Source organism: Brevibacillus gelatini (assembly GCF_003710935.1).
Classification (GTDB): Bacteria; Bacillota; Bacilli; order Brevibacillales; family Brevibacillaceae; genus Brevibacillus; species Brevibacillus gelatini.
On the sequence record NZ_RHHS01000041.1, the window covers coordinates 1 to 50,408 of the forward strand.

The 50,408-nt window shown below is 51.4% G+C and carries 53 protein-coding genes and 1 rRNA gene; all 54 read left to right on the forward strand.

The features are described 5' to 3' along the window. Positions 1-176: 176 nt before the first annotated feature. On the forward strand, positions 177-905 hold the full coding sequence (gene cpaB, locus EDM57_RS17555; RefSeq protein ID WP_122905990.1) for a Flp pilus assembly protein CpaB: 729 nt from the start codon (positions 177-179) through the stop codon (positions 903-905). Continuing rightward, entirely contained in the window at positions 902-2,311 is a 1,410-nt protein-coding gene (locus tag EDM57_RS17560; protein WP_122905991.1) for a CpaE/TadZ family protein, read from the forward strand. The genes cpaB and EDM57_RS17560 overlap by 4 nt, the downstream gene beginning before the upstream one ends. Positions 2,312-2,320: 9 nt before the next feature. After that, positions 2,321-3,802, forward strand: coding sequence for a TadA family conjugal transfer-associated ATPase (locus tag EDM57_RS17565; protein WP_122905992.1), 1,482 nt, complete (start codon positions 2,321-2,323; stop codon positions 3,800-3,802). A 13-nt stretch (positions 3,803-3,815) separates the two neighbouring features. Further along, complete coding sequence (locus EDM57_RS17570; RefSeq protein ID WP_122905993.1) at positions 3,816-4,715, forward strand: type II secretion system F family protein; 900 nt, start codon at positions 3,816-3,818, stop codon at positions 4,713-4,715. A gap of 4 nt (positions 4,716-4,719) precedes the next feature. Further along, entirely contained in the window at positions 4,720-5,628 is a 909-nt protein-coding gene (locus EDM57_RS17575) for a type II secretion system F family protein (protein WP_122905994.1), read from the forward strand. A 67-nt stretch (positions 5,629-5,695) separates the two neighbouring features. Continuing rightward, positions 5,696-5,872, forward strand: coding sequence for a pilus assembly protein (locus EDM57_RS17580; protein WP_122905995.1), 177 nt, complete (start codon positions 5,696-5,698; stop codon positions 5,870-5,872). Next, complete coding sequence (locus tag EDM57_RS17585) at positions 5,869-6,363, forward strand: A24 family peptidase (protein ID WP_122905996.1); 495 nt, start codon at positions 5,869-5,871, stop codon at positions 6,361-6,363. Before EDM57_RS17580 ends, EDM57_RS17585 begins: the two co-directional genes overlap by 4 nt. Continuing rightward, entirely contained in the window at positions 6,363-6,782 is a 420-nt protein-coding gene (locus EDM57_RS17590; protein ID WP_122905997.1) for a TadE/TadG family type IV pilus assembly protein, read from the forward strand. Before EDM57_RS17585 ends, EDM57_RS17590 begins: the two co-directional genes overlap by 1 nt. Then, a complete protein-coding gene (locus EDM57_RS17595) occupies positions 6,779-7,300 on the forward strand; it encodes a hypothetical protein (RefSeq protein ID WP_122905998.1) in 522 nt (173 codons plus the stop codon). Before EDM57_RS17590 ends, EDM57_RS17595 begins: the two co-directional genes overlap by 4 nt. Before the next feature lie 85 nt (positions 7,301-7,385). Next, positions 7,386-8,003, forward strand: a complete 618-nt coding sequence (locus EDM57_RS17600) for a DUF4046 domain-containing protein (RefSeq protein WP_122905999.1) — start codon at positions 7,386-7,388, stop codon at positions 8,001-8,003. A 108-nt stretch (positions 8,004-8,111) separates the two neighbouring features. Beyond that, positions 8,112-8,390, forward strand: a complete 279-nt coding sequence (locus tag EDM57_RS17605) for a hypothetical protein (protein WP_122906000.1) — start codon at positions 8,112-8,114, stop codon at positions 8,388-8,390. Between the two features lie 155 nt (positions 8,391-8,545). After that, positions 8,546-9,310 (forward strand): hypothetical protein, encoded by a 765-nt coding sequence (locus EDM57_RS17610; protein WP_122906001.1) that lies wholly within the window; start codon positions 8,546-8,548, stop codon positions 9,308-9,310. Between the two features lies 1 nt (position 9,311). Continuing rightward, entirely contained in the window at positions 9,312-10,184 is an 873-nt protein-coding gene (locus EDM57_RS17615) for a P-loop NTPase family protein (protein ID WP_122906002.1), read from the forward strand. After that, positions 10,181-10,969, forward strand: a complete 789-nt coding sequence (locus EDM57_RS17620) for an SAF domain-containing protein (RefSeq protein WP_122906003.1) — start codon at positions 10,181-10,183, stop codon at positions 10,967-10,969. The genes EDM57_RS17615 and EDM57_RS17620 overlap by 4 nt, the downstream gene beginning before the upstream one ends. Further along, positions 10,966-12,084, forward strand: coding sequence for a CpaE/TadZ family protein (locus tag EDM57_RS17625; RefSeq protein ID WP_122906004.1), 1,119 nt, complete (start codon positions 10,966-10,968; stop codon positions 12,082-12,084). Before EDM57_RS17620 ends, EDM57_RS17625 begins: the two co-directional genes overlap by 4 nt. Next, entirely contained in the window at positions 12,084-13,433 is a 1,350-nt protein-coding gene (locus EDM57_RS17630) for an ATPase, T2SS/T4P/T4SS family (protein ID WP_122906005.1), read from the forward strand. The genes EDM57_RS17625 and EDM57_RS17630 overlap by 1 nt, the downstream gene beginning before the upstream one ends. Then, the gene (locus EDM57_RS17635; RefSeq protein WP_122906006.1) at positions 13,430-14,329 is read left to right on the forward strand and encodes a hypothetical protein; all 900 of its coding nucleotides are present in this window, start codon (positions 13,430-13,432) and stop codon (positions 14,327-14,329) included. Before EDM57_RS17630 ends, EDM57_RS17635 begins: the two co-directional genes overlap by 4 nt. Next, positions 14,329-15,168, forward strand: a complete 840-nt coding sequence (locus EDM57_RS17640; RefSeq protein WP_122906007.1) for a hypothetical protein — start codon at positions 14,329-14,331, stop codon at positions 15,166-15,168. The genes EDM57_RS17635 and EDM57_RS17640 overlap by 1 nt, the downstream gene beginning before the upstream one ends. Positions 15,169-15,376: 208 nt before the next feature. Beyond that, positions 15,377-15,577, forward strand: a complete 201-nt coding sequence (locus EDM57_RS17645) for a hypothetical protein (protein ID WP_122906008.1) — start codon at positions 15,377-15,379, stop codon at positions 15,575-15,577. Positions 15,578-15,746: 169 nt separating this feature from the next. Then, the gene (locus tag EDM57_RS17650) at positions 15,747-16,154 is read left to right on the forward strand and encodes a hypothetical protein (protein WP_122906009.1); all 408 of its coding nucleotides are present in this window, start codon (positions 15,747-15,749) and stop codon (positions 16,152-16,154) included. Between the two features lie 3 nt (positions 16,155-16,157). Then, complete coding sequence (locus EDM57_RS23430) at positions 16,158-16,310, forward strand: hypothetical protein (protein ID WP_170163466.1); 153 nt, start codon at positions 16,158-16,160, stop codon at positions 16,308-16,310. Continuing rightward, on the forward strand, positions 16,310-16,726 hold the full coding sequence (locus EDM57_RS17655; RefSeq protein WP_122906010.1) for a hypothetical protein: 417 nt from the start codon (positions 16,310-16,312) through the stop codon (positions 16,724-16,726). Before EDM57_RS23430 ends, EDM57_RS17655 begins: the two co-directional genes overlap by 1 nt. Before the next feature lie 125 nt (positions 16,727-16,851). Continuing rightward, the gene (locus EDM57_RS17660) at positions 16,852-17,370 is read left to right on the forward strand and encodes a hypothetical protein (protein WP_246005840.1); all 519 of its coding nucleotides are present in this window, start codon (positions 16,852-16,854) and stop codon (positions 17,368-17,370) included. A gap of 222 nt (positions 17,371-17,592) precedes the next feature. Continuing rightward, positions 17,593-17,934 (forward strand): DUF3870 domain-containing protein, encoded by a 342-nt coding sequence (locus EDM57_RS17665; RefSeq protein WP_122906012.1) that lies wholly within the window; start codon positions 17,593-17,595, stop codon positions 17,932-17,934. A gap of 441 nt (positions 17,935-18,375) precedes the next feature. Then, positions 18,376-19,314 (forward strand): ABC transporter permease, encoded by a 939-nt coding sequence (locus EDM57_RS17670; protein WP_122906013.1) that lies wholly within the window; start codon positions 18,376-18,378, stop codon positions 19,312-19,314. Then, the gene (locus EDM57_RS17675) at positions 19,311-20,228 is read left to right on the forward strand and encodes an ABC transporter permease (RefSeq protein WP_122906014.1); all 918 of its coding nucleotides are present in this window, start codon (positions 19,311-19,313) and stop codon (positions 20,226-20,228) included. Before EDM57_RS17670 ends, EDM57_RS17675 begins: the two co-directional genes overlap by 4 nt. A gap of 5 nt (positions 20,229-20,233) precedes the next feature. Further along, a complete protein-coding gene (locus tag EDM57_RS17680; protein ID WP_122906015.1) occupies positions 20,234-21,259 on the forward strand; it encodes an ABC transporter ATP-binding protein in 1,026 nt (341 codons plus the stop codon). A gap of 132 nt (positions 21,260-21,391) precedes the next feature. Next, the gene (locus tag EDM57_RS17685; RefSeq protein ID WP_122906016.1) at positions 21,392-23,047 is read left to right on the forward strand and encodes a peptide ABC transporter substrate-binding protein; all 1,656 of its coding nucleotides are present in this window, start codon (positions 21,392-21,394) and stop codon (positions 23,045-23,047) included. A 149-nt stretch (positions 23,048-23,196) separates the two neighbouring features. Beyond that, positions 23,197-24,297, forward strand: a complete 1,101-nt coding sequence (locus EDM57_RS17690; protein ID WP_122906017.1) for a mandelate racemase/muconate lactonizing enzyme family protein — start codon at positions 23,197-23,199, stop codon at positions 24,295-24,297. Next, positions 24,294-25,211 carry a C40 family peptidase gene (locus tag EDM57_RS17695; RefSeq protein ID WP_122906018.1) on the forward strand — a complete coding sequence of 306 codons (918 nt, stop codon included), beginning with the start codon at positions 24,294-24,296 and terminating at the stop codon, positions 25,209-25,211. The genes EDM57_RS17690 and EDM57_RS17695 overlap by 4 nt, the downstream gene beginning before the upstream one ends. Positions 25,212-25,237: 26 nt before the next feature. Next, positions 25,238-26,197, forward strand: coding sequence for an ABC transporter ATP-binding protein (locus EDM57_RS17700; RefSeq protein WP_122906019.1), 960 nt, complete (start codon positions 25,238-25,240; stop codon positions 26,195-26,197). A 245-nt stretch (positions 26,198-26,442) separates the two neighbouring features. Beyond that, entirely contained in the window at positions 26,443-27,387 is a 945-nt protein-coding gene (locus EDM57_RS17705) for a sigma-70 family RNA polymerase sigma factor (RefSeq protein ID WP_122906020.1), read from the forward strand. A gap of 152 nt (positions 27,388-27,539) precedes the next feature. Next, positions 27,540-28,412 (forward strand): Hsp33 family molecular chaperone HslO, encoded by an 873-nt coding sequence (gene hslO, locus EDM57_RS17710; protein ID WP_122906021.1) that lies wholly within the window; start codon positions 27,540-27,542, stop codon positions 28,410-28,412. 39 nt (positions 28,413-28,451) lie between these two features. Beyond that, entirely contained in the window at positions 28,452-29,354 is a 903-nt protein-coding gene (locus EDM57_RS17715; RefSeq protein WP_122906022.1) for a peptidyl-prolyl cis-trans isomerase, read from the forward strand. An 82-nt stretch (positions 29,355-29,436) separates the two neighbouring features. Continuing rightward, entirely contained in the window at positions 29,437-30,369 is a 933-nt protein-coding gene (cysK, locus tag EDM57_RS17720; protein ID WP_122906023.1) for a cysteine synthase A, read from the forward strand. Positions 30,370-30,492: 123 nt separating this feature from the next. After that, positions 30,493-31,986 (forward strand): anthranilate synthase component I, encoded by a 1,494-nt coding sequence (gene trpE / locus EDM57_RS17725; RefSeq protein ID WP_122906042.1) that lies wholly within the window; start codon positions 30,493-30,495, stop codon positions 31,984-31,986. Positions 31,987-32,003: 17 nt separating this feature from the next. Beyond that, entirely contained in the window at positions 32,004-32,588 is a 585-nt protein-coding gene (gene pabA, locus EDM57_RS17730; RefSeq protein WP_122906024.1) for an aminodeoxychorismate/anthranilate synthase component II, read from the forward strand. 135 nt (positions 32,589-32,723) lie between these two features. Continuing rightward, on the forward strand, positions 32,724-34,370 hold the full coding sequence (locus tag EDM57_RS17735; RefSeq protein WP_122906025.1) for a PhoX family protein: 1,647 nt from the start codon (positions 32,724-32,726) through the stop codon (positions 34,368-34,370). A gap of 20 nt (positions 34,371-34,390) precedes the next feature. Next, a complete protein-coding gene (gene tatA / locus EDM57_RS17740; protein WP_122906026.1) occupies positions 34,391-34,594 on the forward strand; it encodes a twin-arginine translocase TatA/TatE family subunit in 204 nt (67 codons plus the stop codon). Positions 34,595-34,678: 84 nt separating this feature from the next. Continuing rightward, positions 34,679-35,380, forward strand: a complete 702-nt coding sequence (tatC, locus tag EDM57_RS17745) for a twin-arginine translocase subunit TatC (protein WP_122906027.1) — start codon at positions 34,679-34,681, stop codon at positions 35,378-35,380. Positions 35,381-36,802: 1,422 nt separating this feature from the next. Further along, on the forward strand, positions 36,803-37,627 hold the full coding sequence (locus EDM57_RS17760) for a helix-turn-helix transcriptional regulator (RefSeq protein WP_170163467.1): 825 nt from the start codon (positions 36,803-36,805) through the stop codon (positions 37,625-37,627). A 191-nt stretch (positions 37,628-37,818) separates the two neighbouring features. Beyond that, the gene (locus EDM57_RS17770; protein ID WP_148039125.1) at positions 37,819-39,045 is read left to right on the forward strand and encodes an MDR family MFS transporter; all 1,227 of its coding nucleotides are present in this window, start codon (positions 37,819-37,821) and stop codon (positions 39,043-39,045) included. A gap of 193 nt (positions 39,046-39,238) precedes the next feature. Continuing rightward, positions 39,239-41,305, forward strand: a complete 2,067-nt coding sequence (locus EDM57_RS17775) for a BglG family transcription antiterminator (RefSeq protein ID WP_122906033.1) — start codon at positions 39,239-39,241, stop codon at positions 41,303-41,305. Positions 41,306-41,308: 3 nt separating this feature from the next. Further along, positions 41,309-41,584, forward strand: a complete 276-nt coding sequence (locus tag EDM57_RS17780; RefSeq protein WP_122906034.1) for a PTS sugar transporter subunit IIB — start codon at positions 41,309-41,311, stop codon at positions 41,582-41,584. Positions 41,585-41,590: 6 nt separating this feature from the next. Next, the gene (locus tag EDM57_RS17785; protein WP_122906035.1) at positions 41,591-42,853 is read left to right on the forward strand and encodes a PTS ascorbate transporter subunit IIC; all 1,263 of its coding nucleotides are present in this window, start codon (positions 41,591-41,593) and stop codon (positions 42,851-42,853) included. 250 nt (positions 42,854-43,103) lie between these two features. Beyond that, a complete protein-coding gene (gene pabC / locus EDM57_RS17790; protein WP_122906036.1) occupies positions 43,104-43,949 on the forward strand; it encodes an aminodeoxychorismate lyase in 846 nt (281 codons plus the stop codon). A gap of 53 nt (positions 43,950-44,002) precedes the next feature. Next, positions 44,003-45,190: a dihydropteroate synthase gene (gene folP / locus EDM57_RS17795; RefSeq protein ID WP_211338266.1), complete on the forward strand. Its 1,188-nt coding sequence runs from the start codon at positions 44,003-44,005 to the stop codon at positions 45,188-45,190. Positions 45,191-45,192: 2 nt separating this feature from the next. Beyond that, positions 45,193-45,564: a dihydroneopterin aldolase gene (gene folB, locus EDM57_RS17800; RefSeq protein WP_122906037.1), complete on the forward strand. Its 372-nt coding sequence runs from the start codon at positions 45,193-45,195 to the stop codon at positions 45,562-45,564. Next, positions 45,561-46,091, forward strand: a complete 531-nt coding sequence (gene folK / locus EDM57_RS17805) for a 2-amino-4-hydroxy-6-hydroxymethyldihydropteridine diphosphokinase (RefSeq protein WP_122906038.1) — start codon at positions 45,561-45,563, stop codon at positions 46,089-46,091. Before folB ends, folK begins: the two co-directional genes overlap by 4 nt. Next, positions 46,043-46,252: a helix-turn-helix domain-containing protein gene (locus EDM57_RS17810; RefSeq protein WP_005836203.1), complete on the forward strand. Its 210-nt coding sequence runs from the start codon at positions 46,043-46,045 to the stop codon at positions 46,250-46,252. The genes folK and EDM57_RS17810 overlap by 49 nt, the downstream gene beginning before the upstream one ends. A gap of 68 nt (positions 46,253-46,320) precedes the next feature. Next, positions 46,321-47,349, forward strand: coding sequence for a tRNA dihydrouridine synthase DusB (gene dusB, locus EDM57_RS17815; RefSeq protein ID WP_122906039.1), 1,029 nt, complete (start codon positions 46,321-46,323; stop codon positions 47,347-47,349). A 216-nt stretch (positions 47,350-47,565) separates the two neighbouring features. Next, positions 47,566-48,042 carry a transcription elongation factor GreA gene (gene greA / locus EDM57_RS17820; protein WP_122906040.1) on the forward strand — a complete coding sequence of 159 codons (477 nt, stop codon included), beginning with the start codon at positions 47,566-47,568 and terminating at the stop codon, positions 48,040-48,042. A gap of 101 nt (positions 48,043-48,143) precedes the next feature. Then, positions 48,144-49,664, forward strand: a complete 1,521-nt coding sequence (gene lysS, locus EDM57_RS17825) for a lysine--tRNA ligase (protein WP_122906041.1) — start codon at positions 48,144-48,146, stop codon at positions 49,662-49,664. Positions 49,665-49,990: 326 nt separating this feature from the next. Then, positions 49,991-50,408, forward strand: a 16S ribosomal RNA gene (locus EDM57_RS17830); the annotation flags it as partial.

Here is a 50,408-nt window from a genome sequence, read left to right on the forward strand (position 1 = left end):
TCGAGGACTTATCCACACATACTTGGCAAACATGCAGATCCAGTTTTCAGGGAATGAATAAGCGAATATAGCCAGTGAAGAAAACCGTGTAGAATTACCTGCACGGTTTTTTTGTGTTTCTTTTTTTGTCCCACCTCGTTCCTTTACCCTAATAGCAGATTGAAAGGAGGGGGAGAATGTCTGTTCATCCGCTGCGATTATTGGCTCTTTTACTATTGGCAACATGTATGGGAATCGGAGCCTACGCCATTTTAAAACCGTATGATGTGACTTATATTCAGCTGCGGCCAACAGTGGAAAAAGAAAGTGGACAACTACTGGAGGCAAAGGACATGGAGCCGCTGACATTGGCATTGGGAGGTCTTTTTCGAACAACTTCTGATCCCATTCCAGGATTGATTCCATGGACAGAGGCAGAAGATTTGATCGGCTTGCCCTTCTCGCGTTCAGTGAAGGGAGGAAGACCTCTGTTGCCGAGTGATTTGGAACTGGCCAATCAGACGGGAAATGAAGCCGCATTGGGAGACAAAAGAACCGGGATGAGCATTCCGGTAGATAATGTGGCAGGTGTTTCCCCGCACATTTCCACAGGGGAAAGAGTACACGTTTACGCCTCGTTTGAAGATGAGGCAGGGGCGCACTCCGGCATACTACTGCAAAACATGCCTATTTTAGCCGTTCAGCGGGAGATGGAGGGAGATCATCCACAACTGCAGGCTGTCACTCTTTCTCTCACACGAGAAGAGGCCGTTTTGCTAACACATGCTCTGCATTATGGAAAGATCAGACTGGGGTTGGCTGCGGTAATGGATGACCACAAGGCAGGAATAGGCGATGTCAGCTTCGCCGCGGAGTTAATGAAAACCAAGAAACGATGGGGATTGGAAAAGGAGGAACAAGGGTGAAAAGACGATTACTCATAGTAGACGATGATCGAGAGGCAACGCGTCAGTTGGCAAACCAGCTTGCGGGCAGTCAGTTGATCGAAATATGCGGGGAAGCTGCCAGCGTAGATGAAGCATGGGCAAAGTTGCAGCAATCAAGGCCGGATCTCGTTCTTTTGGGGGGTGTAAAAGAGACGGAAAGGGGCGTATTGTGCCAGCAATTTCGCCTTGCTTTTCCCCATCTGGCATTTATAGCAGCATGCTCGCCTAATGAACTGGTGTGGGAGCCGTTTTTTCGAAACCTGGGCATTTGGGTAATTGCCAAACCCGTACAATCCGGACAAGTGGAAGCGCTGGCCATGATGGCCCAGAGTCCAGCCCTGGACACGAGATTCCCCCGGCAGCCCCAACAACCTTTTTCCCAAGAGCAACAAGGGGGCATGCCTCACTCTAAAGACCAAGACCAGATGACAGAGCCTCACCCGGCGATTCATGCTCAACCTAAAGCAGGGAAAAAGCGCCTCATTACAGTGTATGGCCCAAAAGGCGGCGTCGGAAAAACATTTATTTCTCGTGAGCTGGCGATCTTTTTTTCTATGCAAAAAAAGGAAGGACGCCCTTTGAAAGTGTTGGCAGTCGATTTCAATCTGGACTTGGGGACCTTTGCCACCGCATTGAATCTGCCCAGAACGCCCAATTTGTTTACGTGGGTACAAGAGCTTGACAGCCAGCTCCACGCCCTCGCGCAAAAACGAGGAATAGACCCGTATTCTGTCAGGCCAGAGGAATGGCAGGAACTCGCTTCCTTGCTGCCGCTTTTTCCACAGCATATTGAAAAGTACGTCATTGGACATACGGAATCGGGATTGGACGTGCTTACTTCTCCGCGGGATATTCGCCAAAGCTTTGAAATTCGCGATTATCATTTGTATCTCATCCTGGAGACGCTCAAACAGAGCAGCTACGATGTGATTTTGATTGATACTGCTCCCGATACGACTGATGCGACGATCCAAGCCCTCTTTTTTGCCGAGCAAGTTGTGATGGTAGGTACTCCTGTAGTGGATTCAATCGAAAACATTCAACGCTTGCTGAAGCTGCTCAGGGAAGCAGAGTACCCGGAAGAGCGAATCCAGGTGTGCATGAACCGTTTGCAGCGAAAAGAAATGTTTACGCTCGAAGAAATTCGCGCTTATTTTCAGCTCCATCCAAGCAAAAAGATTTTCTCCATTCCTGACGATGGAGAAGTAAAAAAGTCCATTAACACAGGGATTCCAGTCATGATGCAAACCGGGCGAAGTGCCGCCAGGGAAGCCATTGAAACGTTGGGAAAGGCATTGTTTCCGGTCGATGAAGAAACAAAAAAACTTGCTGCAAAAGGGAAGCAGAGCGAGAAGCCATCCCTTTTGCGCTGGTTGTGGGGCTAGGGGGGCGCTATGTTCGACAAACGACAATTGCTGGGGATAACCAATCAGATGCCAAGAGGCCAGGAGCAGCGAACAATCGGGCGGGAAGTTTCGGGACCGCCGGCTACCTTGTTTGAAAAAAGGCAAGGAGAGTCAACCAGTCAGGAGCGGTCGATTGGCAGCGAGGCAGAGACATTTATCCGTACGCAAATTGTAGAGAAGTACGGTAAACGTCTGTGGGAGGATAAACATTCTCCTGCGTTCAAGGAAGAGCTGGCAGCGGATATCCGCATGCTGCTGGAGTCGATGGTGCCGCTTTCGTCCGTGCATTTGGAGTCGGAAGTAAAACGGCTGCTGCATTCGTTGACTGGCTGGGGAGCGCTCGATGAGCTATTGGAGGACCGTGATATTACGGAGATACTGTTTCATCGCCATAATTACCTCGTAGTGGAACGAAAAAGCACCGGACGGCTGGAAAAGCACGAAACGGCTGTATTTCGCGACGAAGAAGAAATGCTGCGGTTGTTGGAGCAAATTGCTGCGACGATGGGCCGGGAGTTTAATGAGACAAAGGCGGAGCTGCACACACAGCTTCCTGACGGCTCAAGGGTGGCAGCCACTCATCGTTCCATTTCGCCGGATGGGCACACGCTCACCATTCGCAAACATCGCGAACTGCTGAGTGAAAGCGACTATTTGCGTTACGGGTCGATTTGTGAACCGATGCTTTTGTTTTTGCAAAGAGCGGTTGGTTTAGCCAGAGCGTCCGGAATTGTCAGTGGAGGAACAGGATCAGGGAAGACGCATATGCTGAACCTCATATCCCAATACGTTCCTGACCATCTGAGCATTATCACCATTGAGGATGTGCTGGAGTTGAAGCTGCAACATCCTTTTGTCCGCAGGCTTTTGGCAAAGCCGGCCAACTACGAAGGAAAAGGCGGCTTCTCCATCAAGGATTGCGTTCGTCTATCTTTGCGCAAGCGTCCAGACGTCATTATGGTGGGCGAGACACGAGGCGGGGAAATTGTCGATATGCTGTGGGCGATGAACACGGATCACCCCGGCAGTTGGAGTACAGCACATGCAAACTCACCGCGAGCTTTGGTTGACTCAACGCTGCCGATTTTGTTTGGCAAGGCAGATGAAGTTTACAGTGCGGAGGAACGCAACCTGATGATTGGCTCGGCACTGGATTTGATTGTGCAGGTAAAGCGGTTTGAAGAGGATGGGAGCCGTAAAGTGGTTGCGATCACAGAAGTTGTCGGCACAGGCCAATCGCACGAGGAATGGATAAAAAGAACGTGCAACGTCAAGCAGGTCGTGCCTGATCGGGTATATTTGCAAGATATTTTTGTGTATGAAGCAACAGGTGTCCAGGACGGAAAAGTAAAGGGGCAGTTCAAGTGGACAGGCTATCGGCCTGAGCGGATCATCAAGCGCTGGCAGGAAAAAGGACTTTCACAAGAAGCAATCGAGCAAGTATTTTTTACAACGCCGATACAGGTCTAGGAGGGAGCGAACCTTGGTTGACATCAGCATGCCTGTTGCGATGGGAATCGGTTTGGCTACATTACTGCTCGTCATTCCACAAAAAATGTATGTCCGCGGGCGAACGAGCAAACACGAGATTGTGGGATTGCTTCAGCGCGACAGAAAAACGGTCTGGCATCGGTTGGAGGAAAGGCTGCAGAAGTCACGCTCAGGCTGGGGAGTCAACCAGTATGTCACCTTGTCTTTTTTATTAGGCGTATTGTCTTTTGGTATCAGCAGCCAACTATTGCAATCCTGGTGGCTGGCGATTCCTGCCTTGTTTGCCGGTGTCTTGTTTACAGAACGTTTGGTCAGTTTGTGGGGGGCCAGACACCGAGACAAATTTGAGGCTGGAAATAGTAAAGCTATTCGCCTCATGGCAAGCTCGCTCCGCACGTCGCCATCCTATCTGCATGCTTTTGAGCAGGTCGCGGCAAGCCCATTTTTAGACAAAAGCGTAACGGCAGAATACAGGCGAATTGTCGAGCTGCTTCGGGCGCAAGTGCCACTAGAGCACGTGATGAATGATTTTTACGGGCGAACAGGATCAGCCGATGTCAAATATTTGGCTACGATTGTGCAAATCCAGCGAGAAATGGGTGGGGACATGGCGAAAACACTTGATTTGGCGGCGTCCTCCATTTTGCGCCGCAGGCAGTCGATGCGCAGACAAAAAGCGGCTATGGCCCAAATTGTTGCGCAAGTGAATCTGTTGAGCGTAATGCCATTTGTCTTCATTTTGGCGTTGTATGCAAACAATCCGCATCATTTTGATTCGCTGACAGCTACCGTAGGAGGGAGGTTGCTCATTTTGGCGTGCCTGGCGAGTATTTTGCTGGGGGGAGAAGCGATTCGCTACATAGCGCACAAAAGTATGCATCGGGGAGGTTGAGCGTGTGCTTGTAATTTGCGCTCTGATTGGGCTTGCCGTACTTCTTTATGGACTCCCTGCTTGTGTGAGCAAGGGAGATTCTTTTTTCTCCAGCTTGTTCAGTCGAATCGATATTGAGCAGCAGGCAGAGCTCGATCAAGCATTCGAACGCCGCCAACCTCGTTGGACACTGGTTCGACTGCTGGAAAAAAACGAGCAACTTTTGCTGCGGTTATGCAGCTGGACGGGTATCCATGCTTCCAAAACGGAAGAAATCATATCGCGGCTCCACCTTCGGATTCGTTTGGCGGAAATGGTCTTGTTGAGATTGATTTGCATGTGCCTGGTCGCCTCTGCTCTTGTCTCTCTTTTGCTGAAGATGGCCAATGGGGAAATGCTCGGGATCAAGACCGGGTATCCGTTGATGCTCAGCTTGGGACTTTATTTGCTGCCGACGTTTTATCTTGATTGGGCGGATAAAAGGGCCAAGGCGGAAATACGTGAACAAGTCCCCGTCTTTTTTGGCATTGTCCAATCATTGGTCGAGGCAGGCATGCCGCTGCAAGGGGCAGTCAAGCAGACCGCTCGCCGCTTCGATGCCAGGCTGGGCAAGGAGCTTGCCAAACTGGAGGTCGCGGAAAAACGGCACGGATCGTGGAGAAAAGCATTGGAGGAATTGGCTTTCCGTTGGGAAATCGACACACTGACCACCATCGCTTTGGAGATGAATGAGGCGGTCACCAAAGGCGTCAGTATTTCGCAAATGCTGTCCGCGCAAATCGAGGAACAGGTGAGGCAGCAAGAGGATGAGGCAGCGGCACATATGAATCGCTTAAATGTTCGTCTGCTCCCTTTTGTCATTTTGTTTATGGGAGTTCCGTTGTTGTTTCTCGTGATGGGACCGGCATTAATCGGCATAGGGGAGCGGCTGTAAATATTTTTGCAAGGCTGCTCTGTCTTTTGGCAAAGTGAAAGTACGATCTGATAAAGGAGTGAAAGAGATGTCATTGATTGCAAACTTCTTCCAACGCTTTTGGAGTGAGGAAGACGGTGTAACGATTGTGGAAATGGTTATCATTGTAGCGGTGATTCTCATTTTGATTATTCCGACGCTGGCATCATTGGGGGAAGCCGAAGACGCCAAGCTGAAGGAACTGCAAGAAAAGATCAGCAAATGACAACTGTGTTATTGGGCAGTCTTTTGACCATCGCGGCATGGTGTGACTGGAGACATCGGAAAATTCCAAATGCACTCACGTCTTCTGCGATTATGCTTGGATGTTGCTATCAGTGGTATACAGGCACGTTTTGGACGTCGTTATCAGGTGTGATGGGGGCATTTCTGTTGACGGCCATTCCAGTCGCCTGCAAGGGCATGGGGATGGGCGACCTGAAGCTGCTGATGGCAGTCGGGGCATGGAGCGGCTGGACAGAGGTATACCCGTTATTTCTTCACTCTATGGTTTTGTGCGTTCTATTTGTCTTACTGTATCCGCGCAGCTGGCCCCGGCTTGGGAAAAATCTCTTTGTCATGGCAGCAGGATGGACAGCGCATCGGCAATTATGGCTTCCTGGCGTAGAGAAAACGGCGTTTGCTTTTCCTTACGCAGTATTTTTGCTTGGCGCTTTTTTGCTCCGTCACTTGTTGCATAAAGTGGGGGCGGCCTGATGAAAACAATGCTGAGACGATGGCTGCAAGATGAGCGGGGCAGTCAATTGATTGAGTTTGTGCTGATTTTTCCGCTGGTCTGGCTGCTGATCGTTTTTTCCTTCGATCAGTTCACGGTTCTGTACAACCGTCAAAAGGCTCTGGCAGCCGCGTACGAGGCTGGCAGAATCGCAGCTGTGCAGCCTAATTTTGGACTGGCCAAATACCATGCGAGAGAACGGGGGATGGCCGAACTCGACCAGGGCATGGAGGTTGCTGATCGCGATATTGTGCTTGAGCTGGACGGAGACGGCTGGAAAAAGGGAAATCACTTTACAGTTGAGGCGAAAATGTCCTTTCGCTTGCTTGCTACGGGAGCGGTTTACGAGTTGTCCGAAAACTATCACATGATGATTGAAAATGCGGAGGACAAAAAATGAGCGGCTTGTGGCAGCGTGTGCAGATACGTGCAAAAGATGAGAGCGGTGCCACCATGATTTCGCTGATCTTCTTTCTTTTTTGTTTGGGCGGCTTGTTGTCTTTGCTTTTGTTTTCAGAGCAGGCTGATTATGTGGAAATGAATGTTCAGCAAACTGCCGATCTGGTTACTAAAGGAGCGCGTGCAGCTGGCTTGTGGGAGTATACGGATACGAATGGCGAAACACAGAGAAGGCTTTATGCAACCAGCCAGGATGCCGAACGGGCAGATGCCAAGGTAATCAGGGGCGCACGTGAGGAAGCAGCCATTTTATGGAGAATGAACAAGTCAGCACTGGAGAAACATGCGGATGAAATTTCCGTCGTGCACCAAAAAGGAGAGCGTGCCTATTTGTATCAGCAAGGTATTTACCATCTGCAAGTAGAGGTAGAGCGGCGCATTCCCGTGTTTTGGGGAGAGCTGAATGCCAAAATAGATCGTGTCTCACAATCCGGTGTATATGAAAAAAGACCTAGATAACAAAGAAGGAAATTGTTATTTTTGTCCCAATCTCCCGTGGTAATTTAGGAGTATATTCCAAAAATGGGGATGGGAGTGAGGGACAGTGCCGTCCAAAATTGTCGATCGGTACAAACGCATTCTTAATGGAGAGCAGAAACGCTTTTCCCCGTATGAATTTGAAGATGCGCAGTACCGCAAGCAGAAGGTCCAGTTAATCGTCCGCTATGCGATAGAAAACGTCAAAAAGTGGACGCCTGAGCAGGCGAGACGTGAGTTGAGTCTGGAGGATATCAAGAAATTGAAGCTGCATTTGATCCGTGAGTATATCGAGCCGCCGATCGAGGCAAAGGCGGAAGATGTGTACTACTTTGTTGAGTATGCCTACCCGCATCTTCCTCGATTGCCGGAAAAGCAACGGGTACTGTGGGTTTATCAGGAGGTATTGTCAGGCATTCGCCGTCATTTCCCTCCTGCCTATTTCCAGAGCATCAAGGGCGAGGAGCGTGCCAAATACTGCGTCGATTACATGTGCGAGCACCTGCTGAAGCTGTCTGATATGCGCGATCTGCCCAGACTGTTCAGCAAAACGGAGCGCGCTTACTCGATCCTGAAACAATTCAAACTGAAAATTCTTGTCGACACGCTGTACTTTTCTCCTTTTGACATGGTGACAGAGATGTATCCCGAACTGAGTGATCCGGTTTATTGGGAAGAGAAGTAAAAATATTTGCCAATGCCCTCTGTCTTTTTTTACGGTATACATAGTTTCATTGGCTTATAAGCACATGAAACGGCCGTACTCTACAGGTGAGAGAAGGAGGCGTTGCGCATGGCAACAGTAGAGGCTCACCACCAGCGCTCTGCATCCGTGGAGCAGCTTCTTGGGCGGCATGTACGCTACCAGAAGCACAAGCCCGGCAGGCACCTTTTATTGGAAAGGCTACCGCTGGGAAGCTTCCAAATCGAGACTGTACATCGATTTGGAGAAAGAGTCGTACTCAATGACGGGCTGATTGTGATGGAGAATGCTCCGACCGTCATGGAGCGGGGAGGCAGAATTGCACTGCTTTTTGCTACAGGAGAAGAGCTTTACCTGAAGGCAGAGTAAGTGCAAGAAAATCGCCCTTGCACGGATGCGTGTGGGGCGATCCAAAATTTAAAAAGCCTGCTGCAAAATTTTACAAAAAAGGTTTGACGAGTGACGAAATTTGTTACAAAATGTCTATTATTGTATAAATATGTAAAAAATAGGGGGTTTTTAATGTGTTGGCAAAGAGTGCTATCGAATTGGTGAACCGCTGCTATCAGAAGACAAATGGTCTGAAACTTTTGTCATTGGAAGAACTGAAAGAGGCATTTATCGTTTACGTTTTTGGCGAATACCAGGAAGAGTTCATGGTTCAGTATGATCTGGAGGAGTTTTACGAACATCTGAATCAGCTGCAACTGACCAATTGCCGCAGAGACTTTGATAAGGCAGTAGAGGAATGGTATATCGTCGAGTACGGAAGCGGTTATAGCGACGCGAACTATCATGACATTCTGTTCACGCTGGTGAAAGAGGCAGTAGTACAGTACCAATCGCCAAATCGGACAGCACTCATCCGGGATGTGACCAAGCTTTTAACCATGCCCGACGGATTTGTCGCCAGATGGAAAAGCGGCATGCTGAAAGAGCGCTCATTGCCACACTACTTTAGATACTTGATGAAGCTGGGAGTTCGAAGCCAGAAAGATATTGAAACATTGGTAGATATGTGGCTGCTCGAATACCCAAACGCCTTTGATAAGAAGCAGCAGGAATTGTTCGCCAACCCGCCCCGCAGAGGGAGACCAAACAACGTAGAGCTGGCACTGCTCATTGACCTGGCAGCCAAAGTCAAACCGGAAATGACTCGACAAGAACGGGAGCGCCTGCGGAAAATTTACTACTACCACCGAAAGTCACTCACGGTCAGGGAAATGGTTGAGAAATTCGAGAAATACATCATGGGAAAAAACAAGTCGAACGATTCCCAGGTGGGATAGCATGTTTCACCAAGTGAGCCGCTTTGTCTCCAGATTCCGTGATTTGGAACAACAGGAGTTTGCGCATACTTCCGAAGAAGAACGGCAGTGGAGGCTGCTGAAAGAAAAGCTTGCTGCTACTCATACAGTGGAGCAGCAAGAGGCGACCATTCGAAAATGCATCGCTGTAACCAGTTTGTACCCGCAGGCTGGTGCCAGTTTTGTGGCTGGAAATATTGCTTATGCCTGGGCGGGACAAGGAATACCCGTGACACTCTGCGAGATGCCAACCCAAACTTCTTACTTCTACTTCGCTCTTGATTACGAACGCAGAGTTCGATCATTTAAGAATCTTTCTCCGACATCATTGCTCCTCATGCAAAATAATCAGCTTCGCATCCAGATCGACACCCCTTTTCATAGTCAGCAAGAATCTTCCCGCATGGATATAGCCAACTGGATACTTCGATTAAGCAAAGACAGTTCGATTGTTCTCATAGATGTTTCTTCATACTGGAATCATAGCGAGGCAAGACAGATCTTCGAACTGGCTGATGAAGTATGGGTTGTTTTTGACACAGATATTGCACGTCTTACCCGCTTATTCCTGGTAGAACCGACTCCAGGCTGGTGGGTAGCAGAAAAAAGCAAATTGAGATTCATCGCAAACAAATGGAATACGCATCTTTCTCGTTCATCCGTCATGAAAAAGGTAGAAGGGACGTTGTCACTCTGGGGTCCAAGTGTTTCACAAATTAATTACCAGATTGCTCGCGTTGATGAAGAGAAAGTTGCGATGGCACACGTAAAGGCCAACTTTTTGCTGGAACTTTTTCCAGAAGAGGAAAGTCAGTTTCAATCCCTGATTTATGCGCACAAAGGAAGGGTGTTATGAAAAAGCAAACCATGCTCGTTATATGCCTGATCTCGTTTCTTCTAGCAGGCTCCTCCTTCTACGCTGCTACCCAGTATATTGATGCGCTGGCAACCGAAAGGCTGTTTGCACCAGTCGTAAAAGTCGCTGCCGGGAAGGAAATTTCCCCTTTTGAGCCGATTACAGAGGACGATGTGGTGCTTGTACAGGAGGAAATAGATGAAATCCTGCCGGATGCAGCGCGCGATATAAATGATGTGGTGGGCAAAAGAAGCACGCAAACCATTTATCAAGGCGAGCAGCTGTTAACAAACAAGCTGACAGATTCACAACTTTTACCCGAAAAAGGTGAGGCCAGGTATGAGTTTCCGTTACTCTCGATTCAGCCTTTGACAGAGCTGCGCAAGGGTGACCACGTGAAAATCTGGGTCAAATACAAGAGCTTGGCTGAATTACAGGACTACCCGGAGCCAGTGCAATTCAAAAAGACAAATGATACGGCCGAGTTTCTGTTTGAGAGCCAACTGGTCAGCGTAAGAGACAGCAATGGCAGTGAGATTTACACGTTGAAGCCAAGCTTGCTGCCTTCTCCAGATCAGATGGATGCCGTATTTAATGGCGCTCGCGAAAAGCCTCAGTCCAACCATGAGAAAAAATATCATGATTACCGGGTACAGCCCACCGCGCTGCCTGCTTTTCTAGGATTCAATCTAACGGATCGAGAGTACGTAATCCTGAATGAAGCAATGTCATACGGCATGCTGCAAGTAGGACACATCATGGTTTCAAAGGAGCAAGCGTCATGAAAATTTTGGTTTGTTATCCGATGAAGTCGTTGGCCAAAACGTATATGCCGATCACGAGTGAGGTATTGGTGGCTGAATCATCTGAGGAGTTCTCACGTCTTGCTCACCTGTACCAGCCGGATGCGACAGTTGTCTTCTCCGAGATGTACGCAACCCCGGCATGGGAGTGGCTTCCCGCGTTGAGAAACATACTGCCTGCCCATACTCCGCTCATCATCGTTCCATTGTACCGGGATGAGCCAATCATTGCCCAAGTGGCAGAGGAGATGGAGCTTGAAATGGTGTACGTACTGTCCGCCCAGCTTTCACAGGAAGAGATTCGGGGCAAAATCAGCCTGATTTTGGGCTTTGCCCAGGACAGGACGGAAAATCATAGCGGCGGAATCGAAGGACAGGTATACGCCCTCATGAGTTATGGAGCATCGGGAATTACTACGTTTTGCATCAATTACCCGATTTTGCTCGCCAGACAGTATCCAGCCAAAAGTATTGCCGTTCTTGACATGAACGTTGCCAAACCGGATTTAACCCGATTTTTCAAGCTTCAGCAGCATCAATTGGCTCTGTTTCGGCCAGATTTATTGGATCTGCAGACAGCACTCAGGCGGAATTGGCGCAGCGTCTGCAAGCAGAGTGCTCATATGCCCAATCTGTATTACGCGAACGCAGCCAGCAAATGGCGGAGTGCGGAACTAAGCAATATGATTGCGGCTTTTCGCCAGCAATTTGACCATGTGTATGTCGACTGGGGATATTGCTTCCCTGAGTCAGAGGCCATGCAGCGATTGCTTAACACGGCTGATCGCAATCTTTTGTTTGTTCGCGCTGATCCCTTTGGCATTGAGAGCGCCAGGGAGTGGATCAAGAATTGGCGCGAAAAAGGCGTACAGTGCGAGGTTTTGTTAAGCCATCAGGAGCCTGGACAGCCCTACCGGATTGGCGAGGATATTCCGCTCTATGGTGTGGTTCCTCGCATATCGCCAAGCAGGCTGATGCAATCCCAACGAAGCAGCAGCGTGTTGATTGAAGAGTTTTTCCCGCCAAAATCGTACATCAGCAGTCTCAAGGAAATTGCAAGAGCAGACCATGCTGAAAAAAGCGTGGTGTACAGCTGATGAGAGCAGCAGAATTGAGCAGGAGCACTCCGGGGTTGCAGAGCATTGAGGAATTGAAGCAAGCCGCCAGGGATTACTTGAACCACTTTGGCAAAACGCGTGAAGAAAAGCTGGAAATGCAGCAAATTCTCTCCTTGGCCGAGCAAGGCGACCGCGACAGTCACAACCATATTATTTTGCGATTGCAGCATTACTTTGAAGAAGTGCTCAAACGTCCGGTAACAGAGGAGATTTTGCCGCATGTCAATGGCTACGAAGGTCTTGTGTTTGCGACCTATGGCTGGGGAATACTGGACGCCGTTCTGCATTTGTCCCCGTGGGTAGAAGAAGTGCGGATATGTGCCGATCGAAGAGTAGCGTACCTTGAACAAGGGGTCAAAAAGTTTCTCTCCTACACCCCTACCTGGAAGGAAGTGGAGACTCTCCAGCAAAAGCTGACAAATGCTGCGGGCCTGTCTTTCAACGAGAAAAAGCCGCGTCTTAGCGGGTATCTTCCGGCATTAAAGGCTCGTTTGACCATGTTTACTTTTCCATACTCAAGAGTGCCTACGATTCTTGTCAGACGATTTACAACCCCGGCTTTCTCGCTTGACCAGCTTCGGACACAGCCACAGCCGACTTTTGACGAACCTGTGCAATGGCTGCTCGAACAGCAAGTGCACGGACGTGGCAACGTTCTTGTCATTGGACCGATGGCCGCCGGGAAAACAACCTTGATGATGTGCATGCTGAAGCTCAAGGACCCACAGACAGAGTACATTACTATTTTCGAGAGTGAGCATGAGATGCGCTTTGCTGATGTATGGCCGGGAGAAGTCATTGAGCTGCAAAATGTGGAGGAAATCGGTATTGAGCTGAGCAACTGCTTTAAAGATATGTATCGTTCCACAGCCAATACGATTTTGATCGGTGAGATACGCGAGCCGATTGAAGCGTACCACTTTGTCAATGCAGGAATCAGAGGAACGGATGCTACGATAGCGGCAATGCACGAACGTTTTCCTCATAAAGCTTTGCACGACCTGACAGACCTCGTTTTTCAGTATGGAGGACGAAGTGTTGAATTGACGCAAGAGAGGATCAGCAGGGCAGTTAACTTTGTAAATTCCCTGACCTACCGCAATAACGGTCACCGCTTTGTTGATGCCATTCATGCTACGGAATGGAACGACACCTTCAATCGTGTAGAATCGATTCCGCTAGTCAGTTGCAATGTGCAAACGGGTGTATACGAATGGACAGGGAGACAGCTTAGTCCTCATCTGGTGGAGTATATGTGCTACGTGGGGAAAGCAAACCTGGATGTATTGAAAGAGCTACGTCTTACTGATCTGGGCAGGCAACTATGATGTATTCGCTACTCATTCCGATGGTTGTCTGCCTGTTTACTGGCTTTATGTTTATGGGAGTGTTCTTGTACCATAATTGGACTGCTCCCCGCGTGTTCTTTCCCCGCACGGTAGAAGCATGGAGAGAAAAATTTTTGCGGCATGCCACCAGGCGGATATTGTATGAGCGATACGCTCGGTGGTGTCAGATAGGCGGCGGTACGCCTGAGGCTCATCTTCTGCTCTCCTTGATAGGTGGTGTCGCGGGATTCATCTCGGGAGTTTTGCTCGGGAACCTGATTGTTTCTCTGTCTTTGTTTCTCTTGTTTCTTTTTCTGCCTACTCTCTTGCTGTACGCCCGATATACAGTTCGGATCAACAAAAAAATCAGTTCATTTTGCCGATTCGTGGAGCTTTTTGCCCGCTATTATAACAGTCGAAAAAATATCGTGCTGACTTTTCGGGAAATGATTGAAGAATGTCCAAAGGAGCTGCTGCCAGACTTGCTTCTGCTGAACAACACCCTTGCCGATGGCGGGAATCCTACAGCGGCAGTAGAACAATTTGCGCAAAGGTTGGACCATCCGTGGGCATTTGATTTTGCCATGTACATTGCAAGTGGATTGGAGGGGGAGACGGAAGATATTCAGGTACCGCTGAACCGATTGACGAATGAAATGTTTGTCCAACAGGACGAAAAGCATGAGCGGGACAGCGAAATACACTCGATCTGGATCAGCCTTTTAATCGTCATTGCCACCTGCATATGCTTGATCCCTTACAACCAGAGTTTGTTGAAAGATTCGTATCGGCTGTACTTTTACACCCTTGACGGACAGGCCATTTTAGCGCTGGCAGCAACAGTCTGGTCATTCTCCATCCTGCTTGCGTTCATTTGGGGAAGGAGGTATCGATAATGCAATTGCTGGTCATGTATACGTGGCTTGGCTTAGGTGCTTTATTTATGTTTCTCGCTGTCTTCTTCGCCGGAAAGTATTTGGTGCAAAGCCAGAGACCGGTTTTGTTCATCTCTGCGAAGTGGTGGAAAAGCTGGGAGAGCACGGTCAAATCCGCTGATGATGAAAAGTGGGAACAGTTGCTTTCCCGGGCAGGGAGGCCGTTTGGCTGGGGCAAAGCCGAGTGGATGTTCCTGCAACTATTGTGTGGAAGTGCCGTTTGCGTTCTCGTTTTGCTTTGGGTCATTTTGTGCCGTGTTGAGTCATTTCCGCTTTTCTCAATGTGCATTGCTTCGGGAGGCGGCTACTTCCTTCCGTACCTGGCTCTGAAGATGTGGGCGAGCAACCGCGAGGATATGCTGAGCACAGATATAGCCCGTTTCATTAACCGTTATGTAACTTTGCTGGAAAATCAGGTGCCTGTCTACAATGCCATGGTAAAAGCTGCGAGACCTACGAGAAAGCTGAAGGAGTATGTCCCCACTTTGTCAGAGTGGAACAAGGATCGGGATGAAGCGTTGGAAAGCTTCAAACGCAAGATGGGGGTCGATGATGGCGTCATTCTCGTTTCCAGCATGCGCACGATTGAGCAGCTAAGCGCGGGACAAGTCAGTGTAACGATGCAGCGCATGGAGTGGGCCGTCGATCAGCGCAGGATGTTTCGCCATCGAAAAAAAATAAAATCGCTGGGGATTGGCTACAGTGTCATCGTTTACCCGGCATTTTACATGGGACTGTTGGTTGCCATGTTTCCCTGGTACAAGCTGCTGACAGAAATTTTGGCCAAGTATTTAACCTAAAGGGAGGCTAAGCGCTTGACCAAGCTGTTGTCCATTATCATGTGCATCGTATTCACTTTGGGAATCATCGTGTCAAGTCTCTCGCACATCAACGCATCAGTTGTTCAGGATGGCGGATTGCGAGATCGAGCAGTAGATTGGATCGATAAAGCGATACCGTAGCAGGGGAAGGCTATTCCACATTACCTACTTAAAGGAGAGTGCCACAATGTCGAAAATGTTTTTTATATTTCTCGCATGCGTCATGGTCCTGGGGATCGGCGTCAGCTCTTACGGCAATGAACTATCGCCCGCTGCAAACGATTCAGCCGAAAGCATTAACAGCTCCATTACATCCCTGAACTACGACACAAGAAATGAAAACATCAACTTCAGAATGCAAAACGGCACAGCCTATACGTCAAACTGATGCTGCATCATCATGTTTTTCTCATCATCGTCATCATGGTAGGGAGTTTGTGCGCGTATATCTGGAATTTGCAGCCGGCAGAGCAGCTTCGTGATACTCAACAGGAAAGGGTGTATCGGGCCACGACGGTTATCTTTCATTAACAAAGAAAACAGTCGGCTCGGAAGCGATGGTTAAAGCAAAAGTATTTCTCGTTTGTCTGATGGTGCTGCTGCTCGTTATTTCCGGAGTGGGGGCTTATCATCTGTACTCCATGGAGAGAGCGATTGCCCGTGGCATCTACGCCGATATCCTCGATGACATGCAGGATATCGGCTATCTGGACCCGGCCTTGGCGGAGTACTATACCAAAAAAATGGCCGAGCTTGGCTGGGATGTAACTGCAGATGTGTTTGCTGGCAGTTGGCCGCGAACAATGGGAGAGCGGGCGCGTAAGGAGCAAAAGGAGTCCGTCACGCTTACTGTTACAGTTACGCCGTCCAACGTGGCAAAATGGTTGAATGCATTTGTAGAGGGCGATGCTGCCTTTTCCTTTACAGGGAGCCGCCCCTCCGAATATTTTGACCCGGGGTGGTAGTGCATGAATAAAATGATTAGCATGTTGGTGCTGCTTGTTCTCGTCCTGCCGCTTACGGTGGGAGTGCTTTTTACAGGTCCAGACAACCTCCTGTCGGCTTGCCAGCAGTTTTTCGGAGATCTGCTCGTCCAGGTGACGAGATTCGGTACAGCCTGATGGGACAGCTTGTTGCGGTTATTCTCAATGTCATGCTGCTGTTGATGGTGAGTCTGGGGCTATTGCAGGTGCACACGGTCGTGCAGACGGAAAATGAGCTGATGGAAGTCAGCGCTGCTGTTACGAAATACATTAGCAACCGCGGAGGGGTAAATGAAAGCTCGCTACAGAAAGAGGTGCGGACATTGATAGCGAGGGAGCTTGCAGAAAAAGGCTTTTCCTTGCAGGAGAGGGAGATGTCTGTCAGTGTCACGCGTACTCATTCAGCCGCCCCTGTCTTATGGAGTCACGCAGACGAGTTTTCCCTTGTTTTGACCATTCCATATCCTGGATTCACTTCATGGATTCCCGCATCTGCTGACACTTTGCAGGTTACTCGCCACGGGACGATTAACGTCATGGACTACGATTTGTAATCACGTGCAACCTCAATCTAAAGAGAGAACTGAACTAGGGGGATGTTCGTACGGGGGTTAATATTTTATCTATATCAGCACTGTTGCTTTTTTTGCTGATCGGTACATTTGTCGTCGATGCTGATATGGCGATGCAGAAAAAAACGGAAGTAAAAATGCTGCTGGAACTGGCCAATCACCATGCCACCTTTGTGGTTGATCCGGTTTTGAAGACAGAGGGCGTGATCGATTTGCTGGAAGACGAGGCGCTGCAGCGTTTTGACCGCAGGATGAGCGAAAATGGCGGTTATCAGCGACAGCAGTATTCATACGTGCCAGGAGCGAAAAGCGTGACTACCGATCCGATACCTTTTGTACGTCATTACGTGGATTTCCGCGCTTGGCGGCAGGATCTGACGTTGCGGCTGCAATATAACGGAGACAGCTTCGTCACCGTTAGTGCGACACCAGGACCCGTCCGGCAAGGGGGCGGTCAACTGCAAATTACGGTCGTGACCGAGCGGGGAGAAGAACTGCAGCTCGCTCCGAAAAAGATGGTCGGACCGTCCCACATCGTTGTCGCTTACGTGGACGAGAGGCCGTTTTTACCTATTCTGCCTGGGCACTCCTTTCCGGTGGTTTCGGTCGAGGAAGTGAAGTTTTAGCATGGGGTGGCTCTCGTGTTATACAAGCAGGGAGCGGTGGTCTAAGTAAAGGGCAGTGCAAGGAGCAATGCAGCGAAAGATTAGTCAGACTTATTTACAAATTCCGAATTGTTCTGGTACTATGTAAGAAAGTGCTTAGCCAGCTTGCGATTGTAAGGAGGTAGCACTCCGAACATCCCGCATGATCGGTTCGTTAAGCATGATAAAAGTGGGGTTTTTGCTTTGTTTGATAAAGATACCATTTATATCGTGGGCGATGCACAATCTTCATCCAACAATCCGATTACGCAGCAGTTCAGTGCTTTCTTTATCGGACTGGTTGTCGATACGACCAACGACAAAATCGTAGATGCGGCTTGTTCGTCTACGGTGCAGCTGACGTCGGACTTTGCCCGGTCGATTTTTATCGGTCATTCCATCTTTGCGTCAGAGGAGATTGGGGAAGAGATTCGCTATCGGTATTTTGGATCTTCGCAAAAAACATTGCTTGCTGCATTCAAGGATGCGCAAAAAAAGTACAAACAGGCTGTTTCCGTGAGAAGGAAAGCCGAAGTCACCAAGTAAACAACAGAAACAAAGTAAACAACAGATACCAAGTAAACAACCAGCAGTTATCAAGTACCAGCAGTAACCAAGCAAACAACTAAATAAGAATCAACCGCTGCTTTATTTATTCGTATGTCGTATGCACGTCATACACGTAAGTAAAACCCAGCAAATGCCATGAAAATTGCGCATTTGCTGGGTTTTTTGCTTAATTGCTGGGTTTTTTGCTTATCGGGAAAGTTTCGGGAAAGTTACGGAAAAGCCCATGTAAAGAAAACGCTCGTCGTTTCTGCCTGGAATGCGAACAAAACATCCTTTACCCATCTTTTACCCATCTTTCCCCATCAGCTTGTTCACGCATGTGGCAAATCGCCCGCCCCCATGCAGCGAAACACCGCGCGTTGGGAGCTGCACGCGGTACGTCTGCACCGATACTTCCGAGTGAAAGGAGGAGAGTCCTTGCTATCTTTTGTCTTCCGCCGATTTATCTCCATGATCGTTACGCTCTGGCTCATTGTTACCGTTACCTTTTTTCTGATGCACGCTGTACCTGGTTCTCCTTTTGAAAAAGAGGGAAAAGCGCTGAACGCGGCAGTGGAGCAAAACCTCAATGCCTATTACAACCTGGATAAGCCACTCGTTGTCCAATATGTTCTGTATTTGCAAAAGCTGGTGCAGTTTGATTTGGGGCCGTCGACGGCGAATGCTTCCGATACCGTCAACAAAATGATTGCTCGCGGCTTTCCGGTTTCGTTTCAGCTTGGGGTGATTACTGTTGTGTTCGCCATTTTCTCGGGGGTTGGGCTTGGCGTGGTTGCTGCGTTGCGCCATAACCGTTTGATTGATTACACCGCGATGGTGATTGCTGTTCTCGGAATATCTGTTCCCAGCTTTGTCGTCGCGCCTTTGCTGATTAAGTATTTGGCTGTCGAATGGAAGCTGCTTCCGACAGCGACCTGGGGAACGTGGCAGCATGTGGTGATGCCTGCGCTGGCCTTGGCGTTTGGACCGATTGCCATTATCGCGCGGCTGACGCGTACAAACATGCTGGAGGTATTGACGCAGGAGTACATCGAGACGGCAAAAGCCAAAGGGTTGAAGCCTGTTACGATTGTGGTCAAACACGCCTTGCGCAATGCGATTTTGCCTGTCGTTACGCTGCTTGGTGCGCTCATTGCCAACGTGCTGACAGGGAGCTTTGTCATCGAGAAAATCTTTGCCATTCCGGGCATGGGCAAATACTTCGTAGCGGGGATTATCAACCGCGACTATTCCGTCATCATGGGCACAACCGTGTTTTACAGCGCTCTGCTGATTTTCATGATGTTTGTCGTCGATGTTTTGTACGGCATCATTGATCCGCGAATCAAACTGCATCGAAAGGAGGGCGAAGGATGATCGTTTCTGACGACTTGTTTGTCCCGATGCGCAAAGACAACCTCAATTCGGAAGCAATTGTGCGGCCTCAACTGACATTTTGGCAGGAAGCCTGGCAGCGGCTGAGAAGGAACAAGCTTGCTTTGATGGGGCTGGTCATCATTATTGTGCTGGGAGTGATGGCTGTCATCGGTCCGCTGATTTCGGGACACGAGTACGCCAAACAGTCCATTCTCATGAAAAACAAGGCGCCGTCCGCGACGAACTGGTTTGGTACCGATGATTTCGGACGCGATGTATTTACCCGTGTATGGTACGGGGCGCGCATTTCCCTGTTTGTCGGTTTGATGGCTGCACTCATCGACTTTTTCATCGGTGTCTTGTATGGCGGGATCGCCGGTTATGTGGGCGGACGGGTCGACAACATCATGATGCGCTTCGTCGACCTCCTTTACGGATTGCCGTACTTGCTGGTCGTCATTTTGCTGATGGTCGTCATGGGGCCGGGGCTTGGAACGATTATTGTCGCGCTCAGCGCCACGGGCTGGATCGGTATGGCTCGCACTGTTCGCGGACAGGTGCTGCAACTGAAAAGCTCCGAATACGTGCTGGCGGCAAAAACAATGGGAGCGAAGCCGTTTTACATCATTCGCAAGCATTTGCTGCCCAATACGATTGGCGTCATTATCGTCTACGTCACGTTGTCGGTTCCATCCGCGATCTTTGCAGAGGCGTTTCTCAGCTTCCTGGGTCTAGGTGTGCAGGCTCCGATGGCGAGCTGGGGTGTGATGGCCAACGACGGGCTTTCGACCATTTTGTCCGGTCACTGGTGGAGGCTCTTTTTCCCGGCCTTCTTCATTTCATTGACAATGCTTGCGTTCAACGTGCTCGGTGATGGCTTGCGCGATGCGTTCGACCCGAAGGCAAGGAGGTAGACGACGTGGACAAAACGGAAAAATTGCTGGAAGTAAGCGGTTTGCGTGTCACGTTCAAGACGCACGGAGGCGAAGTGAATGCGGTCCGTGACGTGAGTTTTACCTTGAACAAAGGGGAAACGTTGGCGATTGTCGGCGAGTCCGGCTGCGGCAAAAGCGTGACGGCCAAAAGCATCATGCGGCTCGTGCCGGAGTACATCGGAAAAATCGCTGCTGGCAGCATCATGTTCAAAGGCAAGGACTTGGTTGCGCTGTCGGAAAAAGAAATGCGCGAGCTGCGCGGCAAAGAAATCTCGATGATTTTTCAGGACGCCATGACTTCGCTCAACCCGACCATTTCCATCGGAGAGCAGATCATGGAAGGGATCATTCGCCATCAAAAAGTCAGCAGGAGCGAGGCGCGGCGGCAGGCGATTGAAATTTTGACGCTGGTTGGAATCGCCAACCCGGAAAGCCGTCTCAAGCAGTATTTGCACCAGTTCAGCGGTGGGATGCGGCAGCGGATCATGATTGCGATTGCGCTTGTCTGTCGACCGTCCATTCTCATAGCGGATGAGCCTACGACCGCACTGGACGTCACGATCCAGGCGCAAATCATCGACCTGTTCAAAAGCATTCAGCAAAAAACGGGCGTATCCATTATCATCATTACGCACGACCTGGGCGTCGTCGCCAAGATTGCCGATCGGGTCAATGTCATGTATGCGGGCAAAGTGGTAGAGTCCGGGCCAGTGCGCGACATTTTCTACAACCCGCAGCATCCGTACACGAAAGGCTTGCTCGCCTCGATGCCGCGTCTGGATGCCGACCGTTCGGTACCGCTCAGTCCCATTCCCGGCACTCCGCCTGATTTGTTTGCGCCCCCGCCTGGCTGTGCGTTTGCGGCACGCTGCAACTATGCGCTGGAGGTGTGCCGAAACCATCAGCCAGCGGAAACGAGCGTGCACGGCAAGCACTCCGTAGCCTGTTGGCTGCAAGATCCGCGAGCGAAAAAGGTGCTGGCCGTCATGCAGGCGCCGACGGGAACGTGAGCTTGCGGCACCGGGCAGCATCTGACAGCACTCGGCAGAGATTGTAAGGTTCGCCATCTGGTGTAAAAGAGGGTGTCGTCTATCGGCGCTATCCTTTTACGACATAGAAAAACGATAAGGGGGAAGAAGAACGTGAAAAAACTATCGACGATCCTGCTTTCCGCTTCGCTGGCTGTTTCCGTGTTCATGGCCGGATGCAGCTCTGGGCAAGCGCCAGCGAACGAATCGGCACCGCCTACGGAAAACAACCAGCAGACGCCTTCGCCGGAAGACCAGGCGGCAAAGCTTTTGCTCCTGAACAATATCAAGGAGCCTACCTCGCTGGACCCGCCGCTCGGATTTGACGAGCCGTCCTACAACATTTTAAACAACCTGATGGAAGGCTTGACGCGCCTGGATGAAAACCAGAAGCCACAGCCAGCGGCTGCATCCGAATGGAAAATTTCCGAGGACGGCAGGACGTACACGTTTACTTTGCGCGACAACAAATGGAGCAATGGCGAGCCAGTAACAGCACATGATTTTGAGTACGCCTGGAAGCGCATGCTCGATCCGGCTCTCGCCTCTCCCGCTGCTTTCCTCGCATTCATTATTGAAGGGGCAGAAGCATACAACAGTGGCAAAGGCTCTGTTGACGATGTAAAAGTAAAAGCGCTGGACGACAAAACATTGGAAGTCGTACTGGCGCAGCCTGCCTCCTGGACGTTGCTTTTGGCATCCAACCCGGCATTTTTCCCTGTACACAAAGCGACAGTGGAAAAGAATCCGAAATGGGCAGCAGAGGCTGCAACCTTCGTGGGCAACGGGCCGTTCAAGCTGACGGAGTGGAAGCATGACAGCGAATTGAAAATCATGAAAAACGAGAACTACTGGGATGCGGCAAACGTAACGTTGGCCGGTGCCGTCTGGAAAATGATCGACGACGAGAATACCGAGTACCAAATGTTTACGAACGGAGAGCTGCACAGAACGACAACCGTTCCGGCGGATATGGCAGACCAGCTTTTCCAGGAGGGCAAGGTTTACGTGAAAGATGGCGCTGGTACAGAGTTCTACCGCTTTAATGTGACCAAGGAGCCGTTTGACAACGCCAATATCCGGAAAGCATTCAGCATGGCGATTGACCGTCAGACATTGGTTGACCACATATTGATGCGGAAGCAAAAGCCGGGAACCGGGTTCGTTTCGTATGGCTTGCCGGATGCCAACGGCTCGGGTGATTTCCGTCAGGTAGGCGGCGACCTGGTGAAGTTCGATCCGGCAGAAGCGAAAAGGCTGCTGGAGCTAGGCATGAAAGAAAAAGGCTACACCACCTTGCCGGAAGTAACGCTCACCTACCGCAGCGGCACGGCCACCGAAAAAACAGCCCAGGCTGCCCAGGAAATGTGGAAGCAAACATTGGGGGTAGATGTGAAGCTGCAAAAGGTAGAAGGGCAAGTATTGACCGATATGCAAAAGAAACTGGAGTACCAGATCGCCCGTTCCTCCTGGCTGCCTGACTTCGGGGATGCGATCAACTTCCTGGACATCTTCCAGTCGAAAAACGGCAGCAACCGCACCGGCTGGGCGAATGCAGAATACGACAAGCTGATCGAGGGCGCGTACAAAGAGCCAGACGATGCCAAACGTCTGCAAATGCTGCATGACGCAGAAAAAATCTTGCTGGACGAAGCGCCAGTCGCTCCCCTGTACTTCTACAACACTTCGCTTTTGACCAGCGACAAGGTCAGCGGCATTCAAAGCTCCTCTCTCAGCTACACCGATTTGAGAAAAGCGGTCGTGAAGTAAACACCGTTAGCCGGGAGAAGTCATTTCAGGCGGATGGAATGACTCTCCCCCTTTTTTGCCAAATATTTTAATAGTGCTATAATTTAGTTTGCCTCAAAGAAAAAAGATAGGTAAAGAAAGCACGCGTGCTAGAAAAGATGGAGGAAAACATGATTATTCAAGGCATCGAAGTGAAGAGAATTTCTGTTCCGCTGAAAAAACCGTTTAAAACGGCATTGCGCACGGTGAACAACCTGGAATCCGTACTGGTGAAAATCACATGCGACAATGGCATGGTAGGGTGGGGAGAAGCAACTGCTACGGTCGTTATTACCGGGGATAGCGTCGAAAGCATCGAGTCCGCCATCATGAACACGATGAAGCCGCAGCTGATCGGACTCAATCTGGTTGCCTACGAGCGTGTTTTCCAGACATTGCACCAGTCCATGGTGGGAAACACGAGTGCCAAGGCAGCCGTGGACATCGCGCTGTACGATCTGATTTCCCAACGGGCCGGAATGCCGCTGTACCAGTTTCTCGGCGGGTATCGCGACCAACTGGAGACCGATTATACGGTCAGCGTCAATTCGCCAAAAGAGATGGGTGAGGACGCAGCCGCCTATTTGCAGCAAGGCTTTAACGTGCTGAAAATCAAGGTGGGCAAGGACAATATCGAGGATGACATTTTGCGCATCCAGGAAATACGCAAAACGGTAGGCAATCAGGTGAAGATTCGTCTTGATGCCAACCAGGGATGGAACGTGAAGGAAGCGATTCAGTCGATTCGCAAAATGGAGGACATGGGACTGGGCATCGAACTGATTGAACAGCCTGTAAAAGCGCATGATCTGGAAGGACTGAAGCGGGTTACGGATTCGGTCGATACGCCGATCATGGCTGACGAAAGTGTATTTTCGCCGGCACAGGCGCTGCAGGTTTTGCAAAACCGCGCAGCCGACATGATAAATATCAAGCTGATGAAGGCGGGCGGCATTTTCAAAGCGCAATTGATTAACCAGATGGCTGAAGAACACGGTATTCCATGCATGGTTGGCAGCATGATCGAATCACGTCTGGCCGTATCGGCGGCAGCGCATTTTGCAGCCAGCAAGAAAAACATCACCCGCTTTGACTTCGATGCACCACTGATGCTGTTGCACGATGGCATTGATGGCGGCGTGACCTACGAAGGCCGCCTGATGACCATGCCAAAAGCGCCGGGACTCGGCATTCGTTCGGTCAGCTTCTGGGAAGGGGGAGAACAATCATGAAATCAGCAATCGTATCCGTTTCGGTTGCGACTGTATGGACCAAGCCGGAATCTCCGCGCGACATCGATCAGGCAGCTCTCAGCGCTCCAGTCGATGTGCGCGGGTGGCTGCAGTCGCTGTCTGTCGAGGAAAAGCTCGGCTTTTACGACAACAACGCCATTCAGACGCAAGCACTGTTCGGCACTCGCGTGGAAATCATCGAGGAACAGGGGGAGTGGGCGCACGTCCTGATCCCGGACCAATCAACCAGCAAAAACGAGCTCGGCTATCCGGGCTGGGTTCCGTCCCGCCAGCTTGCTCCGTGGTCTGCTGCTTTTGACGTACAGGATGGGCAAAAGCTGGCGATGGTGACAGCGGACTTTACCCGTCTGCACACGCTGGAACGGGAGCCGGGCATCGAGCTTGCCTTCCTGACCAGACTGCCGCTCGTCGAGGACGGCACCGAGTGGGTGAAGGTAGCGGCACCGGACGGCGAAGCACTTTTGCCAAAAGCAGATGTGGCGATCGTACGCGCAAACGAGCCAATCGAGCTGGCTGGCAACCGCGGCGAAGCCATCGTGGAGACAGGCAAGCGTTTCCTCAACCTGCATTACTTGTGGGGCGGCATGTCCTCTTACGGCTATGACTGTTCCGGCTTTGCCTACAACATGCACCGCTCCGTAGGCATCCAGATTCCCCGCGACGCCTCCGATCAGGCGAGAGCGGGGTTGCTGGTGGAAAAAGCGGATTTGCTTCCGGGCGACCTGCTGTTTTTTGCTCATGAAGAAGGACGGGGCAGAGTGCATCACGTCGGCATTTACATCGGCAACGGCGAAATGATTCATTCGCCTGACTCGCGCAGCGCCATCGAGATCGTTAAGCTGGATGGCTACAAGCTGGAAAAGGAGCATGCAATCTCCAGACGCTACTGGTAAAAGGATAACGGGGGAGGAGTGGCCAGATGGAACGAAAAAAGCTGGTCCAGGTAAAGAACCTGACAAAAACCTTTACGCTTGGCAAAGGACTCTCGTTGAAAGCGGCTTGCGACGTCTCCTTTGACATATACGAAGGGGAGACATTTGGACTGGTAGGCGAATCTGGCTGCGGAAAATCAACGACAGGCCGCACCATCATCGGTTTGTACCAGCCGACCTTTGGGGAGGTGCTGTTCGACGGAATCAATGTCCACAAAGCCTCTGCGAGCGAGCGGAGCCAGATTACGCGTAACATTCAGATGATTTTCCAGGACCCGTATGCGTCACTGAATCCGCGAATGAACATCGCTGAAATCATCGGAGAAGGTCTGCATTTGAACGGGCTGTACAAAGGCAAGGAGCGGATGAAGCGGGTCATCGAGCTGCTGGAGATGGTCGGATTGCAAAAAGAGCATGCCAACCGTTTCCCGCACGAGTTCAGTGGTGGGCAGCGGCAACGGATCGGGATCGCCCGGGCGCTTGCGGTCAACCCGAAATTCGTCATCGCCGATGAGCCGATCTCGGCTTTGGATGTCTCGGTACAGGCACAGGTGGTCAATCTGATGAAAAATTTGCAGCGGGAGCAAAACTTGACCTACTTATTCATCGCCCACGACCTCGCGATGGTCAAGCATATCAGCGACCGGATCGGCGTGATGTATTTGGGCAACATGGTGGAGATGAGCACGAGCGAAAAGCTCTATGAATCTCCGAAACACCCGTACACGCAAGCGTTGCTGTCAGCCATTCCCGTCCCCGATCCCGATCTGGAAAAAAGCCGTGAGCGGAAGATCATCGAAGGCGATGTGCCAAGCCCGATCAACCCGCCCAGCGGCTGTGTGTTCCGCACGCGCTGTCCAGTGGCAAAAGCGGTGTGCGCCGAGAAAAAGCCTGTCTGGCAGGAAGTGGACACCGATCATTTTGCGGCTTGTCATCTTTATCAATAAAAAGCATGTCACTGTCGCAACATTCGACATTTTTTTCAGCCGTCCCTCACGCAAGGGATGGCTTTTTGTCGAGGATTGGTTTCTATATAAAGGAAGGTTTACCAACAAGGATTGGCGGGAAGAACTATTAATATTCTGTAAACTGGCAGGAATCAAACAACTTTTGTCGAAATACGGTTACAGTAAACAACGTAACTCGCCTGACTTCATCGTGAACTCCCAATCCAGAGAAGTGAGGGTTGCATATGACTTTGAGTACCTCCTCATTCCATTCCACTCCCCGTCGCTGGCGGGAAGTAGAAGCACAGTTAGGAATCGTCGTGCCCAGGTCGCTTCGATCTGACACCTCTGCCTTGCTGTTTTTGGAAAGCGTCGCTGCAACACCCATGTTGGACAAAGAAGAAGAATTGGCGTGCCTGATTCGCTATCAGCAGCACGGCGATATGGAGGCACGTGAAAAGATTGTGCGGGCGTATTTGCGCTATGTCGTCAGTACAGCCTTGCGCCATTTGAAAAGAGGCATGCCGTTTCTGGATCTGATCCAGGAAGGCACGATTGGATTGTTTACGGCCATAGACAAATTCGATGTGGGACGCGGCGTACGTCTCTATCATTACTCGCATTGGTGGATTTCCCAGGCGATCACCCGTGCGATCAACGACAAAGGTACCTTGATCCGCATTCCTGTCCACATGCATGAACAGATTCGCCAATACCAAAAGCAGGTATTGCAGCTGATTCACGCGCTGAACCGCACGCCGGATCGGCACGAGATCGCAGGACTGCTCGACATACCGTTGGAAAAAGTCGATGCGATCGAGCTGGCGCTGACGATGAAAATGGAGTCGATTGATGCCGAGCTGGACAGCGAAAAATGGCATTCAGAGCATGACGATGAATGCCTCAGTTATGCCGAGATCATGGACGATGGATTGTCCTCGCTGGACGATTGGATTGAAAAGGTCGACTTGCGCTCGCAAATGCATGCGGCATTGGAGAGGCTCAGTCCCCGCGCCCAGGAGATCATCTCCATGCGTTACGGTCTTTACGACGACCATGTGTACACGCTGGAGGAAGTGGGCAAAATGTTCGGTCTGACCCGCGAGCGAATCCGCCAGATCGAAGCGACGACGATTGACCGACTGCGCACGCAAAAAGCATCGAAAGTGTTGAAAGACTATTTGACCTGATAGCTCAGCCCCCCTTGTTTACGGAGGGGCTTTTTTTGCATGAAAACGGACAACTGTCGGTTCAAGACAGCGGAAGGCGCTTGCGTCCGTCTTCTTGTGGTAAACTGATAAAGGCAGTTCAGATTTTTTCATGGAAGAAGGAGGATCGCCAGATGAGCGATTATTTGATAAGAGCAACCGGATTCGACGGACACGTGCGGGCTTTTGCCGCGCGCACAACAGGGATTGTAGAAGAAATGCGCCGTCGCCACGACATGTGGAACACAGCAACCGCTGCGACAGGACGCACATTGACGGCGACTCTGATGATGGGCGCCATGTTAAAAGGAAACGAAAGTCTCTCTGTCAAAATAAAAGGGGGAGGGCCGATCGGCCAGATCGTCGCGGAGGCCAATGCCGATGGAGACGGGATCGCCTACGCTACCAACCCGCACGTTCATTTTGAGCTGAATGAAAAAGGCAAGCTGGATGTTGCGCGCGCAGTCGGGACAGATGGCTTTGTGTACGTGACAAAAGACCTTGGGCTGAAAGAGCCGTACCAAGGCAGCTCGCCGATTGTCTCCGGAGAGATTGGCGAGGACATCACCTACTACTTTGTGACATCGGAGCAAACGCCATCTGCCGTAGGGGTAGGCGTGCTGGTCAATCCGGAGGACCGCTCTGTTCTGGCATCCGGCGGGTTTATTATCCAGCTTTTGCCGAACACGCCTGATGAGGTTGTGGCGAAAATCGAAGAACGGCTGGGGAAACTGCCGCAAGTATCCCGCATGATCGGCGAGGGGCTGACTCCGGAGGAAATTTTGGCGCGCGTCCTGGACGATCCGAAGTACCTGAGCCGCACAGACATTCAGTTCAACTGCAAATGCAACGAGGATAAAGTCATCCAGGCTCTGATTAGCATGGGACGTGAAGAGATGGAGAGTCTGATTGAGGAACAGGGCGAAGCGGAGGTACACTGTCATTTTTGCAACGAACGCTATCATTTTGACAGAGCCGCGCTGGAAGACATCTTGAAAGACATGTAGGCAAAAGCTGCGCGGCGTCTGCCAGGGGAGAGGGATGGCATGACCAATGGAAAAGGGTTGTGGGCATTCATCGGGGCGCTTGTTTTGTTGCTGCTTGCCGTGACCTGGGCTTGGTACCAGTCGTCCGGCAAGCTGCAGCCTGCGGCTATCGTCGGGGATGTGACGATCAGCGAAGCGGAGTACGTGTCAGCGCTCAAGCAAAAATTCGGGAAGCAGGTGCTCGACGACCTGGTGAATCGCGAGGTTGTTTTCCAGGAGGCCAAGCGTCTTGGAATCAGCGCTGACCCGAAGCAGATCGAGCAAGAGCTGGCGCAAATTCGGGACAGCTATGGCAGCCAGACAGACAGCGAGTTCGAGCAGGCGCTGCAAAAGCAGGCCGGAACGACTGTCGATTCGTTGAAGCGGGAGATCACCTATCAAATTTTGCTGCAAACGTTGGCGACCAGAGATATTGCCATCAGTGACGACGAAGTGTTGAAAGTGTATGAAAGCAGGGCAGAGCGCTATTCGCGGCCGAAGCAGGTGCGGCTGCGGCAAATTGCGGTCGCATCGCAAAAAGAGGCGGAGCAGGTTCTGGCCGAACTCAGGCAGGGGGCCAACTTCCAGACGCTCGCCAAGGAACGCTCCATTGACAGCAGAACAGCCGCAATTGGCGGCGATCTCGGCTGGTTATCCGTGCGCGACCACCAACTGCCAGACGAAGCGTGGAACGCGATCGAAAAGCTGAAGGCAAAAGACAACAGCGAACCGGTCAAAGTAGACGACAACTACGTGATTTATCACCTGGAGCAAAGCAGAGAGGCTACACAGAGGTCGTTTGAAGAGGTAAAAGAGGAATTGCGCCGGGAAATTGCGTTTGCGCAGGTAGAGTCTCTCGATACTGTCCTTGCGCGGTTGCGCGAATCGGTAGGGGTTCAGCTTTTTGGGCAAATGCCTCATTGACCAATTGGGCAACCGTTGATATAATTATGACAACAAATCCTAGCGTTTTACTCGGCTATGTAAAAATAAGGGGGCAAGACATATGCGCGTGGCGAATTCCATTACTGATTTAATTGGCTTTACTCCGCTTGTGAAGCTGAATCGTGTTGTCACTGAAGATCTTGCAGACATTTACTTGAAGCTTGAGTTTTTCAACCCGGGCAGCAGTGTGAAGGACCGTATTGCACTGGCGATGATCGAGGCAGCCGAAGCAGATGGCAGCCTGAAGCCGGGATATACCATTATTGAACCGACGAGCGGAAATACAGGGATTGGGCTTGCGATGGTGGCTGCAGCAAAAGGCTACCGCGCGATCCTGGTCATGCCGGAGACGATGAGTATCGAGCGTCGCAATCTGCTTCGCGCATACGGCGCTGAACTGATTCTCACCCCGGGATCGGAAGGAATGGGCGGGGCCATTCGCAAAGCCGAAGAGCTGGCGAAGGAAGACAGCACCTACTTTATCCCGCAACAATTCAAAAACAAGGCCAACCCGGCGATCCACCGCGATACGACCGCGCGCGAACTGCTGGAGCAAGCAAAAGAAATCGGCGGCGTAGACGCATTTGTTTCCGGAATCGGAACAGGCGGAACGATCACAGGTGTCGGACAGGTGCTGCGCGAGCACTATCCAAACGTACACATCGTCGCAGTCGAGCCGGCAGCATCTCCTGTTTTGTCTGGCGGCAAGCCAGGTCCGCATAAAATCCAGGGGATCGGCGCGGGCTTTGTTCCGGAAATTCTCGATACGCAAATTTACGACGAGATCATCAAGGTAGAAAACGAGGAAGCTTTTGAAACAGCGCGTCGCGTTGCCCGTCAGGAAGGCATTCTGGGCGGCATTTCCTCCGGGGCGGCAATCCATGCTGCGCTGCAGGTGGCGGCGAAACTGGGCAAAGGCAAAAAAGTCATCGCCGTGATCCCATCCAACGGCGAACGTTACCTGTCTACTCCTCTGTACCAATTCGAGGATTGATTGGCAGCAAAATACGAGAGGCCATGTCATGCCATTTTGGCTGCGTGGTCTTTTCTTTTTGCCCGGCGCGACTATATAATGAACGGATAAACAGTGAAAAAACCGGAGCGTGAAACGAAATTGATGTTCCCTACCTATGCACAATGCCAGACGTACGCTTTGACATACCCATTGATTCCGCTTGCCCTTCGCGGCAAATGGTCTGCTGAAATCGACCCGTGGCAGGTGTTGACTACGCTGCAGCCGTCCATGCAGGATGCAGTCTTGCTGGAAAGCGGCCGAGTGGGAAGGTACACTTTTTTGGCCTACCAGCCTGTAGCCACGTTGCGCAGTCAGCGGGGCGAAACGATTGTAATCTATCCCGATCAGCAGGTAGAAAATATGGAGGCGGAGCAGCCGCTCGATGCCTTGCGCAAGCTGCTTGCCCGCTACCGCACGCCAGTCGTTCCAGATATGCCTGATTTTTCCGGCGGAGCAGTAGGCTATCTCAGCTATGACATGAACCGCTTTTTTGAGCCTACGCTGCCCCAGATCGCGACGGACGACTTACAGTTGCCAGACCTGTATGTTATGATAATGCAAGACCTTGTTGTCTTCGATCATCAGACGCGGGAGATCGTATGTCTGACTCATTTGTCTGCAAACGAGTTGAGCGAAGAGACTTATCGACAAGCGGCAACACGTCTGGAAAAGCGGCTGGAGTCACTGGAAAAGCTGGTGGCCGAAGCCGACACCGTGGACTGGGATGCGCTTAGAAAAAGACCGCTGGTTCAGATGACGCCAGCGTCTGTATCGTTTGCAAAAGACCAGTTCGAGGACGCGGTGCGCCGGGTGCAGGAGTATATTGCCCAAGGCGACGTTTTTCAGGTGAACCTGTCCGTGCGGCAAAGCAAGCCGATCCAGGTGCCTGCTTTCGATGTGTACAAGGTGCTGCGCAAGCTGAATCCGTCCCCGTACATGGGCTATCTCAGCTTTCCGGAGTTTCAGTTGGTCAGCGCTTCGCCAGAGCTATTGGTCAAAGTAAAAGGCGGCGAGGTTCACACGCGGCCCATCGCAGGTACCCGTCCGCGCGGGCAAACCGACGCCCAGGACGAAGCATTGGCCCGCGAGCTGATCGACAATGAAAAGGAACGCGCCGAGCACGTCATGCTGGTGGACCTGGAGCGCAACGATCTGGGCCGCGTCTGCCGCTATGGCAGCGTGGAGGTCAGCGAGTTCATGGTCGTGGAGAAATACTCCCACGTCATGCATATCGTCTCGCACGTAAAAGGAGAGCTGGCAGAGGGCAAAGATGCTTTCGACGCTGTGGCGGCGACTTTTCCTGGCGGTACGATTACAGGGGCGCCAAAAGTGCGGACGATGGAAATCATCGAGGAACTGGAGCCAGTCAAGCGCGGCGTGTACACGGGATCAATCGGCTGGTTTGGCTTTAACGGAGATGTCGAGGTCAACATCGCGATCCGGACGATGGTCGTCAAGGACGGGATGGCTCACGTGCAGGCAGGGGCAGGCATCGTGATTGACTCTGTCCCGGAGGCAGAGTACGCCGAGTCGCTGAAAAAGGCAGAGGCGTTATGGAAGGCATTGGAGATTAGCGAGCAGAGAACGATGAGTTGAGAGGAGATGAGTGAAAGATGATTTTGATGATTGACAACTACGATTCTTTTACGTACAACCTGGTGCAGTATGTCGGTGAGCTGGGCGAGGAGCTGCAGGTGTATCGCAATGACAAAATTACGCTGGAAGAAATCGAGCGGCTGGCACCCGATTACTTGATGGTGTCGCCTGGTCCTTGCACACCGAACGAAGCGGGGATCAGCATGGAGGCCATCTCCCATTTTGCCGGAAAAATCCCGATTTTGGGCGTGTGCCTGGGACATCAGTCGATTGGACAAGTGTTTGGCGCAAAAGTCATTCGCGCCGAGCGACTGATGCACGGGAAAACGTCTCCGGTCATTCATGACGGCAAAACGATTTTCCGCGATATTCCGTCTCCTTTTACCGCCGCACGCTACCACTCCTTGATCGTGGAGGAATCCTCCATTCCGAGTGAGCTGGAGGTTACGGCCCGGACGCCTGAAGGGGAAATCATGGCAATTCGCCATCGCGAGTACCCGATTGAAGGGGTGCAGTTCCACCCTGAATCGATCATTACGGAGTACGGCAAGCAGCTTTTGCAAAACTTCCTCACCACCTATGCACGCCATACGACAGGATAACGTTGGATAGAGGACAAAAACCGCCTTTTTTCGGGCGGTTTTTGTATTTTACAGACTCTTCATGCAGGCTTTACCATCTCTCGACATTCGGCTTGTACAATGAGGCATAAGATGGCGAAAGAGGAGAGATGATGAATGGATGTAAACCGTCGACAGTTTTTGACTTATCTGGGTGCAGGTACGGCAGCACTGGCATCAATGGCAACAGGGATTCCAGCATTGGCAGCAGCAGGCAGTACCTTGTCTGGGAAAACAGCCGATCATCTGTTTGGCCTCGAAACGAAAAACCACTCATTTAAACCCAAATTCAAAGAAATTCATCCGACGACAAAAGACGATGTCGTGCTGCCGGACGGATTCAAGTACGATGTCATCGCTTCCTACGGCGACAAAATCAATGCCGCCGGAGATACGTTTGGCTTCAACAGTGACTTTACGTGCTTTTTGCCAATCGACGGCAAGTCTGACCACGGACTTTTGTGGGTGAACCACGAGTATTTAGGTGAGCTGGAATACTACGTCAACGGATACGACTACCTGCATGCCGATCCGGACGACAACAAGCGCACGCCTGAGCAAATTCAAAAATATTTGTACGCGCTCGGCGGCTCCGTCATCGAGATCAAAAAAGTGCAAGGAACATGGAAACTGGTTGCCGACTCCAAGTACGGCCGCCGCGTCAGCGGGCTGACCAGGCACGTGCTGACTGGCCCAGCCGCTTCCATCGCAAAAGAAGTGACCGGAACGTTTGCAAATTGCTCCGGTGGAGTAACTTTATGGAATACCGTTCTTTCCTGTGAGGAAAACTACATGGACGTTGTAGGCGATTGCAAGCTGCCTGACGCAAAGCATTATGGCTGGGTTATTGAAGTAGATCCGTTCGATCCGAAATCGACGCCGAAAAAGCATACGGCACTGGGCCGCTTCTCGCACGAAAATACAGCGATGGTGCTGGCGCCGACAGGACAGCTGGTTGTGTACATGGGCGACGATGCCAAAGACCAGTATGTCTACAAATATGTTTCCAAGGCGAAGTACGATCCAAAAGCCGGGAAAAACAACTCAAAGCTGCTGGAAGAGGGCACGCTGTATGTCGCCAACTTCGGCAAAGGAAAATGGATCGCGCTTGACTACGCTACCAACGACGCTTTGAAAAAAGCGGTGAATGGAGAAGGCAAACCGCTGTTTACCTCCCAGGCTGACGTGTTAATCAACTGCCGCGAAGCTTCCAAAGCGGTTGGGGCAACACCGATGGATCGCCCGGAGGACCTCGAAGTCCATCCGATTGACGGCTCCGTCTTTATCGCCCTGACCAACAACGACAAGCACGGCAATTTTTACGGACAAATCGTGCGTCTGTTTGAAAAAGACAACAACCACGCAGGCGGGGAGTTCACCTTTGAAATTTTCGCAGCGGGCGGTCCGCAAAGCGGGTTTGCTGCGCCGGACAACATGGCGTTTGACAGCGCTGGCAACCTGTGGGTCGTGACCGACATTTCTTCTTCCTCCATGAACAACGGCATTTACAAGCCGTTTGGAAACAACGGGGTGTTTTTCATTCCAACCTCGGGCAACAACCAGGGACAAGCTGCCCAGTTTGCCTCTGCTCCCGTAGGTGCGGAAATGACAGGCCCGTGGTTTACGCCTGACGAAAAAACGCTGTTCTTGTCGGTACAGCATCCGGGCGAAAACCTCAAGGACTACAGCCAGCCAACCAGCCATTGGCCGAAGGGCGGCAATGCAGTAGCTTTGCCGAGTGTGATTGCCATTACGGGTTTCTAGGACAAGGAGTGTAGTGCACCATGCTATCGAGCATCGGGATTCCCGGATTGATCTTGATTTTGATTATCGCCCTGGTCATTTTCGGACCGAGCAAGCTGCCGGAGATCGGTCGTGCCTTTGGCCGGACGCTGACGGAGTTCAAGAGTGCTGCCAAAGATTTGACCAGGGACGACGATGAGGGAAAAGACAAGGGCGCTGAGGAAGCGGTCAAACGGATCAACTAATCGACGGTAATACTTTGGAGAAAAGGCGGTGCGTGCAAGAGGCGCACTGCCTTTTTGCAGCGCAGCGCGTAAGGAGGAATGTGTGTGAACCAAACGATGCCTGTTCTGGAGCATGTGAGTGACTTGCGCCGCAGGCTGCTGATTGTAGCAGCGACGCTGGCCGTCAGCATGGTTGTGTGCTTTTTGTTTGTCGATCACATCTATTTGGCATTGTCGAATCATTCGGGCGAAAAACTGGCGATTCTTGGCCCCGGTGATATTTTGTCGATCTACGTAAAGCTGTCTGCGGTTGGGGCGGTGGCGGTTACGATTCCTGTCGCTGCCTACCAGGCGTGGCGTTTTGTTGTCCCGGCGCTGGAGGAGCGGGAGAGAAAAGTGGCGCTCATGTATATTCCGGCGCTGTTTCTGCTGTTTTTGTTCGGCCTGTCTTTTGCTTACTTTGTCCTGTTTCCGCTGATGTATCAGTTCGTGCTGGGGCTGTCTGCGGGCAACTTTGAGCTGGTGATTACGGCCAATGACTACTTCACGTTCATGCTGAATCTTTGTTTGCCGTTCGGGCTTTTGTTTGAATTGCCGGTGGTGGTTCTTTTTCTCAGCCATCTGGGCATACTGAATCCGCGTCGGCTGGCAAAAATGCGCAAGCCCGCCTACCTGGTGCTCGCGATCATTTCCATTACGATTACGCCGCCTGATTTTTTGTCCGATTTGCTGGTGATTGTGCCGCTGATCGTGCTGTACGAAATCTCCATTTCGATCTCGCGGTTCATGCATGGGAGACGCACATGAGATAATGCGCTTTCGCCGGAAAATAGGGTTGGTGAAAAAGTATCCGTATCAGTGCAGCAGATCCAGAAGGTCTTGCCAACAAAGGGCAATTTGCGGTAAATACTTATTTCTTGCAAACAAAAGACTCATTTTCAGCTTGAGCGTTTCAGGAAAAATCGTTAGGCTGTTCTCCTGCTCTGCGTAGCGGTTCCAGCGGTAATTTCGTCTACTGGTCGGAGCCGATGATTGGTGTCGGTTCAACAAGAGTTCGTACAAAGGAAGAAACGGTTCAATCGTATACTGAGTATACTTTTTCATCAGATTGCGCATCACCGTCAGATTTTTGGGCGCAATATCGCCGAAATAATAGATGCGGGCCTCCTTGGCGCGTATCTTTTTTATTTCCGAAAGATAGCCGAAGCTGGTTTCAATTTTATCCCCCTCGCCATATATTTTTCAGCTTTTGCGAACGCGGCGGGATTCCTTGCGTAGTATTCCGTTTTCATGAGCGGGTGGAGTTTCTGCAACGCTGCCTGTACCGGACTTGTTCTGGCGAGCCCTTTTTGCAGATTTTGCAGCGCCAAATGGTCGATGTGATAGCCTTCATACAGCGATAAGTTCCAACCGTATTTTTTTCGCGAGACGATCGGTGTCAACACGCCTTTTTCTACAAAAAAGCCTATTTCCTTTGCAAATTGGATATACGGGCTGGTTTCGGTTTTTTGCGCGCCCCCGATGGCAAAGACATGGTTCTGCAAGTTGACGGTATCTATCTTTTTTGGGTATGTTGCTTGAGATAAGACTCGATTGCGTTTCTCATGACAGACCCCTCTTATCCGATGTGTTGCCCACCGATTGTAGCCGGTTCCCTGCGGCCGGGCTTCTCAATTTTTGCTGTGAAAATGCAGCAATTACTGACGATGACAGAGAGGCAATCTCCTATATATTTTGGGAGGTCGGGTCTAGTACCGACCAACAGAAAGAGGGGGATAAAATCATGAAAAGAAGTATCAGTGCAGGGATTTGTTCACTTTTCGTAGCCGGGTCCGTCCTGGCTGGTTGCAGCAGTGAGACGGCCACCAAACCGACAGCGGAAACAACTTTTGGCGCAGGCGGAACAAATCCTCATGGATGAAATGCCCATTGTGCCTATCTACCACAATACAGAGACCTGGGTACAGAAGGAGAATGTCAAAGGTGTGCTCATTGACGGTCTCGGTTTCATTGATTGGAAATGGGCAACCGTTGAGTAACGAGCAATATGGAAAACCCTGGTACATCAGTATCGGGGTTTTTTCGCGTCGCACAGAGAAAAGAAAAAACGAATTGTATAAAAAATTGTAAAAAACAGGTCGATGTTTCAAATGGACCTATTATAATAGTGATCATGTTGCCGGGGTAGTGGTAGGGTGCTTGGGAAAGAGGATGGCTGGGGGAATCACAATGAAACTGTTTGAATTGAATTTGGGGCAAAGCAAGCTGATGATGATTCAATTTTCGCCGAAAATGGCTGATCCCAAAGTTCACGGCCACGGTTCGGATTATCAGCTAAGCATTCCGCTGATCGGAACACCGTTTATTCAAATCAACAACCACGAGCGCAAGTTTGAAGAACGACGCTGGTGCATTACTTCTCCTGGTGAAAAGCACTACCATTACGCAAATGAAGAAGGATCGAGACTGCTGCTAATCAACCTGCAACGGTCATTTTTAGAGAAGGTGCTGACAGAGCGGCTGGAGCGGAGTGTGGATCAGCTCGACTTTGCGACCTGGGTGGAAAGCTCTGTGGAGGGCTTTAAAAAAATTGCTGCCCATGTGATGAAGCATACGCTTGATAGCTCCTTGCAGTTGGAAGAACTGCGAGAGTTTGAGTACGAGCTGGCATCCTTGCTCTTTTCGCATACCAAAGGGGCTCACTCCGATGCCTGGAGAAACGCGGCATCGTGTACAGACCACCCTTCGCTGCGCAAAGCGATGGATTACATCCACGACGATTTTTCCAAAGAGCTGGACCTCGACACATTGTCACAGGCATCGGGTATCAGCAAATTTTATTTAATCCGCTTGTTTAAAGAGTATGTTGGACAGACGCCCAGCCAGTACATTGCGGACTACAGGCTTCGCCAAGCGGAACGGCTGTTGCGGAAAACTCCCAATGAAGTAACGGATATTGCTTTTGAAGTAGGTTTCGGAAGCTTGAGCACATTTGAAAGGTTATTTAAAAAGAAGTACGGCATGACAGCGAGCGAATACAGAAAAAGCGTCTGATTCAATCAATGCACATCATGGCCAGGAAGCAGTTTGATGGGAGAGATCCCTCAAACTGCTTTTGTATTTTATTGCCTCTCACTTATTGCTGCAATTACTCCTGCAATTGCTGAAGAGTCCATTTCCCCATCTTGCGCTATAGTAACGGAGGAATTGGCAGTATACTTCGGGGAAAAGAGCAGGTGGTTCAGGTGGCAAGGTTTCATCCCATCGTCTGGTGTATGATAGCGGGAACGTTCTTGTCCAGAGCGGCGACATATATGACGATGCCTTTTTTGGCAATTTACCTATACAAAAGCAAAGGAATCGAAGCGGATATTACGGGAGCGATTATTGGCGTGAGCTTTCTGGTCGGTACCTTTAGCAGCTTCCTGGGAGGTGTCTGGTCTGACAGATACGGACGTTATCCCGTCATGATTGTTTCCTTGCTGGGGTGGTGTCTGACATTCGTTGGCTATGCCTTTACGGAATCGATCACGAGCTTCTTTTTGATAAGCGGACTGAATGGATTTTTTCGGAATATTTTTGAGCCTACGTCCAAGGCACTGCTATCCGACATCACGAAGCCGGAAGATCAACTGGCCGTGTTCCACACCCGGTATTTTGCCATCAATGCCGGGGCCGCGCTTGGGCCGATTGCCGGTGTCTATCTGGGGAGCGCCGAGTCGACAGCGCCATTTTTTCTCACAGCAGGTACCTATGCGGCATTCCTCGTACTGGTCTTGCTCCTGAAAGGAATGTACCCGCAGGCGTCCGCAAATCGCGTACAGTCGGAGCGCATTGGTCTTCGGCAGGCATTCGGTGTGGTTCTGCGGGACAGCGTATTCCGCTATTTTTTGATAGGCACGATGTTCCTGACGGCCGCATACGCCCAGATGGAATCAACCTTGGCCCAGTACATGGGAAACGCACCAGGGTTTGTGAACGGGGTACATCTTTTCTCTGTGCTGGTCACGACGAACACGGTTGCCGTGATGTTATTGCAAGTGCCGGTCATGCGACTTGCCCGCAAATTTTCTTCCATGGCTTGCATACAGGCTGGCAGCGTCTTTCTTGCTCTTGCTTTGCTTGGGTTTGGCTTATTTCATTCCCCTTTCCTGCTCATCCTGTCCATGATCTTGTTTACGGTAGGGGAATTGCTAAGTTTTGTGATGGCAGAAGTGGTGATTCAAGAGATCGCACCGGAGCGTCTTCGCGGCACGTACTTCGGAGCAAGCGGATTTCAGTTTATTGGCCAAGGTATGGGACCTTGGTTTGGCGGTGTGCTTCTCAAGCTTTTTGGCTTTTCGCAAGGTGGCATCGTTTTCGGTTTGTTGATGGTGACAACGCTGTTGGCGATGCCTATGTTTGTCGCTGCACAAAGGCAGCAGATGCGAGCAAAACCGGTGAAAGTGAACGGAGATAGCAAGACAGCCTGATTGCATACATAGACAAGGACAGGCATGCTGCTCAGGGGAAAAATCCTCTGAGCACATTTTTTGCACAACTTCATGGGGTAAATTCGTTCTAACTGTCCAAAATGAAACTGTTGTAAAGTAGAGGCATAAAGACGGGGCAAGACAACGTCTGGTGCAACAAAATGTGCATGATTTTGTGCTAAGGGTGGCCACCATGTTAGACAAAAGAGCAATGCAAATGTTGCAGCTTTTTGTGCAGTCCCATCATACCTTGTCCGTCAAGGAACTGATGGAGCAGTTCTCGATTTCGCGCAGAACGTTGTACTACGATATTCAGAAAATCAACGACTGGCTCAAGCAAGCAGGGCTTCAGCAGATTCAGCACATCTATGCGAAAGGGTTTTACCTGGACGCGGCGAGCAGGCAGGCAGCGGGCCGGATCATCGGGGAAAACAAGCCGGATGTGCTGGTGCTGCGTGCAGCGGACAGGCAAGTCTACTTGCTCTTGTACGTGCTGCTCGCGGACGAGAGGATCACCACGCAAGTGTGCATGGACAAAACAGGCGTCAGCCGCAATACCATTTTGCACGATCTGAAAAGCGTCAAAGAGGACGTGGAAAAGCATGGCCTGCAGCTCGCATACTCCTACGCAGACGGCTACGAAATTACCGGGGATGAGCTGACCATCCGCAACCTGCTAAGCCACCATGTCCATTCCCTGGTGCATGAAGGGCAGGAGTCGCTGCTCAAGGATTTGCTGGGCGGGGAGAAGGTCGTTCCGAATCCCGACGCTATCCTGCAATGGTTAAGCGATTGCGAAAAGCAACTGGAGGTGCAGTTTGCCGAGGATGCGACGAAGCCTTTGAGCTATCTTTTTCCCTGCTATATAAAACGGATTGGAAACGGGCATACGGTTGCCTTTCCCCAGCGGCAAATCAGTCCGATCATGGAGACGAGGCATTACGAGGCCGTCCAGGCGCTGGTGCGCACCTTGCCGCTGGAACTGCCGCATGATGAAGCCTGCTACCTGACTACGCTGCTGCTCAGCGCGAAGGTCAATGAATTCGGGCAGGCAGCGAAGTCGAACGAGATTCCTGCGCTGCGGCAGGCGATCGCGGAAATGGTTGATCTGTTTGAGGTCCGCGCTTGCGTCGTCTTCGACCAGCGCGCGCAACTGGAGCACAATCTGTACCTCCATCTGCAGCCTGCCTACTATCGGTTTCTGTACGACATCGAAGTGACGAATCCGATCAAGGAAATGATTCAGCGCCAGTACCGAGATATTTACGAGCTGACGAAAAAAAGCGTGCAGCCATTGGAAAAGCTGATTGGCAAGACGATCAGCGACGACGAGATCGCCTATATTACGGTTCACTTCGGAGGCTGGATGCGCTGGCAGGGGATCACCGCCACCTCTCTGCGGCGGGTGTTGCTGGTGTGCGCGAATGGCGTGGGCACATCGCGGATTTTGACCCAGCAGCTGGAAGGGCTGTTTTCCAACATCGATCTGCAAGGGCCGATCACTCTGCGGCAGTATGAGCAGTTTCACGAAGACGTCGACCTCGTCGTCTCAACCACGAAAATCGCGAATCCACGCCATCGCATCATTTTGGTCAACCCAATTTTGACAGATCGGGACAAAGTTCAACTGCTCCATCAAATGGAAACGCTTTCGGGTAACACACCCGCCCACATCACCGCGCAGACGATCCTGAGTATCGTCAAAAAATATGCGGTCGTAGAGAACGAACATCAGCTGACAGAGGAAATCCAACAAGTGCTGCAACAGCAGAAACAGCTGAAGAGGGAGAGAAAACCAATGCTTGACGAGTTGCTGCAAGACGAGTTTATCCAGCTGAAGGACAGCGTGCGCGACTGGCGGGAAGCGATCCGCATCGCCTCCGAACCGCTGTTGAACAGCGGCTCCATCACAGAGGCGTACGTGCAGGCGATGATCGCCAATGTGGAGGAACACGGACCCTATGTGGTAATCGCACCCAAGGTGGCGCTGCCGCACGCAAGACCGGAGCAAGGGGTTCAGCGGGTGGGGATGAGCTTGCTCCGCTTGAAACAGCCGGTTTCTTTTTCGGAAACGGAGCAGCGGGAAGCACAGCTCATCATCGTACTGGCGGCTGTCGATAACGAAACCCATCTAAAAGCGCTGTCCCAGCTGTCCATGATGCTGTCGGAAGAAGACAACATCGACAAGCTGATCGACGCGGCAGACAAGGAGACGATCCTTGGTTACATCACTGCGTATTCCAAAAACAGGGGGAATTGAATCATGAAAAAGATTTTGGTCGTTTGCGGAAACGGATTGGGCAGCAGTTTCATCGTAGAGATGAACGTGAAAAAGATTTTGGGCGAACTGGGCATCCAGGCAGAAGTTTCCCATACCGACCTGGCTACGAGCAAAACCGAGAGCGCTGACGTGTACCTTGGCTCGAAAGACATCGTCGGTCAGCTGGAAGACGGCAAACGGTATGTGATCGGCCTGCAAAACATCCTGAACCAGTCTGAAATCAAGGAAGCACTCCAACAATACTTCACGAAGGAATGATGAGCGATGCTCGACGTGATTATGAAAGATATTTTGGGAACTCCCGCGATTCTGGTAGGCTTGTTCGCCCTGGTCGGGCTGCTCTTGCAAAGAAAAGGCATCACGGATGTTGTATCGGGAACCTTGAAGACAATCATGGGGTTCCTGATCCTGGGTGCCGGTGCAGGCATACTGATTGGCGCACTCGGCTCATTCGGGAGCATGTTCGACAAGGCGTTTCAGATTCAAGGTGTTATTCCTAACAATGAAGCGATTGTAGCGCTGGCACAGCAAACCTTCGGCGCGGAAACGGCTATGATTATGCTGTTCGGGATGGTTGTCAACATCCTGCTGGCCCGCTTTACGCCGTTCAAGTACATCTTTCTGACTGGTCACCATACCATGTTCATGGCGTGCATGATCGCCGTCATCCTGTCGACTGGCGGTGTCAAAGGCTTCCCGTTGGTACTCATCGGTTCGATTATTCTCGGAGCCTTGATGGTCCTGTCTCCTGCCATGCTGCAACCGTTCATGCGCAAAATTACAGGTACCAATGACATTGCCATGGGTCACTTCGGCTCCATCGGTTATCTGGTCGCAGGTGCGATCGGAAAAGTGGTGGGCAATCCGGAAAAATCGACAGAAGATATCAAAGTGCCAAAATCGCTCGGCTTTTTGCGGGATACGTCGGTGTCAGTCTCGCTGACCATGACTGTACTGTTTTTCATCGTAGCGATCGCGGCAGGTCCCGGCTACGTAGAAAAAGAGCTTAGCGCAGGTCAAAACTACCTGGTTTATGCCGTACTGCAAGCGATTACGTTTGCAGCAGGGGTATACATCGTCCTGGCAGGGGTACGCATCCTGCTCGCGGAGATCGTTCCTGCCTTCAAAGGGATTGCAGAGAAAGTGGTGCCCAATGCCATCCCGGCGCTGGACTGCCCGACGGTCTTTCCGTTTGCGTCCAATGCCGTCATCATCGGATTTTTCGTCAGCTTCGTAGCAGGGCTGATCTCGATGTTCCTGCTGCCGTTGTTCGGTCTGAAAGTCATCGTGCCTGGTCTTGTCCCGCACTTCTTTACGGGTGCAGCAGCCGGGGTGTTCGGAAATGCGACGGGCGGACGCCGCGGCGCCATTGCCGGGGCATTCGTAAACGGCCTTCTTATCAGCTTCCTGCCAGCCCTGCTGCTGCCGGTCCTTGGCTCGCTCGGGTTTGAAGGAACGACCTTCGGAGACGCGGACTTCGGGGTTGTCGGAATTGTTTTGGGGAAAATCGTCGCCTTGTTTAACTAAAGCATGCATAGGTAAAGAAAAGCAGCGGCTGTCTTGGACCTTCGTTTCTGGTCCGAGAGCAGCCGCTGTTTTTTCGCTACAACTATCGCTGCCAGTTCTTCTTGCCCGCACGAAAAATGGCCTGCCCGAGTTGGCACCGCTGGCAGGGTATGCGACACGTTTCATACATGGAAAACGCGCTCGGGAAACTGCGCTTTCGCCGAAAAATATGGTATGATGCTCTCGACTATGTTATCGGGAGAGGGCAAAGATGCACGTTTATGTAAACGGGACGATCTGTCCGGCGCACGAGGCGAGCGTATCGGTTTTGGATCACGGATTTTTGTACGGCATCGGGCTGTTTGAGACGATGCGTGTGTACGACCGCAAACTGTTTTTGTGGGACGACCATTTTGCCCGGCTCAGCTCCGGGCTTTTGGCGTTGCAGATTCAGCCTGCATGGTCAAAAGCGGAGCTGGCGGACGCAATCATGCAAACGATTGACGCCAATGGGCTTAAGGATGCGTATGTGCGCCTCAGCGTCACCGCCGGGCCGGAAGGAGTGGGCTTGGTGACAGGCGGCTACGAGCGCCCGTCGCTGTTCGTATTTGCCAAGCCGGTCGCCCCGCTTGCCGTTCCACCCCAGCCAAAGCGGTTGCAGACGTTGGCCTTGGTGCGGCAGACTGCGGAGGGGCACCAGCGCTTCAAATCGCACAACTACCTCAACAACGCGCTGGCTCGCCAGGAACTGGGAGCGCGTACAGATACGGAAGGGCTGTTTTTGACGCACGACGGCTTTCTCGCAGAAGGCATCGTCAGCAATCTGTTCTGGGTCAAGGACGGACAGCTGTTCACCCCTTCACTGGATACGGGCATTCTCGATGGAGTGACCCGCCGCCATGTTTTGCGCCTGGCAAAACAGTTGGCGATCCCGACAACGGAAGGACGGTATCGGTTGGAAGCGTTGTTTGCGGCGGATGAGGTTTTCACCACCAACTCCGTGCAGGAAATCGTCCCGGTAGCAGAAGTAGACGGCCAACCAGTCGAATCGACCTACGGAAAATTCACACGTGAACTGCACTTGGCCTATCGTCAGTCTGTAGCGACTGGAATGTAATTTGTGGTATGCTACTAATCAACATGCGAAGACGGAAAAAAGGGAGTAGGTCCATGAAGTACAATCCATTTCGAATCCATGCGGCAACCGTTGACGAGATGCTGGCGGAGCTTGCCCAGCGGGGGATTTTTGGCGACCAGGCCGAGCAGTTGGCCGAGTGGAGAACGGGTCTGATGATCCACGTGGAAAACTTGCGTGCAGCCGCTGCGGAAAAAGTGCGGCTGGACATGCTCTCGGTCGGGGCCGACGCCGTTGTGTCCGGGCAGCCGGGTACAACTGACAAAGTTCGGCTGCTTTTACTTGCGGGACCAAAGCAGTTGGAGCAGGCGCTGTCGCAGCTGGAACAACGGGATGAGGAACTTGCAGCCGTGGCGGCAGAGGTACGGGAGGTTTTGGCGATGCCTGGGCGGCTGCGGGCCAGACGGGAGCTGCATTGCGGTCGTTACACCCTTCCGCTTGGCGAACGGACGCTGGTAATGGGCATCCTCAATGTGACGCCCGATTCCTTTTCGGACGGAGGACGCTTCGTGGACCTTGACCACGCTGTGGCGCAGGCGCGCGCGATGGTCGAAGCGGGAGCGGACATCATCGACGTCGGGGGCGAGTCTACGCGTCCGGGAGCGGAGCCGGTCGGGGAGGCGGAGGAACTGGACAGGGTGCTGCCAGTGATTCGTCGTTTGTCCGCGGAGCTGTCTGTCCCGCTGTCCATCGACACGTACAAAGCCGCTGTAGCGGAGCGCGCGCTCGATGCCGGGGCGCATATCATCAATGACGTTTGGGGAGCAAAACGCGATCCGCGCATGGCGGAGGTGGCTGCCCAGCGCGGGGTGCCGATTATTTTGATGCACAACCGCACAGATACGGACTACCGGGACTTTTACTCCGATTTTGTCAGAGACTTGCGCGAGTCTGTGCAAATTGCCCTGCAAGCGGGTGTGCGCGAGGAGCAGATTATTCTCGATCCGGGGATCGGCTTTGTCAAAACGGTCGAGCAAAATCTTGAAACGATGCGCCGACTCGACGATCTCGTCGCTCTCGGGTATCCGGTCCTGCTCGCGACCTCGCGCAAACGGATGATCGGCCACGTCCTCGACCTTCCGGTGGACGAGCGGGTGGAAGGGACAGCAGCGACGGTTGCGCTCGGTGTCGCCAAAGGCTGCCACATGGTGCGGGTGCACGATGTCAAAGAGATGAAGCGGGTTGCGAAGATGATGGACGCGATGCTGAAGGGAGGCATTTGACGTTGGACAAAATTTACTTCAACGGCATGTCGTTTTACGGCTATCACGGCGTGTTTGGAGCAGAAGCGGAGCTGGGCCAGCGTTTTTACGTCGACCTGGAGCTTTTTGCCGACTTGTCGCTGGCAGGCGCAAGCGATGAACTGCAACACACGATCAATTACGCCGATATTTATACTTGTGTGCAAAAAATTGTCGAGGGCGAACGGTTCAATCTGGTGGAAAAACTGACGGCTGTCATTGCCGAACGGCTTTTGACGCAATTTCCTCTGCAAGAGGTCAAAGTCAAGGTGACCAAGCCGAACCCGCCGATCAACGGGCACTATGAATCTGTCGCCATTGAGATGACGCGCAAAAGAGAGGATTTTGCTTCATGAGTGTGACAGCGTATCTGGGGCTTGGCTCGAACCAGGGGGATCGGGCAGAGAATCTGCGTCAGGCGATCCGCAAGCTTGATGCGCAAGCAGGGATTCGCGTACTGCGTGTATCGCCTGTTTACGAAACAGAGCCGTTCGGCTACGTCGAACAAGAGGTGTTTTTGAATATGGCCGTAGCGGTGGAAACAGACCTTTCCCCGGAGCAGCTTCTGGAAACGGCTTTGGCAGTGGAGCGGGAGCTGGGGCGTGTTCGCACGATCCGCTGGGGACCGCGTACAATAGACATTGATCTTCTCTTGTACGGCACATCCTCCGTCTCGTTGGAGCATCTCGTCATCCCGCATCCGGGACTTAGCCTGCGTGCGTTTGTGCTCGTTCCATTGCGCGATATTTGGGAGGGCGGAGTTTTGCCCGGCCACGATCAGACTATTGACCATTATCTTTTCTTATTGGCAGAAGATCACAAGGGGGTACGAGAGTGGGGAGCAATCAACTGGGAAATCGGATCAGATCCTTCCGCAAGCTAAAAGGGTATACACAGCAGTCGCTATCGGAAAAGCTGGGGGTATCACTGTCGTTTGTCGGATCGCTTGAGCGGGGAACCCGCACGCCGACAGAGCCGGTCCTGCGCAAGATCGCCAGCACTTTACAGGTCGACTACGAAGAATTATGTGCTATAAATAAATGATAGACTGTTTGGATGAGTCTCTTCCTCTCCAATAACCCGTGAATCGGGAACAAGGAGGTTGAAAATAGATGAAAATCGGTAACGTTGAATTGAAAAACAACGTCGTTCTCGCCCCGATGGCAGGTGTGTGCAACCCTGCTTTTCGTTTGATTGCCAAAGAGTTTGGTACCGGACTGGTGTGCGCGGAGATGGTCAGCGACAAAGGAATCGTCCACGGCAACAAAAAGACGATTGATATGCTGTATGTCGATGAGCGCGAGAAACCGCTAAGCTTGCAGATTTTTGGCGGCGACAAGGAAACGTTGGTAGAAGCGGCGAAGTATGTAGACCAACATACAAATGCAGACATTATCGACATCAACATGGGGTGTCCCGTTCCGAAAGTTACGAGCTGCGACGCAGGTGCCCGCCTGCTGCTCGATCCGAATAAAATCTACGAGGTTGTTTCGGCTGTAGTGGATGCCGTGGAAAAGCCGGTTACGGTGAAAATGCGTCTGGGCTGGGACGAAGAGCACCTGTACGTGGTGGAAAACGCTCAGGCTGTTGAGCGCGCAGGCGGCAAGGCAATCGCAGTCCACGGCCGCACGCGTGTGCAAATGTACAAAGGGCATGCAGACTGGAACTGGATCGGACGCGTGAAGCAAGCTGTTTCGATTCCGGTCATTGGCAATGGCGATGTCGCGTCACCGGAGGATGCAAAACGCATGCTCGATACGACAGGCTGCGATGGCGTCATGATCGGACGTGCCGCACTTGGCAATCCGTGGATGCTGTATCGGACGGTCCAGTACCTGACGACAGGCGAGCTCGTACCCGAGCCTTCCGTGCGCGAAAAGATCGAGATTTGTCTGTTGCACGCCGAGCGTCTGATTGCGCTGAAAGGTCCGCGCGTAGGCGTGCTGGAAATGCGCAAGCACGCAGCGTGGTATTTGAAAGGGTTGCGCGGCTCGACCCATACGAAAAACCTGGTGAATGCCGTGGAGACGGAAGAAGAGCTTCGTCGGGTTTTGACTGACTATGTCGACTGGGTTGAAAACTACGCAGATGACCTGGAGGAGCCTCTGGAATCGGCACGTGATGAGGCTGTCAGCTACTAAAATGGTTGTTTGTTCCAGACATTGACAAGGGTTCCTTCATATCCTATAATACTCCGTAATATTGGGAGCCAAGCTGCCAGTTTACTCTGGCAGCTTTACCTTTGAACCCTCACAGTTGGTTGTGTTCTGCTGTATATTGTATAGAACAACTACATATAATCCTTTGTACTTTACCCAGTGCAAATGGAATCATTTTTTAAACGGGGGAATTGAATCATGTCTGAAAAAGAAGTTTTCCTGACACCAGAAGGTTTGACAAAACTGGAGCAAGAGCTTGAAGATTTGAAAACGGTTAAACGCAAGGAAGTTGCTGCAAGGATTAAAGAAGCGATCAGCTTTGGAGATATCAGTGAGAACTCTGAATACGAAGAAGCGAAGAATGAGCAGGCGTTCATCGAAGGCCGCATTCTGACGCTGGAAAAAATGCTTCGCAAGGCCACCATCATCACCAATGATGACGTGAACACAGGTGTAGTAAGCGTCGGCTCAACAGTAAAGCTGAAAGACCTGGAGTTTGGCGACATCGTCGATTACACAATCGTAGGCTCTGCCGAATCCGATCCGATGAACAACAAGATTTCCAACGAGTCTCCTGTAGGTCAGGCGCTTTTGGGCAAGACCAAGGGCGCGATTGTAGACGTGAACGTACCAGCAGGCGTCATTCAGTACGAAATCCTCGATATTAACATGTAAGCAGTTTATCATGGCGTACCTTTTACAAGGTACGCCGTATCGCTATTTGATTGTATTGTACAATATAGCTAACACAGGTATTTTTTGGAGGAGTGAACAAAATGGCAAACGAGCAAGACTTGCAGCAGGAAGAACAGCAACAGGAAGGGCTGCACGAGCTTCTTCAGGTGCGTCACGACAAAATGAAGCAAATTCGCGAGTGGGGCTTTGACCCGTTCGGCAAAAAGTTCGAGCAAACCCACCACGCTGCTGATATTGTGAAAGCATATGGCGACAAGACCAAAGAAGAGCTGGAAGCAGAGGAGCATGTCGTCACAATCGCTGGACGCCTGATGGCAAAACGTGCGATGGGGAAAGCGAGCTTCGCCCAGCTTCTGGATCGTTCCGGCCAGATTCAAATCTACGTGCGCCAGGACACGATTGGCGAAGAGGCGCACAAAGTATTTGAGATCAGCGATATTGGCGACTTGATCGGCATTCGCGGTGTTGTTTTCAAAACAAAAACAGGAGAGCTCAGCGTCAAGGCAAAAGAGTTTACTTACCTCACCAAGTCGCTGCGTCCGCTCCCCGAGAAGTACCACGGCTTGAAAGACATCGAAACACGCTACCGCAAACGCTATGTGGACCTGATCGTGAATCCGGAGGTGCGTGATACGTTTATTACGCGCAGCCGCATCTTGACCTCCATGCGCCGTTATTTGGACAACCTTGGCTACCTGGAAGTAGAGACACCGACCCTCCACGCGATTGCCGGGGGTGCTTCCGCGCGTCCGTTCATTACGCACCACAATGCGTTGGACATGCAGCTCTACATGCGTATTGCCATTGAGCTGCACCTGAAGCGCCTGATTGTAGGTGGACTGGAAAAAGTGTACGAAATCGGTCGTGTATACCGGAATGAGGGAATTTCTACACGCCACAACCCTGAGTTCACGATGATTGAACTGTACGAGGCGTATGCCGACTACCAGGACATCATGACCCTGACAGAAGAGATGATTGCCCATATTGCGCAGGAAGTATTGGGCACCACGAAGATCCAATACCAAGGCAATGAGATTGATCTGACACCAAAATGGCGCCGTGTGCACATGGTTGATCTGATTAAGGAAAACCTTGGCGTCGATTTCTGGAAAGAAATGAGCGACGATGAAGCGCGTGCACTGGCAAAAGAGCACGGAGTCACTGTTGAGCCCCATCATACCTTCGGGCACGTTGTGAACGAATTCTTCGAGCAAAAGCTGGAGCACACGCTGATTCAGCCTACATTTGTGTACGGTCACCCTGTGGCGATTTCTCCGTTGGCGAAAAAGAACGACGAAGATCCTCGCTTCACAGACCGCTTTGAACTGTTTATCGTAGCGCGTGAACATGCCAATGCGTTCACGGAGCTGAATGATCCGATTGACCAGCGCGAACGTTTTGAAGCGCAGCTTTTGGAAAAAGCGGCAGGCAACGACGAGGCGCATGAAATGGACGAAGATTTCATTGAGGCGCTTGAGTACGGTATGCCGCCGACAGGTGGTTTGGGAATCGGAATCGACCGTCTGGTCATGCTGTTGACCAATTCGCCTTCCATTCGTGACGTATTGCTGTTCCCGCATATGCGTGCACGTGACTGATTGCAGAAAAGCCGTTTGAATCACTTTCAAGCGGCTTTTATTTTTTTACTTGCACTAAACGGTGTATAGTGGTACATTAATAACTGTTCTTTTCTCATGCGTAAATCAATGACAACTCCTCACAAAATAATGCTTGCTTTTGTGTAGGGGTATGTGATAGATTAGTGAAGTCGCCGTTAAACAACTTAAAAAGTGGTTGACACGACTTGGACAACCTGATACAATGAAGAGGTTGTTGTGAAAATGCTCTTTGAAAACTGAACAGCGAAAGCGTTGATGAGTCTATCATTTTTAATGATTTACCAGCTTTGAACCAGTACCAAACTTTATTGGAGAGTTTGATCCTGGCTCAGGACGAACGCTGGCGGCGTGCCTAATACATGCAAGTCGAGCGAGGGTTTTCGAACCCTAGCGGCGGACGGGTGAGTAACACGTAGGCAACCTGCCTCTCAGACCGGGATAACATAGGGAAACTTATGCTAATACCGGATAGGTTTTTGGATCGCATGATCTGAAAAGGAAAGATGGCGTTTGCTATCACTGGGAGATGGGCCTGCGGCGCATTAGCTAGTTGGTGGGGTAACGGCCTACCAAGGCGACGATGCGTAGCCGACCTGAGAGGGTGACCGGCCACACTGGGACTGAGACACGGCCCAGACTCCTACGGGAGGCAGCAGTAGGGAATTTTCCACAATGGACGAAAGTCTGATGGAGCAACGCCGCGTGAACGATGAAGGTCTTCGG

What these genes read in the sequence shown, in the direction of transcription:
- cpaB (WP_122905990.1), top strand. Translation starts at nt 177, where the DNA reads ATGTCTGTTCATCCGCTGCGATTATTGGCTCTTTTACTATTGGCAACA.
- EDM57_RS17565 (WP_122905992.1), top strand. Translation starts at nt 2,321, where the DNA reads ATGTTCGACAAACGACAATTGCTGGGGATAACCAATCAGATGCCAAGA.
- EDM57_RS17580 (WP_122905995.1), top strand. Translation starts at nt 5,696, where the DNA reads ATGTCATTGATTGCAAACTTCTTCCAACGCTTTTGGAGTGAGGAAGAC.
- EDM57_RS17585 (WP_122905996.1), top strand. Translation starts at nt 5,869, where the DNA reads ATGACAACTGTGTTATTGGGCAGTCTTTTGACCATCGCGGCATGGTGT.
- EDM57_RS17590 (WP_122905997.1), top strand. Translation starts at nt 6,363, where the DNA reads ATGAAAACAATGCTGAGACGATGGCTGCAAGATGAGCGGGGCAGTCAA.
- EDM57_RS17595 (WP_122905998.1), top strand. Translation starts at nt 6,779, where the DNA reads ATGAGCGGCTTGTGGCAGCGTGTGCAGATACGTGCAAAAGATGAGAGC.
- EDM57_RS17605 (WP_122906000.1), top strand. Translation starts at nt 8,112, where the DNA reads ATGGCAACAGTAGAGGCTCACCACCAGCGCTCTGCATCCGTGGAGCAG.
- EDM57_RS17615 (WP_122906002.1), top strand. Translation starts at nt 9,312, where the DNA reads ATGTTTCACCAAGTGAGCCGCTTTGTCTCCAGATTCCGTGATTTGGAA.
- EDM57_RS17620 (WP_122906003.1), top strand. Translation starts at nt 10,181, where the DNA reads ATGAAAAAGCAAACCATGCTCGTTATATGCCTGATCTCGTTTCTTCTA.
- EDM57_RS17625 (WP_122906004.1), top strand. Translation starts at nt 10,966, where the DNA reads ATGAAAATTTTGGTTTGTTATCCGATGAAGTCGTTGGCCAAAACGTAT.
- EDM57_RS17630 (WP_122906005.1), top strand. Translation starts at nt 12,084, where the DNA reads ATGAGAGCAGCAGAATTGAGCAGGAGCACTCCGGGGTTGCAGAGCATT.
- EDM57_RS17635 (WP_122906006.1), top strand. Translation starts at nt 13,430, where the DNA reads ATGATGTATTCGCTACTCATTCCGATGGTTGTCTGCCTGTTTACTGGC.
- EDM57_RS17640 (WP_122906007.1), top strand. Translation starts at nt 14,329, where the DNA reads ATGCAATTGCTGGTCATGTATACGTGGCTTGGCTTAGGTGCTTTATTT.
- EDM57_RS17645 (WP_122906008.1), top strand. Translation starts at nt 15,377, where the DNA reads ATGTCGAAAATGTTTTTTATATTTCTCGCATGCGTCATGGTCCTGGGG.
- EDM57_RS17650 (WP_122906009.1), top strand. Translation starts at nt 15,747, where the DNA reads ATGGTTAAAGCAAAAGTATTTCTCGTTTGTCTGATGGTGCTGCTGCTC.
- EDM57_RS23430 (WP_170163466.1), top strand. Translation starts at nt 16,158, where the DNA reads ATGAATAAAATGATTAGCATGTTGGTGCTGCTTGTTCTCGTCCTGCCG.
- EDM57_RS17655 (WP_122906010.1), top strand. Translation starts at nt 16,310, where the DNA reads ATGGGACAGCTTGTTGCGGTTATTCTCAATGTCATGCTGCTGTTGATG.
- EDM57_RS17660 (WP_246005840.1), top strand. Translation starts at nt 16,852, where the DNA reads ATGGCGATGCAGAAAAAAACGGAAGTAAAAATGCTGCTGGAACTGGCC.
- EDM57_RS17675 (WP_122906014.1), top strand. Translation starts at nt 19,311, where the DNA reads ATGATCGTTTCTGACGACTTGTTTGTCCCGATGCGCAAAGACAACCTC.
- EDM57_RS17690 (WP_122906017.1), top strand. Translation starts at nt 23,197, where the DNA reads ATGATTATTCAAGGCATCGAAGTGAAGAGAATTTCTGTTCCGCTGAAA.
- EDM57_RS17695 (WP_122906018.1), top strand. Translation starts at nt 24,294, where the DNA reads ATGAAATCAGCAATCGTATCCGTTTCGGTTGCGACTGTATGGACCAAG.
- EDM57_RS17700 (WP_122906019.1), top strand. Translation starts at nt 25,238, where the DNA reads ATGGAACGAAAAAAGCTGGTCCAGGTAAAGAACCTGACAAAAACCTTT.
- EDM57_RS17705 (WP_122906020.1), top strand. Translation starts at nt 26,443, where the DNA reads ATGACTTTGAGTACCTCCTCATTCCATTCCACTCCCCGTCGCTGGCGG.
- hslO (WP_122906021.1), top strand. Translation starts at nt 27,540, where the DNA reads ATGAGCGATTATTTGATAAGAGCAACCGGATTCGACGGACACGTGCGG.
- EDM57_RS17715 (WP_122906022.1), top strand. Translation starts at nt 28,452, where the DNA reads ATGACCAATGGAAAAGGGTTGTGGGCATTCATCGGGGCGCTTGTTTTG.
- cysK (WP_122906023.1), top strand. Translation starts at nt 29,437, where the DNA reads ATGCGCGTGGCGAATTCCATTACTGATTTAATTGGCTTTACTCCGCTT.
- trpE (WP_122906042.1), top strand. Translation starts at nt 30,493, where the DNA reads ATGTTCCCTACCTATGCACAATGCCAGACGTACGCTTTGACATACCCA.
- pabA (WP_122906024.1), top strand. Translation starts at nt 32,004, where the DNA reads ATGATTTTGATGATTGACAACTACGATTCTTTTACGTACAACCTGGTG.
- EDM57_RS17735 (WP_122906025.1), top strand. Translation starts at nt 32,724, where the DNA reads ATGGATGTAAACCGTCGACAGTTTTTGACTTATCTGGGTGCAGGTACG.
- tatA (WP_122906026.1), top strand. Translation starts at nt 34,391, where the DNA reads ATGCTATCGAGCATCGGGATTCCCGGATTGATCTTGATTTTGATTATC.
- EDM57_RS17760 (WP_170163467.1), top strand. Translation starts at nt 36,803, where the DNA reads ATGAAACTGTTTGAATTGAATTTGGGGCAAAGCAAGCTGATGATGATT.
- EDM57_RS17775 (WP_122906033.1), top strand. Translation starts at nt 39,239, where the DNA reads ATGTTAGACAAAAGAGCAATGCAAATGTTGCAGCTTTTTGTGCAGTCC.
- EDM57_RS17780 (WP_122906034.1), top strand. Translation starts at nt 41,309, where the DNA reads ATGAAAAAGATTTTGGTCGTTTGCGGAAACGGATTGGGCAGCAGTTTC.
- EDM57_RS17785 (WP_122906035.1), top strand. Translation starts at nt 41,591, where the DNA reads ATGCTCGACGTGATTATGAAAGATATTTTGGGAACTCCCGCGATTCTG.
- pabC (WP_122906036.1), top strand. Translation starts at nt 43,104, where the DNA reads ATGCACGTTTATGTAAACGGGACGATCTGTCCGGCGCACGAGGCGAGC.
- folP (WP_211338266.1), top strand. Translation starts at nt 44,003, where the DNA reads ATGAAGTACAATCCATTTCGAATCCATGCGGCAACCGTTGACGAGATG.
- folK (WP_122906038.1), top strand. Translation starts at nt 45,561, where the DNA reads ATGAGTGTGACAGCGTATCTGGGGCTTGGCTCGAACCAGGGGGATCGG.
- dusB (WP_122906039.1), top strand. Translation starts at nt 46,321, where the DNA reads ATGAAAATCGGTAACGTTGAATTGAAAAACAACGTCGTTCTCGCCCCG.
- greA (WP_122906040.1), top strand. Translation starts at nt 47,566, where the DNA reads ATGTCTGAAAAAGAAGTTTTCCTGACACCAGAAGGTTTGACAAAACTG.
- lysS (WP_122906041.1), top strand. Translation starts at nt 48,144, where the DNA reads ATGGCAAACGAGCAAGACTTGCAGCAGGAAGAACAGCAACAGGAAGGG.